Source organism: Bacteroidota bacterium (assembly GCA_020402865.1).
Classification (GTDB): domain Bacteria; phylum Bacteroidota; class Bacteroidia; order Palsa-965; family Palsa-965.
The window spans coordinates 57672-115342 of record JADBYT010000024.1; the positions used below are offsets into that span (position 1 = coordinate 57672).

The 57671-nt window shown below is 47.6% G+C and carries 51 protein-coding genes (2 of these 51 cut by a window edge); 24 read left to right on the plus strand and 27 right to left on the minus strand.

The window, feature by feature from the left end:
- A protein-coding gene (locus IM638_15415; GenBank protein MCA6364425.1) for a rhomboid family intramembrane serine protease crosses the window boundary here: on the plus strand, positions 1-10 show its end. 1073 nt of this gene lie to the left of the window's left edge; the window shows 10 of its 1083 coding nt (coding positions 1074-1083); its start codon lies beyond the left edge, outside the window; the stop codon is at positions 8-10.
- Between the two features lie 2 nt (positions 11-12).
- On the opposite strand, the gene IM638_15420 is transcribed toward IM638_15415, so the two are convergent.
- Genes IM638_15420 through IM638_15435 form a run of 4 tightly spaced genes read right to left on the minus strand, consistent with a single transcriptional unit; the run spans position 13 to position 7232 of the window.
- Positions 13-2049, minus strand: a complete 2037-nt coding sequence (locus tag IM638_15420; protein ID MCA6364426.1) for a hypothetical protein — start codon at positions 2047-2049, stop codon at positions 13-15.
- The gene (locus IM638_15425) at positions 2049-3050 is read right to left on the minus strand and encodes a MoxR family ATPase (protein ID MCA6364427.1); all 1002 of its coding nucleotides are present in this window, start codon (positions 3048-3050) and stop codon (positions 2049-2051) included. Before IM638_15425 ends, IM638_15420 begins: the two co-directional genes overlap by 1 nt.
- Before the next feature lies 1 nt (position 3051).
- Positions 3052-5868 carry a transglutaminase domain-containing protein gene (locus tag IM638_15430; protein MCA6364428.1) on the minus strand — a complete coding sequence of 939 codons (2817 nt, stop codon included), beginning with the start codon at positions 5866-5868 and terminating at the stop codon, positions 3052-3054.
- Complete coding sequence (locus tag IM638_15435) at positions 5865-7232, minus strand: DUF58 domain-containing protein (GenBank protein MCA6364429.1); 1368 nt, start codon at positions 7230-7232, stop codon at positions 5865-5867. Before IM638_15435 ends, IM638_15430 begins: the two co-directional genes overlap by 4 nt.
- 141 nt (positions 7233-7373) lie before the next feature.
- Between IM638_15435 and IM638_15440 the strand changes: the two genes are divergently transcribed.
- Positions 7374-8807 (plus strand): MBOAT family protein, encoded by a 1434-nt coding sequence (locus IM638_15440; protein ID MCA6364430.1) that lies wholly within the window; start codon positions 7374-7376, stop codon positions 8805-8807.
- 2 nt (positions 8808-8809) lie between these two features.
- Positions 8810-10147 carry a hypothetical protein gene (locus IM638_15445; protein ID MCA6364431.1) on the plus strand — a complete coding sequence of 446 codons (1338 nt, stop codon included), beginning with the start codon at positions 8810-8812 and terminating at the stop codon, positions 10145-10147.
- On the opposite strand, the gene IM638_15450 is transcribed toward IM638_15445, so the two are convergent.
- Positions 10133-10717 carry a T9SS type A sorting domain-containing protein gene (locus tag IM638_15450; GenBank protein ID MCA6364432.1) on the minus strand — a complete coding sequence of 195 codons (585 nt, stop codon included), beginning with the start codon at positions 10715-10717 and terminating at the stop codon, positions 10133-10135. The genes IM638_15445 and IM638_15450 overlap by 15 nt on opposite strands.
- Positions 10718-10887: 170 nt before the next feature.
- Between IM638_15450 and IM638_15455 the strand changes: the two genes are divergently transcribed.
- Entirely contained in the window at positions 10888-11556 is a 669-nt protein-coding gene (locus IM638_15455; GenBank protein MCA6364433.1) for a PorT family protein, read from the plus strand.
- 29 nt (positions 11557-11585) lie between these two features.
- Here the strand turns inward: IM638_15455 and IM638_15460 are convergent, their stop codons facing one another.
- Complete coding sequence (locus IM638_15460; protein MCA6364434.1) at positions 11586-12266, minus strand: RNA pseudouridine synthase; 681 nt, start codon at positions 12264-12266, stop codon at positions 11586-11588.
- A 5-nt stretch (positions 12267-12271) separates the two neighbouring features.
- Positions 12272-13090 (minus strand): 3-methyl-2-oxobutanoate hydroxymethyltransferase, encoded by an 819-nt coding sequence (gene panB, locus IM638_15465; GenBank protein MCA6364435.1) that lies wholly within the window; start codon positions 13088-13090, stop codon positions 12272-12274.
- 218 nt (positions 13091-13308) lie between these two features.
- Here panB and IM638_15470 point away from each other — a divergent pair, with 218 nt between their 5' ends.
- The 4 genes from IM638_15470 to rsmG all read left to right on the plus strand — a co-directional run bounded on the left by IM638_15470 (position 13309) and on the right by rsmG (position 16625).
- Complete coding sequence (locus IM638_15470) at positions 13309-14007, plus strand: hypothetical protein (GenBank protein ID MCA6364436.1); 699 nt, start codon at positions 13309-13311, stop codon at positions 14005-14007.
- Positions 14008-14287: 280 nt separating this feature from the next.
- Positions 14288-15388, plus strand: a complete 1101-nt coding sequence (locus IM638_15475; GenBank protein ID MCA6364437.1) for a glycosyltransferase — start codon at positions 14288-14290, stop codon at positions 15386-15388.
- The gene (locus IM638_15480) at positions 15376-15993 is read left to right on the plus strand and encodes a sigma-70 family RNA polymerase sigma factor (protein MCA6364438.1); all 618 of its coding nucleotides are present in this window, start codon (positions 15376-15378) and stop codon (positions 15991-15993) included. The genes IM638_15475 and IM638_15480 overlap by 13 nt, the downstream gene beginning before the upstream one ends.
- 5 nt (positions 15994-15998) lie before the next feature.
- Positions 15999-16625: a 16S rRNA (guanine(527)-N(7))-methyltransferase RsmG gene (gene rsmG / locus IM638_15485; GenBank protein MCA6364439.1), complete on the plus strand. Its 627-nt coding sequence runs from the start codon at positions 15999-16001 to the stop codon at positions 16623-16625.
- A 26-nt stretch (positions 16626-16651) separates the two neighbouring features.
- Here the strand turns inward: rsmG and IM638_15490 are convergent, their stop codons facing one another.
- Positions 16652-18379 (minus strand): beta-lactamase family protein, encoded by a 1728-nt coding sequence (locus IM638_15490; GenBank protein ID MCA6364440.1) that lies wholly within the window; start codon positions 18377-18379, stop codon positions 16652-16654.
- Positions 18380-18713: 334 nt separating this feature from the next.
- Here IM638_15490 and IM638_15495 point away from each other — a divergent pair, with 334 nt between their 5' ends.
- The 3 genes from IM638_15495 to IM638_15505 are packed head-to-tail and all read left to right on the plus strand — an operon-like array spanning position 18714 to position 21690.
- A complete protein-coding gene (locus IM638_15495; protein MCA6364441.1) occupies positions 18714-19301 on the plus strand; it encodes a sigma-70 family RNA polymerase sigma factor in 588 nt (195 codons plus the stop codon).
- A 6-nt stretch (positions 19302-19307) separates the two neighbouring features.
- The gene (locus tag IM638_15500) at positions 19308-20942 is read left to right on the plus strand and encodes a hypothetical protein (GenBank protein ID MCA6364442.1); all 1635 of its coding nucleotides are present in this window, start codon (positions 19308-19310) and stop codon (positions 20940-20942) included.
- A 4-nt stretch (positions 20943-20946) separates the two neighbouring features.
- Positions 20947-21690: a hypothetical protein gene (locus IM638_15505; protein ID MCA6364443.1), complete on the plus strand. Its 744-nt coding sequence runs from the start codon at positions 20947-20949 to the stop codon at positions 21688-21690.
- A gap of 9 nt (positions 21691-21699) precedes the next feature.
- Here IM638_15505 and IM638_15510 read toward each other — a convergent pair whose 3' ends face one another.
- Positions 21700-23604 (minus strand): ATP-binding cassette domain-containing protein, encoded by a 1905-nt coding sequence (locus tag IM638_15510; GenBank protein MCA6364444.1) that lies wholly within the window; start codon positions 23602-23604, stop codon positions 21700-21702.
- A 196-nt stretch (positions 23605-23800) separates the two neighbouring features.
- Between IM638_15510 and rpmH the strand changes: the two genes are divergently transcribed.
- The gene (gene rpmH / locus IM638_15515) at positions 23801-23959 is read left to right on the plus strand and encodes a 50S ribosomal protein L34 (GenBank protein MCA6364445.1); all 159 of its coding nucleotides are present in this window, start codon (positions 23801-23803) and stop codon (positions 23957-23959) included.
- 76 nt (positions 23960-24035) lie between these two features.
- Here the strand turns inward: rpmH and IM638_15520 are convergent, their stop codons facing one another.
- From IM638_15520 to IM638_15535, 4 genes are all read right to left on the minus strand, one after another.
- Positions 24036-24521 carry a hypothetical protein gene (locus tag IM638_15520; GenBank protein ID MCA6364446.1) on the minus strand — a complete coding sequence of 162 codons (486 nt, stop codon included), beginning with the start codon at positions 24519-24521 and terminating at the stop codon, positions 24036-24038.
- 11 nt (positions 24522-24532) lie between these two features.
- The gene (locus IM638_15525) at positions 24533-24682 is read right to left on the minus strand and encodes a hypothetical protein (GenBank protein MCA6364447.1); all 150 of its coding nucleotides are present in this window, start codon (positions 24680-24682) and stop codon (positions 24533-24535) included.
- Between the two features lie 127 nt (positions 24683-24809).
- Positions 24810-25580, minus strand: coding sequence for a DUF4328 domain-containing protein (locus IM638_15530; GenBank protein ID MCA6364448.1), 771 nt, complete (start codon positions 25578-25580; stop codon positions 24810-24812).
- Positions 25581-25582: 2 nt separating this feature from the next.
- Entirely contained in the window at positions 25583-26245 is a 663-nt protein-coding gene (locus IM638_15535) for a DUF4328 domain-containing protein (protein MCA6364449.1), read from the minus strand.
- Between the two features lie 180 nt (positions 26246-26425).
- Between IM638_15535 and carB the strand changes: the two genes are divergently transcribed.
- On the plus strand, positions 26426-29245 hold the full coding sequence (carB, locus tag IM638_15540; GenBank protein MCA6364450.1) for a carbamoyl-phosphate synthase large subunit: 2820 nt from the start codon (positions 26426-26428) through the stop codon (positions 29243-29245).
- Between the two features lie 104 nt (positions 29246-29349).
- Here the strand turns inward: carB and leuB are convergent, their stop codons facing one another.
- Genes leuB through IM638_15560 form a run of 4 tightly spaced genes read right to left on the minus strand, consistent with a single transcriptional unit; the run spans position 29350 to position 33563 of the window.
- Positions 29350-30450 (minus strand): 3-isopropylmalate dehydrogenase, encoded by a 1101-nt coding sequence (gene leuB, locus IM638_15545; protein MCA6364451.1) that lies wholly within the window; start codon positions 30448-30450, stop codon positions 29350-29352.
- On the minus strand, positions 30447-31037 hold the full coding sequence (leuD, locus tag IM638_15550; GenBank protein MCA6364452.1) for a 3-isopropylmalate dehydratase small subunit: 591 nt from the start codon (positions 31035-31037) through the stop codon (positions 30447-30449). Before leuD ends, leuB begins: the two co-directional genes overlap by 4 nt.
- A complete protein-coding gene (gene leuC, locus IM638_15555; GenBank protein ID MCA6364453.1) occupies positions 31034-32419 on the minus strand; it encodes a 3-isopropylmalate dehydratase large subunit in 1386 nt (461 codons plus the stop codon). Before leuC ends, leuD begins: the two co-directional genes overlap by 4 nt.
- Positions 32409-33563: a 2-isopropylmalate synthase gene (locus IM638_15560; GenBank protein MCA6364454.1), complete on the minus strand. Its 1155-nt coding sequence runs from the start codon at positions 33561-33563 to the stop codon at positions 32409-32411. Before IM638_15560 ends, leuC begins: the two co-directional genes overlap by 11 nt.
- Before the next feature lie 145 nt (positions 33564-33708).
- On the opposite strand from IM638_15560, the gene IM638_15565 reads away from it, so the two are divergent.
- Entirely contained in the window at positions 33709-35253 is a 1545-nt protein-coding gene (locus IM638_15565) for a hypothetical protein (GenBank protein MCA6364455.1), read from the plus strand.
- Positions 35254-35265: 12 nt separating this feature from the next.
- On the opposite strand, the gene IM638_15570 is transcribed toward IM638_15565, so the two are convergent.
- Positions 35266-36573: a hypothetical protein gene (locus IM638_15570; protein MCA6364456.1), complete on the minus strand. Its 1308-nt coding sequence runs from the start codon at positions 36571-36573 to the stop codon at positions 35266-35268.
- 51 nt (positions 36574-36624) lie between these two features.
- On the opposite strand from IM638_15570, the gene IM638_15575 reads away from it, so the two are divergent.
- Together IM638_15575 and IM638_15580 are read left to right on the plus strand one after the other, a co-directional pair.
- Entirely contained in the window at positions 36625-38445 is a 1821-nt protein-coding gene (locus tag IM638_15575) for a hypothetical protein (protein ID MCA6364457.1), read from the plus strand.
- A 10-nt stretch (positions 38446-38455) separates the two neighbouring features.
- Positions 38456-38890, plus strand: coding sequence for an NUDIX hydrolase (locus IM638_15580; GenBank protein ID MCA6364458.1), 435 nt, complete (start codon positions 38456-38458; stop codon positions 38888-38890).
- A gap of 68 nt (positions 38891-38958) precedes the next feature.
- Here IM638_15580 and IM638_15585 read toward each other — a convergent pair whose 3' ends face one another.
- From IM638_15585 to IM638_15605, 5 genes are all read right to left on the minus strand, one after another.
- Positions 38959-39897: a hypothetical protein gene (locus IM638_15585; GenBank protein ID MCA6364459.1), complete on the minus strand. Its 939-nt coding sequence runs from the start codon at positions 39895-39897 to the stop codon at positions 38959-38961.
- 24 nt (positions 39898-39921) lie between these two features.
- Positions 39922-40293 (minus strand): hypothetical protein, encoded by a 372-nt coding sequence (locus IM638_15590; protein ID MCA6364460.1) that lies wholly within the window; start codon positions 40291-40293, stop codon positions 39922-39924.
- Positions 40294-40299: 6 nt separating this feature from the next.
- On the minus strand, positions 40300-40665 hold the full coding sequence (locus IM638_15595; GenBank protein MCA6364461.1) for a hypothetical protein: 366 nt from the start codon (positions 40663-40665) through the stop codon (positions 40300-40302).
- Between the two features lie 217 nt (positions 40666-40882).
- Positions 40883-41584 carry a hypothetical protein gene (locus IM638_15600; GenBank protein MCA6364462.1) on the minus strand — a complete coding sequence of 234 codons (702 nt, stop codon included), beginning with the start codon at positions 41582-41584 and terminating at the stop codon, positions 40883-40885.
- 147 nt (positions 41585-41731) lie between these two features.
- On the minus strand, positions 41732-42451 hold the full coding sequence (locus IM638_15605) for a glycosyltransferase family 2 protein (GenBank protein ID MCA6364463.1): 720 nt from the start codon (positions 42449-42451) through the stop codon (positions 41732-41734).
- 59 nt (positions 42452-42510) lie between these two features.
- On the opposite strand from IM638_15605, the gene IM638_15610 reads away from it, so the two are divergent.
- Together IM638_15610 and recQ are read left to right on the plus strand one after the other, a co-directional pair.
- Complete coding sequence (locus IM638_15610; GenBank protein MCA6364464.1) at positions 42511-43038, plus strand: hypothetical protein; 528 nt, start codon at positions 42511-42513, stop codon at positions 43036-43038.
- 317 nt (positions 43039-43355) lie between these two features.
- Complete coding sequence (gene recQ / locus IM638_15615; protein ID MCA6364465.1) at positions 43356-45566, plus strand: DNA helicase RecQ; 2211 nt, start codon at positions 43356-43358, stop codon at positions 45564-45566.
- 128 nt (positions 45567-45694) lie between these two features.
- Here the strand turns inward: recQ and IM638_15620 are convergent, their stop codons facing one another.
- Together IM638_15620 and IM638_15625 are read right to left on the minus strand one after the other, a co-directional pair.
- Positions 45695-45928, minus strand: a complete 234-nt coding sequence (locus IM638_15620; protein MCA6364466.1) for a hypothetical protein — start codon at positions 45926-45928, stop codon at positions 45695-45697.
- Between the two features lie 96 nt (positions 45929-46024).
- A complete protein-coding gene (locus IM638_15625) occupies positions 46025-46624 on the minus strand; it encodes an alpha-ketoglutarate-dependent dioxygenase AlkB (protein ID MCA6364467.1) in 600 nt (199 codons plus the stop codon).
- A gap of 24 nt (positions 46625-46648) precedes the next feature.
- Between IM638_15625 and IM638_15630 the strand changes: the two genes are divergently transcribed.
- The 3 genes from IM638_15630 to IM638_15640 all read left to right on the plus strand — a co-directional run bounded on the left by IM638_15630 (position 46649) and on the right by IM638_15640 (position 50120).
- Positions 46649-47278 carry a hypothetical protein gene (locus tag IM638_15630; GenBank protein MCA6364468.1) on the plus strand — a complete coding sequence of 210 codons (630 nt, stop codon included), beginning with the start codon at positions 46649-46651 and terminating at the stop codon, positions 47276-47278.
- 202 nt (positions 47279-47480) lie between these two features.
- Positions 47481-49274 (plus strand): T9SS type A sorting domain-containing protein, encoded by a 1794-nt coding sequence (locus IM638_15635; GenBank protein MCA6364469.1) that lies wholly within the window; start codon positions 47481-47483, stop codon positions 49272-49274.
- Between the two features lie 78 nt (positions 49275-49352).
- Positions 49353-50120, plus strand: coding sequence for a hypothetical protein (locus tag IM638_15640; GenBank protein MCA6364470.1), 768 nt, complete (start codon positions 49353-49355; stop codon positions 50118-50120).
- A 31-nt stretch (positions 50121-50151) separates the two neighbouring features.
- On the opposite strand, the gene IM638_15645 is transcribed toward IM638_15640, so the two are convergent.
- Positions 50152-51102: a WD40 repeat domain-containing protein gene (locus tag IM638_15645; protein MCA6364471.1), complete on the minus strand. Its 951-nt coding sequence runs from the start codon at positions 51100-51102 to the stop codon at positions 50152-50154.
- Positions 51103-51176: 74 nt separating this feature from the next.
- Between IM638_15645 and IM638_15650 the strand changes: the two genes are divergently transcribed.
- Positions 51177-53606, plus strand: coding sequence for a transketolase (locus IM638_15650; protein MCA6364472.1), 2430 nt, complete (start codon positions 51177-51179; stop codon positions 53604-53606).
- A gap of 77 nt (positions 53607-53683) precedes the next feature.
- Positions 53684-54502: an N-acetylmuramic acid 6-phosphate etherase gene (murQ, locus tag IM638_15655; protein MCA6364473.1), complete on the plus strand. Its 819-nt coding sequence runs from the start codon at positions 53684-53686 to the stop codon at positions 54500-54502.
- A gap of 73 nt (positions 54503-54575) precedes the next feature.
- On the opposite strand, the gene IM638_15660 is transcribed toward murQ, so the two are convergent.
- Complete coding sequence (locus IM638_15660) at positions 54576-55991, minus strand: DEAD/DEAH box helicase (GenBank protein MCA6364474.1); 1416 nt, start codon at positions 55989-55991, stop codon at positions 54576-54578.
- A 739-nt stretch (positions 55992-56730) separates the two neighbouring features.
- Between IM638_15660 and IM638_15665 the strand changes: the two genes are divergently transcribed.
- Positions 56731-57671, plus strand: the 5' portion of a protein-coding gene (locus tag IM638_15665) for a T9SS type A sorting domain-containing protein (GenBank protein MCA6364475.1). Its footprint extends 148 nt past the window's final position; only the first 941 of its 1089 coding nucleotides appear in the window; the start codon lies at positions 56731-56733; its stop codon lies beyond the right edge, outside the window.

The window sequence follows — 57671 nt, forward strand, 5'->3', positions numbered from 1 at the left end:
AGTAAAGTAGAATTACTTTGCCTTTTTCAATGAATCGGCATTGGCCTTGTCTGTACTTTCCACTTCAATGAGTGCTTCTTCGGGTTCACCCAAGGTTTTTTTCTGAATGCCGAAAAGCCTGTAGGCCGCCTGTTTTCCGCCATTTTCACCATCGCCGGGATTTACCATGAAGTTGCTCTGAATGGATGTGTTTTGTACACGGATAGTTACAGAAAGCCCCGATGCTGTTCGGGTTACATCCACATTTGCCACAAGTGTGGCGTCCTCATTCTGATTAATCGCACAGTTCGCTAGTGCATCCGCAAAATCTTCGCCATCGCCGCTGTCCACATCACCACTGATGATGAGTCTGAATTCGGGTTCAAGTTCAGTGTAGGGAAGCAGTTGCGGATACGTTTGAAAGAGCTTTAAAATCCAGTCCTGTTTTTCAGCGCCGCTTGTAATCATCGCCATTGCTTCGCAGGTGCGTGCAAAAAGCAGTTTTGAATGTTCTTCCTGTATTTGCGGATCAGTAAGGACTTGGTTAAGCCATTTCAATGCTTCTTCTTCATCGCCGGTGTTAATGCACAAACGGCCAATGAAGTATTTAAAGTAAATCAATACTTCCCTGCGTTTATCAGTTTGCAAACGTTGTTTGAAGAGTTCGATGAAAAACTCGTTTCCATAACCGTCAATAATGCTCAGTACCTCGTCGAAACCAAGAAGGTTTTCGGAGGAGAAGAGGCTGTACACCACTTCGGCCCGTTCGGGATTGGCGGCGAGTAAACCTGCCAGCAGAAGTTTCTGCTGTTTTACTTTTGCCGAAAGCTGAAAGCAGTTGTACCAGTGTACCGGATTGAGCCAGAAATACCATTCATCATTTTCGAAATAATATTCCTGCTGCAAACGTAAACGACAGAGGTAGTTGAACGTACCTACACAAAGCGCATACTGCTCACGCCCCCATGTGGTGCCAATGTGAAGTTCTTCGAAGTTGGCTGCTTTGCGGATACTTTTGGCGCTTTCCTGTGTAAGTCCTTCATAGTACTGTGCCCTCGCCAGCCCTATATTGTGCCAGCCGCATCCGGGTGTGGAACCCTGTTCGGCCAGCACGCGCGTAAGCAGTGTATCAGCAGCAAGCGGGTTTGAGCGGTACACGTCAAGAATGCCGCGCATGTAATAGTATTCGCGTGTTTGCTTTTCTGATCGGCCATCGCGGTTTTCGGCTTCCCGGTAAAATTCTTCGGCCAGTGTAAAGCGTCCGCGCATGTAACAGAAGTTGGCGTAATTATTACTGCTGTAATAGCCGGCATTCAGCAATATGTTGTAATAATAATCGGCCGAATCCATTTGCATATCATACGTATGCAAAATGGCTTTATAGTGATACACAGAATACTGCTGCGACTGAATGATTGACGCATCATAAAGCCCAACATTTTGCGCGGCATCGTCGGCAATTTTCAGCAGTGCCGAGTCGAGATATTTCATTGCTGCCTGATTATTTTCCTTCACTGTGTTTTTGAGAAAAGGAAATTTCATAGCGGTGTACATGCGGTTGCGGTGATAAATCCACGCAATGGTATTGAAGCTTTCGGCCGGATATTCTAATTGCAGGTTACGCGCTTTGTAGCGATTCAATACATCAATGGCAAGGTCAGGACGCTCGATATTCTGATAGGCACGTTCGAGAAAATCAACAATAAAACCGTAATCGCGGTGATAGGTTTGAACGCGGATATAGGTGTAAAGATCATTGGTGCGGGTGCGGAGTTCGGCATCATAATCGCGCTCAATGAGGTTAAGTGCTTTTTGCAGCGGTTCGGCAGCTAGTCTGAATCCGTTTACATCGGTAGCTCGGTTGTAGCGGTAGCCGCCTTCATAAAGATAGCCGATGTAAAAGGTACTGTCGCGGCGGATAAAATCGCGTGCCTGGCTGTAGGTGGTGTCTTCGGTAAACGACAAATACCTGCGTTCTTCGTTTATCCGGTCGCGCACGGCATTTTGTGCGGTAAGCCGTAAGCAAACCGCAAGCACACCAAACAGCAAAGCAGCGATGCGTATTTTCATTATCCCGAAATTCTCATTTTAGCCAGCCGTTCAAGCTCGCGATCCACAATCTGCGTCAGAGCAGTGCGCTGCGCATCGCGGTTGCGGAAGAGCAAGCGGTGATGCAATACAGGATATGCCAGCGCACGAAGATCGTCTTCAATTACATAATTACGTTGCATAACCAGCGCCCAGGCCTTTAGGCATTTGATAAAGATAATTCCGCCACGTGTTGAACAGCCAAGCGAAATATCCGGATGGCGGCGGGTATTTTGCGAAATGTTCACCACGGAGCGAAGCAGTTCAGGGTGAATATATACCCCTTCGGCTTCCTGCTGCAGATTAACCACATCGTTATAGGTAAGCACCTGCTTCACGTTTTCGCGCACATTGCCAATGGTGAGGTAGTTTTGAAAAATATCATATTCCACATCCTCAGACACATATCCGAAACTTATTTTCATAAAGAAACGATCCAGCTGCGCAGCAGGCAGGGGATATGTTCCTTCCATTTCAATCGGGTTTTGGGTGGCAATGGTGAAGAAAAACTTATCGAGATGATAGGTTCTGTCGGCAACCGAAATTTGATTTTCAGCCATACATTCCAGCAGCGCACTTTGCACTTTGGGTGAGGCCCGGTTAATTTCATCGGCCAGCAATACGTTGGTAAACAACGGCCCTTTTTTGAAGATGAAATCTTTTTTCGCGTCATCAAAAATGTGCGAACCGATCAGATCCATCGGCAACAGGTCAGGTGTAAACTGTATGCGCCTGAATGCCACGCTGCCACTTTGCGAAAGCGGCGCTTCATCGGCCAGTCCGCCCGAAATCGACTGCGCAAGTGTTTTGGCCATTTGCGTTTTTCCTGCGCCCGGATTGTCTTCGAGCAGGATGTGTCCGCGTGCCAGCAGGGCGGTAATTACATAACGGATTTCCTGTTGCTTGCCGCGGATAATTGTACCGATGTTATCGGTAAGCAGCGTAAGTTTTTCGCGCGAGGAAGAAGTGCTTTCGTGATTCATATCAGGCAGTTGAGTCAGGGCTTTGATCAGAATGAGGGCGGCGCAGGAAGCGTTGCGCTTTTGCAAGTTGTAAAAATTTCAGCCACCAGCGCAGGCTGTTGCCGGCATTTTTTTGCGTGGCCTTCACAAAGGCAGGCCAGAATGCACGGATTTGCTGCTCGTCGGTTTCGGTAGTTTGATGGGCGGCATATTTAAGCCGCAGGTAAGTATGCATGAAATTTTCGAAGCCTGTGTGCAGCGCAGGATCAATTTTCTGGCGTGCATAGTCGAGCGGTGTTTCATTACCGCGCTCGGCTACGGTTTGGTGGAAGGTGAACAGGGCAAGGCGATAAATACGGTGTGCGCGCTCTTTTGGCGTACGCGCGGCACCAACACGCGAGCGCATCCATAGCCACACCAAAAATGGCAGCAGAAAGAGCAAGAGCAACAGCCCTGCTGCAAAACCACCGCTGAGCCAGAGGATAAACGGAATATCAAGCGGTTCTTTTTTCCCGGGCTTTTTGGGTTCCGGTTTTTTCGGCTCTGGTTTTTTCGGTTCCGGGCGTGGTTTGATGTGAAGTTCATCGGCAATAACCGGTTCATCCAGTTGCTGCATCTGCGCAAGTAAACTTATATTGTTTCGCAGCGCCGCAATTTTTCGGTTAGGGCTGTTGTAGCATACTATTACCACCGAATCATTTGGCAGTAATGCAGCAAGCGTGGTGTCTTTCAGCCCGTATTTCACACGGCACAGCGATACATCAAACACTTTGCCCGCTTCGCCGTTCAGTAAGTATTCGTTGTTGTGAAAATTCACTCTCGAAAAATGTGTTTTCACCTTTTTATTCTGTGCAGCGGTTTCAGCTACCCCATGCACTACCAGCCACGGGCGCGGCGGAGGCAGGGGCGGAGTACCGTCGGGACGGGGCGCATCCTGCTGGTCGCTGTTGCCCACGGTGGTGTCGAAATCAATCCATCCGTAACCGGGGAAATAAACCTGTGTCCACGCATGCGCCTGCCGGCCATAAAACCAGTACCAGCCTTTGTTTTTATCGCTCCGGTCTATTGTGGCAAACCCTGTGGTAAAACGCGCAGGCACGCCAATAGCGCGGAGCATGAGCACAGTGGCTCCGGCGTAGTATGTGCAATAACCGGCATGTGTTTTAAACAGAAAATTACCCAGCATGGTGGCGGTGGGAATATTCGGATCGGATTTTTTACCGGGATTAAGTGTGTAGCGGTAAAGGGGATTTCCGCTTGCATCTTTTGAACGGAAATACTGATCAATGGCATCCACTTTTTCAAGTGGCGTTTTGGCTCCGGCATCGCGCACTATTTTTTCGGCCAGCATGCGAATGGAATCAAACAGAACACCTACCGGGAAAGCCGTGAAGTACTTATACACAGCCGGATCAGTTCCGGCATAGCTGCTCACGGTATTCAGTTCTTCATAACTATCCTGAATAGCTTTGGCCACATTGGGTTTAAATGCAGCCTTTTCCATGGCATAGGTAGTGGTAAGTGTTGTGGCGTAGCTTTTTACCCGGTAGGCAAACTGAAACGAGGTATCAAAACCTTTATCAATGGCAATACTTTGTACAGAAAATGCGGCCGAAGGTGCAAGCAGCGCATGCTTCCATGTATTGCTGGCCATATATACTTCGGCTTCAATTACACGGCGCTTTTTGGCAGCCATGCTTTTTCGTATCACCGAGCTGTCGGTAACCGTGTTGTAGAGCGGAATGGCCACCGGATCGGCATTCATTTCGTCGTTCATGGGCGAAAATGCATCGCGCATGAACTGTTCTTTTTGCGGATCAAAAAGGGAGAGGTGGTGATAGGCAAAGTAGAGCGGCTTGGGCATGCCATCGGGGAAAAAGTTATCCAGCCGCGCACAAAACATCACATAATCATTGCGGCTCATCTGATCGTCCATTTGCATGGTATCTTTCAGCCGCAGACCATCATCGCCGGGTTTGGGTTTTATGGGTTTGCCGTTTTCATCAAACTCCACGGGCCGTTCTAGCAGGCCTTTTCGTTCATTGTAACCATTGTTGTTTTTATCGCGTTTCTGGCCACCGTTTTTGCCCTTGTCGTTCTGATTTTCTCCATCAGGCGGATCCTGATTTTTCCCTTCCTTACTGGCTTTTTGAGTGATTTCGCCCTGTTTTTCCTTCAGTGTGCCGCGAAAAGTTTCAGTAACGATAAAAAACGCAAGTATTACTAACGCCACAAAGCCCACCGTGCGCAGCGAAAGCTGAAGGGTTTGTTTGCCGTTAAGCTCGCGCAAATCCTGCAACGCGGGTGCCATAAACAACATATACATCACCCAAAGCAATGTAGGAAGCAGATTGCGCAGCAGAAACTCCGGACTCAGGTCAAGTGCATTATAGGCATTGTGCGAAATACTAACTAATGTGACGGTGAGAAAAATGCCTGCCGGAATTACCAGCAACCAGCGCGATAGATTGAGAATCCAGCCGATGAGCCAGCCGGTGAGTATGAGTACCTGGATAAGATCAAACCGGGCCACCGCCACAAACACATCAAACTCACCGGGCAATCCACGTATGATGCGGCTCGTAATCCATAAGCCCAGCAGCAGCAACGGTGTAAAAATGATAAAACGTCCGCGCCAGACAAAAATGATGTAGCTTACGGCCAGCGCCCCTGAAAACCAGGCTGCCTGCGTGAGAATACCTGTATCAAGCGCGGTGTATGAAATGTTGGCCTGATAGAGTACAAGCGTTCCGGCCAGTGCAGTAGGCAGCACCAGTGTGAGCAGACGCAACACCAGCATCAGCAATGTAAGGCGATGAGCGGGTGCCGGATTACTCATAGTTTGGGGGCTTTTACAAATTGGGTATTGCCACGCTGGGCAAGCACTACTTCAAACTGATTTTCATTGGCACGTAGTTTTTTACGAAGCGAGGCAAACGTCCATGAAGTGCGCAGTTTTTGAGCCGGACGCAGTACACGGCGGAAAAACAGTTCGCCGGGTGCAATAGGGAAAATCCCGGGTATGCTGTCAGAGAGCGATACTCCTATTACGGTTACATGTTCGGGAAGCTGCCAGAGTAGTTTTTCCACATCGGCAACCGGCACGGTAGATGGAATGCACACCAGCGCCGCATCACGCACATTTACAAACTGTGCAGGGGGCATATCGTTTTGCCAGTGGGCCAGACTAACCTGCATAAGGAGTTTTTTCTCCGGTGTTTCGTCGCTCAGTTCATGTACGTGTTGGTCGGCAGGCATGCGCACGGCATATTCTCCGCTCTGCGCGCTATCAAGCAGTTGCCGCACAACGTCTTTATAGGCATTCAGCAGTTGCTCGTTGTAGCGTGTATCAGAAGTGGTGCCGAGTGCATTGAAAAAACTGGCGTAAAGCACCAGGTGCGAGGCATACGGATCCATTGTTTCGGGTATGCGCACTACCAGCTCGCCGTTTCGGGCATATATTTTCCACACAATTCGCCGCACATCATCACCGGCTTCAAAGTCTTTGTAGCTCAGCATTTCGCCCTCCACACGCTTGGGTGTTTCAATGCGTTCGAGCTGTTGCTCGGTGCGGTTGGGTTGTACGGGCAGTTCCTGTGCATCGAGTTTCCGGGCAAGCGTGTTCATTTGCCGTTTCACTTCAATGGTAAACGGCATCACAACAAGGCGAAGCGGATCAATAAACAGCAACTGCAGTTCTTCGGCTTCGCTGGCGCCACGGTTATACATATCAGTAAGTGCCGACCCTTTTACCGCTGTGCGCAGCAACCCGCCCTCACGTACATTTTCGTTAAGCGGAATTACTGACGACATGGTCAAATCTGTAAATACAAGCCTTGCCTGCACTTGTCCCAGAAAAGGGCGAAGCAGCCCGCTTATCTGAAGCGTAACCCTTACCGGCCCGGCTTCGGCGCGGTTGCCTTCGCCCATACGCAGCCGTACCGGAGTTTGCCCCCTACGATAGCGAACCAGAAACCAGACCCAGGCCGAAACGGCGGTGAGCATACTGAAACCAGCAAGCCCGGCCAGTATCCAGCCCACAACCGGCAAAAACTGCAGCAGGATTTGCCACTGTGAAGAATCAGGCGACTGATAGGTACTGCGCAGCCATTTCCAGGCGGCCCAGATTACCAAAATACCTAAAAGCAATTGCCACCGTACTACGGTGTAGGTAAACCAGTATGCGAGTTTTCGCTGAAGCATAGTACGGACGGCTATGTCCGGGACTTTAAAGATACGAGAAAAAATATCCCGGTATCCGCCAATTGATAACCGGTTTAACAAACATTTTGTTTAGATAATCTCCCCAAAAAACTTTATTAATTTACGCCCGATTTTCAGCAAATGGTTTTTTCAAGTTTTATTTTTCTGGTCTTCTTTCTGCCGGCTTTTTTGCTTGTCTATCATGTGTTGCCCAAAAATGCGTTGTGGCGAAATCCGTTTATACTTATCGCCAGTTTCCTTTTTTATGCCTGGGGCGAACCGCGGTTTGTACTCATTGTCCTGCTCACCACCATACTCGATTTTTTTATTGTCGGGAAAATGGGTGCCGCACACAACCTAACCCAACGGCGGCTGTGGCTGCTGCTTTCTTTACTGCTTAATGTCGGGCTGCTGTTTTATTTTAAGTATGTAAATTTTTTCACCGATAACCTCAATACCATTTTGCATTTTTTTGGCCACGAAGGATTATTCGTGGCTAAGATTCTGCTACCCGCAGGTGTGTCCTTTTTTACGTTCGAAAGCATTACTTATGCGGTTGATATTTACCGTGGTGAACACCGGCCTTTGAAGCGGTTCTGGCACTATCAGCAATACATCATTTTCTTTCCAAAACTGGTAGCCGGCCCCATAATCCGTTACACCGATATGGCTGATCAGATCACCGGTCACGTGCAGCAGGAAACACCTTACAATAAACTTCTGGGTTTTTCACGATTCTGTATTGGGCTTGGAAAGAAAGTATTTATTGCCAACACAATGGCCGCTCAGGCCGATGCTATTTTTGCTCTTCCCCCACAGGAGGTAAATACATTAATGGCCTGGATCGGTATTCTTGCCTATACCTTTCAGATCTATTTCGACTTTTCGGGCTATTCTGATATGGCCATCGGGTTGAGCCGGATACTTGGATTTCGTATCGCCGAAAATTTTAATAATCCATATACATCAGGCAGTGTAACAGAGTTCTGGCGTCGCTGGCATATTACTTTAGGTACCTGGATGCGTAATTACCTCTACATTCCGCTGGGTGGAAACAGAGCTTCCCGTTCGCGCGTGTATCTAAATTTGCTCATTGTTTTTCTGATTTCAGGTTTCTGGCATGGTGCAAGCTGGAATTTTATTCTCTGGGGGGCTTATCACGGTTTTTTCCTGATGCTTGAAAGACTTGTTTTTTCGTCTGGTTTCAAAGGCCGGATCAAATTATTAAATACTGGTTATACATTTTTAGTCGTACTTGCAGGATGGGTGTTGTTCAGAACAGCAACTTTTGACCAGGCAGCAACCTACTATCATCACCTGTTTTCATTCGCCTCACACGCAGAAGGGTTATTTTACCTGAATACTGAATTTATACCCTGGCTAATTATTGCTGCTTTGTTTGCATTTTGTACACTCATTCCACGCGTTGATCGTTTTCAGCAGCTTTTCTTTACAGGAACACCCGGTAACTGGCTGGTAATTGCTGCATCTGTATCGGGACTGTTTATTTATTTGTTAAGTGTGATCTATCTTGCGGGCGACGGGTACAATCCATTTATTTATTTCAATTTTTAACGATGGAAAAGCAAACAGATAACACTAATCCGTCCGTTAATCAGGATGTATCACCTTTGGGGGAACTTGCCGTATTTTTGCTTGTAGTACTACTTGTGATTCCTGTTTGGATATTGACTTTTGGAGATGGCGTTGCACTTGAGAAATGGAGCTGGAAAAGCTATTTCGACGGGCAATGGCAAAAGCAGGTAGCCCGGAATGCCGGTGCCGGAAGTGATGCTGCGGAATTACTTCTTCTGGCACAAAATCAGATCGACTTCAGTTTATATCGTAAATTACATGTGCAGCAAATGGTTTATGGTAAACAGAATCATTATTTTACTTATGCCGAATTACAAGCTTATTACGGATTGCGTTTTCCGGATAATGATTCCATTCAGCTGCAAATAGATAAACTCAGTGTAATTTGTGATTCACTTAACAGAAGAGGTGTAAAACTCCTGTTTGTGCTTGGAACGGGTAAGTCGCAGATTATGCCTGAGAATATGCCTTGTGCCATCAATAATCCTGTAAAAAGTGAAAATGGTCTTGATAGTTTCCGAAAAAAGCTTGCCCGATCAGGCATTCCTCACATCGATTGCATACCGTGGTTGCGACAGGTAAGAAAGCAGGGTAAAGATGAAATTTATCCGCCCTTTGGTGTACACCTTACTTATCACACCGACTGTATGTTGATTGACAGTACAGTAAAACGTGTGTCTGAGTTGCTTGAAAGGAAATTACGTAAGCCCATTTTTTATGGTATGAAGCCTCACTCCGATGCCCGATTCCGTGATGAGGAGCTGCTTGTTAAGGGCAAGATCATTTTTGCGCCTTCTTATCCGGTTTGGCTTACTTCGCCCGATTCTATTGGTTTTACCCGGAATAAGGATGAAAAAACTGCGCGCGTACTGGGAATAGGTGATAGTTATTATCTCAATTTCATTTTTACAGGCGTCACAGCCGATGTGTTTCAAAATGGTGAGCACTGGTATTACTTTAATTCAATTAGGCCGAGCCGGAGTCCGTCTGTGGAAGTTTGGGAACTTGACCTGAAAGCTGAACTCGAACGCAATGAATGTATTGTACTGGTCTATAATCCTGCCGGACTTCACATCAATCTTGGACGGTTTGTGGATGAAACATATCTGATGTACACTGATCCTGCCCGATATGAGAGAGAGGTAAAACAAAAAAACAGAATCCGCGCAGAAGTAAAACTGATACGTAAAGACAGTAAGCTGATGGGGGAGTTGATTTCACGTGCGGTAAAACAGCATAAATCACTGGAAGAAGTTCTTTCCGAAGAAGCCAGGAAGCGTCTGGATGCAAAATCAAAAACTGCACTACCTGAAAAATAATTTGCCGGTAAATACATCATCACGCTCAGTTGTGAGCCGGTAAATGATCACTCCCGAAGGTAAAGCGGGAAGCACAATCGTTTGCTCGGTGCCAGCGTAAACCTGTGCATGTAAAATTTTTCCCTGCGCATCAGTCAGTTCGAGTTTCCATTCCGGACTTTTCTGAAGACTTAATTGTAATGTAAGGGCTTTAGGCTGTTGTGCCAAGAAAATGCGGTAACCGGCAGTTCCGAGGCAGGAGTGGTCAGTACTAAGTACCGCCAGTTGCCCGCCCGTTCGAGCAAACAGACGATAATAGTTTTTTACCCCGCAGGCAGGTGTGTTGTGTGTCCAGTTGTATTGCTGCGAAAAAGTAGCATCGCCGCACACGCCGGCATACAGGTAAAGCATGGTGAAATTAACCGAATCTGTGCTGTGCTGCACTTCAAGATCCTCACACGTATTACCGGGGCCAATTGTCCACGAAATGGATAATGCATCGCCTACCGGCGTGGCACGGAAATCGAGAATGTTTACCTGAGCGGCTGAAGCCGCAGGAAAAAGAAAGAGGAAAAGTAGTATTCGCCACATTGCATTAAGTTACGTAAAATGAGTGCAAATAGTATGTAGGGGATAATTTTTTAACGGGCTCTGATAATTGTAACCAATTTGAATATTTGAGTTATTATTGCGCTCGTCTGTTTGAAACAAAGATGATTACTGCATTGCGTTAAAATATCAACGATCAACAATTTATCAGTATGAAGTCCATTTTTGCATTTTTTTTAATCTCGATAAGTCTTGCAGCTAATGCGCAATTCAATCGTTTAGATATTGGCGTTCAGGGCGGCGTTAGTCGTGCTTCATTGTATGGCAATTCTTCAATTTATGGTGGGCATAAGGCGCGAATGGGTTATGCCGGAGGTCTTTTTGCCCAATACAATTTTACGCCGCATATCGCACTCCGGTCAGGTGTTTCTTTCGAACGAAAAGGCTCCACACTGGAACTTACAATGATGGATATTACTGGTGCAGAAATCGGAACATTCCGAGGTAAGGAGACCTTTGATTACCTCACTGTACCGCTTTTATTCAGATTTAGTTTCGGGAAGAAAATACAATACTTTGTCAATGCAGGACCTTACGTTGGGTTTTTACTCAAACAAACTGAATACATTGAGGCGTTTCAGATACTTCCAGAAACAACTAACGACCTTACCGCTAACTTTAAGAAAAATGAATTTGGCGCTTCACTCGGCGCAGGTGTCAATTATGCACTGAATGATAGTTATGTTTTTTCGGTGGAAGTGAGAAATAATCTCGGGCTTAACAACCTGAGTGCATTGCCGTTAATAAATATGGGTACAATTAAGACCAATGCGCTGGGTTTGCTGGTAGGTTTACATTACCGGCTTGGCAGGCAGGATTAGCCGTGCTTCACTAGTCAGGTAAGCAACTGTTATTTAAGCGCGTCATTCAAAAAACGCCAAACGGCATCTTCTTCGGGTGGCGGAGCAATTACCACTACCGGCTCGTTTTTTACCGGATGCATAAACTCCAGCCGCCGGGCGTGGAGGTGAATGGATCCGTCGTGATTGCTGCGTTTGGCGCCATACTTCAAATCACCTTTAATGATGCAGCCGATAGCAGCGAGTTGCACACGTATCTGATGATGCCGGCCGGTAACCGGACGTATTTCAAGCAGGTGATAGCGGTCTGACGACGCAAGCAGTGTATAGCCCAGTTCGCAGCGCAGGTGGCCGGGCTTTTCTACCGGCGATGCATACGATTTATTGGCAGCTTCGTTTTTACGCAGCCAGTGAATAAGCGTTCCCTCGCGTGCAGGCGGCGGTGCCGATACCACGGCCCAGTATATTTTGCGTATATCGCGCTCGCGGAATTGTTCGTTCATACGTGCCAGTGCTTTGCTGGTTTTGGCAAACAGCACCACGCCACTTACGGGCCGGTCGAGCCGGTGAATAACGCCGAGGAACACGTCGCCCGGCTTGTTGTATTTTTCCCTGAGCCAGCGTTTCAGCGCTTCACTCATGGGCTCATCGCCGGTTTTATCGCCCTGCACAAGCTCGCCGGGGCGTTTGTTTATGGCAATGAGGTGGTTGTCTTCGTAAATAACCTGCATACCGCTTAGTATGATTCCTTCTCGCTGGGAAAATCCTTGCGCTTCACATCGTCGATGTAACGCCCCACAGCGCCTTTTATGTCTTCGTAAAGATTCAGGTAGCGGCGCAGAAAACGCGGCTGAAATTCATACGTAAGCCCCACCATGTCGTGATACACAAGCACCTGCCCGTCAACACCGCCGCCGGCACCAATGCCAATTACCGGAATGGCTAATTCATCAGCCACACGTTTAGCCAGCGAGGCAGGCACTTTCTCCAGCACAATAGCAAAGCATCCTGCTTTTTCAAGCGCGTGTGCATCTTCAATCAAACGCTGTGCTTCTTCCTCCTCTTTCGCCCGCACCGTGTAAGTGCCGAATTTATAGATCGACTGCGGCGTGAGGCCAAGATGCCCCATAACCGGAATACCTGCGGTAAGAATGCGAGAAATGGATTCAACCACCTCGCGGCCGCCTTCCAGCTTTACCGCATGTGCACCCGATTCCTTCATAATACGAATGGAGGAATTCAACGCCTCTTTCGAGTTGCCCTGATACGAACCAAAAGGCAAATCAACCACCACCAGCGCACGGTTCACGGCACGGATTACCGATGAAGCATGATAAATCATCTGATCAAGGGTAATGGGGAGCGTGGTTTCATGCCCGGCCATTACATTCGATGCCGAATCGCCAACAAGTATTACATCAATACCGGCAGCATCCACAATTAATGCTGAGGTATAATCGTAAGCCGTAAGCATGGCTATTTTTTCACCACTACGTTTCATCTCCTGAAGTACGTGCGTGGTTACTTTTTTTACTTCTTTTTTATGGACAGACATGGTGCTGTTGAATTGTGTTTACAGCAAAGGTAGAACGATTGAGTAATTCCACCAATATATTATTCTAAGCCTGTTTTATTAATTTGTACGAATCATTAGGAGTTATTGGTAGAGATTAATACAAATTAGTTCATCATCATGATGAAGGGTTATTGTCTGATATAAATTTGATACATCAATAAAACAATATCAATTATTAATAACTAAAAAAAGATTCAATGAAGAACATTCGTTTTATTATCGCAATTGTACTTGCAATCGGCCTTTTTAACTCCTGTACAAAGAATGAACTGATTAATCCCGCAGGTATTGCAAAAAATGACGGTCAAGGTGGAGCGGGGAATCAAAAAATAGTGCAGAATTGTGTTTATTCGCCACTTCAGCAAACTGCTCCTAATGAATGGTCGGGTACATTTCAAGGAGTTAATGTGAAATTCAGTGATTTGCATATCAGGAATGATGGTAAATTGTATGGACGTATGGTTTACGCTGAGAATGGAATAATTTTAGTAGGAGGCGACAGCTATAACCAGCGCGACTTCGGTGCAGAAATTACCGTGTGTGCTGTTTCTTCACCCACAATCGAAGTTAGTACCAGCACGGTGTTTGGCACTCAGATTCAGTCTTCTGCTTATATTAATTCAGTACTATCTGCATTGGGCATTTTTGAAATGCTGGGTATTGATGATCTTGTAATTACCCAGCTTGCTCAATTGGCTAATCCGCAGCAGACGGTGGTGAAAACTACCAATTACAGAAAAGTCACCTACACTACATGTGGAAGTTCCCGGTTACTCACGGGTAAGCTTGTGGCTCAAGGGGTGACTTACAATCTTCTAACTGGAGCATACACATTTACCGGAATGGGGATGGCTACTATGTGCTATACTGATCCAATGGTGAATTTTATTATTTGAAAGCAGCATACTCTTTTTGTAGCTGCGCAACCAGTCTGCATGTGAGAAAATTCAGGGCCGGCATCAGTGTCTGCCCTGAATTGATATGATATGTTGTGTAGTAAGTCTCGCAATAATAACTGTACGTGATCAATGGCCGGGTTGTACTTCAATTCAGACAGATGGTTGTTAATTTCTTTGTTAATTACCTGCTTTCATTCCAGCCAAGCAACCGCCCGCGCCCGGTTACTTTTGTTCGATATTTATGTGGTACGAACCTTTTTTGCAGTTTTCGGCCGGAATGGTGGTCTTTTGGGTGCTGGTGCTTGCGCTGGCCGTGCAGCTGTTTTATTTTCTGTTTTTCTTTCTGCGTCTTGCACGTTATAAAAATGCCGAAGGTGTAAACGAATTCCCTCCTGTTTCGGTTGTAATTTGTGCGCGGAATGAAGATGACAATCTGGTGGCTTTTCTGCCGTTGGTGCTGGCACAGGATTATCCTGAGTTTCAGGTAGTGGTGGTAAATGATTGTTCGTTTGATAATACCGAAGATATTCTCAAGGAGTTTTCTGAGCGGCATCCGCACCTGAAAGTGGTTACTATTAAGGAAGATGAGTATTACAGCCACGGCAAAAAAGTGGCGCTCATGATGGGTATTAAAGGTGCCCGATATGAGCACCTGTTGCTTACCGATGCCGATTGCCGCCCGGCCAGCGCCAACTGGCTGCGGAGCATGGCCGCACAGTTTACCACCGAAACAGAAATTGTACTCGGCTACGGCCCTTATGAAAAACGCAGCGGTATGCTTAACAAGCTCATCCGTTTCGACGCGTTTTTCATCGCCCTGCAATACCTCTCGTTTTCAATGGCCCGAATTACCTATATGGGTGTGGGCCGCAATCTGGCCTACCGCAAAGAACTTTTTTTCCGCCATAAAGGCTTTGCCTCCCACTACCATATTCAGTCGGGCGACGATGATTTGTTTGTGAATCAGGCTGCTACGCGACGCAATACACGCGTGGAAGTGCGGCCCGACAGTTTTACACTTTCGGTGCCCGAACGGACTTTCAAGGCCTGGTGGCGGCAAAAACGCAGGCACCTCACCACCGGTAAACGCTATAAATTCGGTCATAAACTGCTGCTAATAACCTATGTAGCCAGTCAGTGGCTGTTTTTCGGCACCTTTATTGCGGCACTCGTCCTGAATTTTCAGCCTTATGTCGTATTGGGCATCATGTTGCTGCGATTGCTGCTGCAAATGTTTATCTTTAAAAAAGCAATGGAGAAACTTGGCGAACACGACCTCCTCTTGCTGGTACCGTTCGTCGAAATTTTTCTCCTATTTTTTTACCCGGCACTTACATTTGCCGGCATATTCCAACGCAGGCGTAAATGGATGACGTAATTGAGAATGAAAATTTATCCGACAAGGCGTTACACGACTACCGCCTTGTAAGGAAGGCGCTGGATGAGTCTGATCAGCGGGCGTATGCCGAACTGATGGGACGCTACCGCGACTCTGTTTACTTCATGCTGCTTAAAATGGTAAACAGCAAGGACGATGCGGAAGATTTAACCGTAGAAGCCTTTGGCAAAGCCTTTAAGCGCCTCAGCCAGTACACGCCAAACTACGCGTTCAGTACCTGGCTGTTTCGTATTGCCACAAATAACTGCATCGACTTTATCCGCCGCAAACGCAAAAATACCTTCTCCATCGACCAGCCCATGAGCGACGATGAAGGCGGTGAACTTGTGCTCGATCTCCGCTCGGAAATGCTGGATCCGGAAGAGAATGTAATGAAGAAGCAGAAAATTGCCCTGCTGCGCGAACTGGTGGATAAAATGAAGCCGCGTTACCGCACACTCATCGAAATGCGCTACTTCCAGGAACTTTCCTACGAAGAAATTGCGCAGGAACTCGATCTCCCGCTGGGCACCGTAAAAGCACAACTCTTCCGCGCCCGCGAATTCCTTTACAACGTGCTCAAAAATACGCAGGGCAAGATTTAACCGCCGTGAACGGAACTACCGTAACCGATTTCTTTCCGCAGCTCAGCCCTGCTCAGGTGCAGCAGTTTGCCGCCCTGCCCGAATTATATGCCCGCTGGAATGCGCAGATCAACGTGATTTCGCGTAAAGACATGGACAATTTCTTCACGCACCACCTGCTGCATAGTTTATCCATTGCCCGCTTCATTCGTTTCAATGCAGGTACGCAGGTGCTTGATATTGGCACCGGCGGCGGCTTTCCGGGCATTCCCCTCGCCATTTTTTTCCCCGAAGTACAGTTTCATCTGGTCGATTCGATCGGGAAAAAAATTAAGGTGGTGAACGAAGTGGCTGCTGAGCTTGGATTGCAAAACGTAAAAGCACAGCAAACCCGCGCCGAAGAACTCAAAACCGAATACGATTTTGTGGTGTCGCGAGCCGTGGCGCCCTGGCCCGATATTCACCGCTGGTCGGCCAAACTCATTTCGCGCAAAGGCCGCAATGCCCTGCCCAACGGCTGGCTCCTGCTTAAAGGCGGCGACCTGAAAGAAGAACTTGCCTCAGCCGCCAAACGCCTCGATGAGTTTGCACTCAGCGACTGGTTCTCCGATCCGTTTTTCGAAACCAAGAAGCTGATTTATATTCCGGCGTAGGCCCGCATGCAGATCAGTTCTAACAGCTACTTTTGGGGCATCTTTTTCAGGATCATTCCCTGATAGTAAATGCCTTCGTCGGTTAGAAAAAAGGTTTGACCGGCATTCCTGCCAACGCCTCCCGCAATAGCTTCCGTATCGTTTACCGGCTCAAGTACATTATTGCCCTTACTGCCATTGATATCTTCAATTGTAATCATCAGGAAGCCATCCCGGATGAAAAGCTTGTAGGATTTAAACAGGCTGTTTTTAAGGCTGTCGTTGGTTTGTACATAATCGCCGCAGGCCTGTTTCCATTTTTCAGGAATGGTGTAAGGTGCCAGACGTTTACCTATAATCATCGAGTCGCGGACCTGTGAATACGCAAATACATAATCCTGTCCGTTGATGCGTTTAAAGCCTAAATACTGGTTGGGAATATTTATCGGAATCAATCCGAAAATACGTGCCTGAGGAATAAATGAGCTGTCGTTTTGAGCAATGAAATGTACCGTAGCCATGGGTTGTTTGGTCTTGAGCCTGCTACCCTTGCTTTGCAGTTTAAATAAATCACCGCCAAGTACATAATATCCTTGTTTTGATGCCGTACTTACATTGGCAGGTTGCGTCTTTATTTTTGTATCGGGCTTTTTGAGTCCGGTTTTTAACTCAAGATATTTCGCGAGTATTTTGTCCGCTACAATTCTTACCAGCCCTCCTCCCTGCGAGGAATTGTCAAGTACGATCACGCCAATTTTATGTTTAGGCAGTGTAGCGAACTGGCTGTGATAAATAAACGTATCGCCGGCATGTTCGGCATTACCACCAGCATATTCCCACGAAGCCGAGTTGAGAAACCAGCATAAGCCAATGGAGAAGTTGAGGTCAAGTGATGCTCCCGTATTTTGTTTGGTTTGCATTTCCAGCAATGAAGCGGCAGAAATAATCTGATGCGAATTGTATTTACCGTTGTTAAATGTCATTTTCATGAAGTTGGCCAGATCAAGCACATTGCTGTAGAGCTGCCCGGCGGCTACGTCTCTGAAATGCGGCTCATCAAATTCCTTGCTGCCTTTGTAGCCTTTGGAAAAAAGTGGTTTGATCTGGTCATTCATTTTAAATGATGAATGCTTCATTTCGAGAGGCTCAAAAATATTCTTCTGTGTGTAGGCTGAAAAATCTTCCTTGCTCAGTCGTTCGGTGAGTACGCCCAGCAGCGAATAGCCCGCATTACTGTAAGAGAAAATCTGTCCGGGAGGTGCTGCGAGGTATTCTTTTTTCAGGTATCCGATAATGGCTGATGCTGGTTCGGGCTGCTTGCTCATAAAATTGTGCATGATATCAGAAGGCAGTCCTGAATGATGGGTAAGCAGTAAACGTGGAGTTACAGCCTGCGTACTGCTGAACCTGCTTTTTATGGAGAACTCCGGAATGTAGGTTTGAAGTGCGCTGTCTAAATGCAACTGATTACGTTCTTTCAGTTGCATAATGCTGGTTGCTGTAAATAATTTACTCACAGAGCCCACGCGGTAAACCGTTTCAGGCGTGGCTTTAATCTGGTTCTGCGCATCCGCATAACCAAAGCCTTCTGACCAGATTATTTCCTGATTATCCACCAGCGCAATGCTTAGCCCTGTGGCCTTACCTTTCATTTCCTTCCGGATAAATTCTGTGAGATCCTGCTTCAGGACTGTAAGTTTATCCGGTTGCTCGTCGGTAAATAACGAAGTCTGTGCAATAAAAAGGAAGAGTGCTGTTAGAGAGAAATTTTTCATAGGCAAGAGCCAAATTACTGGCAAAACAACATGCTCTCAAAATATAAGTGATATCAGGCTAAATTAATTGATGAGAGGTGTTTGTCATTTTTAACGAAATTCAGCAGCACAAATTTTACCTTTCCCCGATTAAAAAAGCAAAATATACTGGTAATGACAAGTAATCAGGAAGTTGCATTGAACGGAAATATCTCCTTATGCTTTAAAAAGTAAAGCCTGCGCGGGGATGATTTATGAGATTATCTTCGGCTGCAAGGAATGCTTTCCGTGCTTAAATTGTTTTTAGCTGTGACTTTTTTGCCATTCCGGTAATATGATTGGCAAAATGGTTCGCATGGAAGTTGTAGTACAAATGAACGAAGCCGGTACACACCATCAGACAAAAGCGCAGATTGATGCGGAAATGGAACAGGTGCATGCTGCTCAGCAGGATCCACGCTGTTTTGAGCCGCTCTATCATGCCTATTACAAACGCATTGTTACGTATGTGCATCACCGGGTCGATGATCAGGAAACGGCGTTTGATATTACGGCACAGGTGTTTTACGTGGCGCTTAACCGGCTTCCGAAGTTCAGGGCACAGGGTGTGCCGTTCGGCGCGTGGCTTTTCAGTATCGCATACACTGAACTGCAGCAGTGGTATCGGAAAAAGAAACGCGCACAAATTGTACACATTGATGCCGACGGCTTCTGTGAACTCCGCGAAAATGTGCAAAGCCACACCACAGCCGACGACGACAACGCCCTTTATCAGGCACTCGAAAAGCTGAGCAGCGGGGAGATGGAAATCATCAACCTCCGCTTCTTCGAAAAACGCTCCTTTGCCGAAATCTGTGAAATAACCGGCCTCGGCGAAAGTGCCTGCAAAATGCGTGTCTATCGCACCATCGAAAAACTCAAAAAACATTTCAAACAAAGCTGATTCCTCATGGCACGTTTCCAGTTCAACAATAAAAAAGAACCCCTTTCCGATCAGGAAATCAACAGCCGCATGAACTTCGATCAGTTCCTTGCTGCACGCCCCGCGCCGGTTAACCCTCGTGTAAAAATCTGGAAAGCTGCCGGTATTACCACAGTGGCTGCAGCTGTTGCAGTAGTAAGCTATTTTATTGCTGCCGATTCACCCGGCGCTGAAAAAAAACAGTACATCCCGGCATTCATTCACCCTCCGCTGCCTGAAGTAAACACAGCTCCGTTTACATTCTCGGTAAATACTGCAAAAGATACGCAGGTTGTATCGGCCCGGGGTTCCGAAATAAATGTGCCACGTAATGCGTTTGTGTTTGCAAACGGAACACCGGTAAATGGTAATGTGGAATTGCATTACCGCGAATTTCACGATCAGATTGAAATTATGATGAGCGGTATTCCCATGCAATACGATTCGGCGGGTAAGCAATGGTTGCTTGAATCGGCAGGTATGTTTGAAATAACAGCCACGCAAAACGGCACGCCATTGCAACTTGCGCCCGGTCGTGAAATCAATGTCCGCCTGATTTCAAACCGCACCGATAATGATTACAATATTTATTATCTCGATACGGTTAAACGCAACTGGCAATACATTTCCGATAATACCCGCGAAAGCGGCACCTGTTCCGAACCGCTCTATTTCATAAACGAAAAAGAAGAGGAAAAATACAACACATTGCTTGCTGCGCCTGCTCCGGTACAACCGGTTCAGCCTTTCCGTGCCACGCCCGGAGCTACTACATTCAGCATTGATTATGTGCGGGGCGAATTTCCGGAGCTGGAAGCCTACGACGGACTGAAGTTTGAACCGTTAGCCGGTGATGAAAATTTTGATGAAAAAATGGCGCAACAAACCTGGGAAAATATTGAAGTGGAACACACCGGAACGCCCGGAATCTATTCGGTGCAACTCAGCGCAGGCCGCAGTTTGCATACGTTTGATGCACGTGTTGTTACTGATGCCGGCAACTACGAACAGGCCATCAGCGAATTCAACCGGCGCGATAAAATTTACCGCGAAAAAATGAAGCTGCGCACCAGCCAACTCAATGCCCTCCGTGATTCGATGTACAACCTCAACGAAGCACTCGTGTCAAACGTGCGCACCATAAATTACAACGATAAATTCAACGCTTTCGTAACCGGCGATTACAACAATATGCCCAAGAGCATGCTCGTCTATCGAACGGTAAGGGTTCAAACTCTGGGGATCTGGAATTGCGACAGACCCCGAAATTTCTTTGATGAGTTGTCGGATGCGGTCAGGGCTGGTTTAAATAAGGTGCTTTTTTCTGCCGTATTTGTGAATGCAGTGAAAAAGAAACTGAATCTCAAAGTGGCTTTCCTTGTAAGAAATGAAATCAATACAGTGTGCCCGGTAAGTGCCGATAAATTTGAAAATTCATTCCCGTTCATGGCCGGTGAAATTGATATGGTAATTGGAGTTACAGACGATAATAAAATCTGTTACAGCAAGGGAGCCGATTTGCAACGGGCACAACTTCCCGGAAACAAACTGGAGTTTGTGATGCAGGAACCCGCAAAGCCCGTGAGTACAGTAGATGAGTTGAAAGCACTATTGAAAAAATAAACGTATGCGCTACCTGTTGTTGATCGTATGGCTGTGTATCAGCATGTTTTGCCGGGCCCAAACGGGTGCCGGCAAAACGCTTGTGATAAAAGTGCGCGCACCTAAAGCATCCTGCTCGGTGTTTACGGATGGCGATTTTTTCTGGCTGGAAAAAAGTAATGTGATTCGTGTGGTCACAAGAGGTTTTTCTGAGCCGGTACAGGTGGTGGTTACCGGCGGACGCATTATTGCGAATGATGGCGAACGCTACACGCTTTTTTTTACGCAGCGGAATGATGCAGTTGTTGCAGTGTATAAGCAAGGAGTGTCAAGGCGCGAACTTCTTTATACACGTAAGTTTGAAGTGCGCGGCCCCACGCTTTGGTTCTGTGGCATTAAAACCGATTCGTCATCGTATGCGCTTAAACTTCGTGGCGATAATCTTTATGCATGGTCTGATTATTACAAACAACCCCTGCGCGTAAGTTCGTTTGATATGGTGTTTATGCAGGATACCACCAACAAACGGGCAAAGAAAGATAAGCCTGAGTATTTTCATTCAGATACCTGCATGCTTACCAAAGCAATGACAGATAAAGTGCTGGGTTATCAGCCAAACTACAACTTCATTTACTTCCACAACATTGTGTGTGTGGTGCCCGATGGTACAAAGCGTATCCTCGATCCGATACGTTTGCATGCGGTGAAAGACAGTATTGATGTGAATACGCGAAAAATGCGCTACGCCGTTTACACCAAAACCGATTAACGCCGTCGTTTAGCTTTCACTAGTGGTGAACTCGCCGCTGAACTGCATTTTGCTCAGGTGTTTGTAAATGCCGTTTTCAATGGCCATGAGTTCGTCGTGCGTACCTGTTTCGGCCACCACGCCTTTATCAATGACCACAATTTTGTGTGCATTGCGGATGGTGCTCAGACGGTGGGCAATGACAAACGAGGTGCGGCCGATCATGAGTTTGTCGATGGCTTCCTGCACCACGCGTTCGCTTTCCGAGTCGAGTGAGCTGGTGGCTTCGTCGAGGATGAGGATGCGCGGGTTTTTGAGCACGGCGCGGGCAATGGCAATGCGCTGACGCTGTCCGCCCGAAAGCTGAATACCGCGGTCGCCCACTTTGGTGTTGAAGCCTTCGGGAAAGCTTTCGATAAAGGTGAGCGCATTGGCCTTGCGGGCGGCTTCGGTTATTTCTTCGTCGCTGGCATCGGGGCGGCCGTAGGCAATGTTTTCACGAATGGTGCCGGCAAACAGCAGCACATCCTGCGGCACAATAGCCATGTTTTCGCGGAGTGCGGTAAGGTCGTATTCGGCCGAAGATTTGCCGTCAATAATCAGTTCGCCGGAATCGGGCGTGTAAAAACGCAGCAGCAATTGTGCAATGGTTGATTTGCCCGAGCCGCTGCTGCCTACAATGGCAATGGTTTGTCCGGGCTCGGCAGTAAAGTTTACGCCCTTGAGCACCGGGAAATCGGGGCGGGTGGGGTAGGCAAAATGAATATTGCTCAACTGCACCGCCCCGTTGAGTTTAAGCTGTCCGCGTTTGCGGCCGGGCGTATCGTTTACCGGCTCGTTTTCCGAGTCGATGATTTCAAAAATACGTTCCGATGCGCCCACCGCACGCTGCACCTGGGCAAACTGCTCGGGCAAGCCGCTTATGCTGGCCGCCACAAACAGGGTGTACATCATAAAGGCAAGCAGATCGCCGGCCGAAATTTCCTGCTGCACCGCCAGCCGCACACCATACCACACCAGCAGCATGATGGCGCCAAACAGCACGAAAATGATAAACGAGAAAAACAGGCCCCGGAAACGGGCGTAGTTAATGGCCTGGGTAATGATCGAGTCGGTGCTGCGGTGGTAGCGGCCGGCCTCATAGGCCTCATTGGTAAATGATTTTACGTTGGCAATGCCCGTAAGACTTTCGCCCACAATTACATTCGACTCGGCAATACGATCCTGCAAATTGCGCGAGTAAGTGCGTATTCGGCGGGCAAACACCACGGCAATAATGGCCACAGGCGGAATAATGGCCAGCATCACCAGCGACATTTTCCACGAGTAGAGGCAGATCATGATAATGCCGCCGGTAACAACAATGGTTTGCCGGAGCAGTTCGGCCAGGCCGGTAGCCAGCGTATCGCCAATCTGGGTAATATCGGCGCTGATGCGGCTGTTGAGCTCGGCAGCCTGTTTGGCCGAGAAGTAGGCCATGGGCATTTTCAGCAGTTTGCCGAAAGTATTGCGGCGCAAATTGGCCAGCAGGTTTTCAGTGGCCTGGGCAAACAGCACCACCCGGAAATACGAGGCCACCGCCTGCAGGGCAAACAGAATAAGCAGCTGAAGCCCCACACCGTTTGCGGCTTTCAGCAGCTGGTCGGCCTGGGTTTGGGTAAGAAAGGTGTCTTTCAGCTTTTCGGCCGAGTCAAGCGCCGCCTTCGTGTCTTCTGAACCGCTGATCAGTCCCATCAGCTCGCCCAGCATGCCCGGAAACACAATTGCCGTGGCACCGGTGGCCGCCAGAAAAACAAGACCTATATAAAAGTGTATCTTCTTTTCGCCAAAATAGCCAAACAGCCTCTGCGCCTTGCGCACCGCATCGCGGTTGAGCCTGGCTTTAGGCATTTCGTCTTCGTCTTTACTCGCTAATCGTCCGCGTCGTGAGGCCATAACTTGTTTTTTTCCGGGTGCAAAGGTAGCCGCCCTGATGGTTTCCGGCACAGAAACTGTCGCACAACTCCCCCGAATTATTGTATTTTCGTCCTCCTCAAGCTATTTTTTCCACAAAAAGAAAAAAAATGCGCCGGGATTTGGTCATGTACCAAAAACAATTACCTTTGCAGTCCGATTTAAAGAGAATACGAACATGAAACGCACGTTCCAACCTTCAAACCGCAAGCGTCGAAACAAACATGGTTTCCGTGAGCGCATGTCAACCGCTAATGGCCGCCGTGTCCTTGCTGCACGTCGCTCACGCGGTCGTAAGAAACTCTCCGTTTCTGACGAAAAGCGTCACAAAGGCTAGTCGTTTCTGACCACGATAGTTAAGGCTGTTTCTTTTGAAGCAGCCTTTTTCGTTTTGGTGTCGTTGGTTAATGTTTTTACTTGTACTGGAGATTGTTTACCGATTCCTCAAATTCATTTTCAATAAAATCCCTCTGTGGATAATCGTCCCGGTAAATAAACCCGACATAACAATTTTCTTCATCAAGATCCAACTGTTTGATTAAGTGGTTGTAACAAAACTGCTCCGGTGGATGCTGCTCACAATATTTAAACCAGCGGCAGAATAATCTGAAGCGGTTTTCTGCCCGCCCGTCGGCATTGCTGCATATGTAGTAAAGTATTTTGTTGTTTTGACTAAACCAGTTCCTGATAATGTACGATATGGTGGAATAAACTTTCGCATCATGTGCGGGAAGCTCGGTACGGGAAATTTCAGCAAATGAAATAGTATATAAATCATTGCTGTTTGAAATTTCATTTATCAGATAATCGGATGTATGAGTAATAGATACTTTATAATATAATGATTGAGATGTGGCGAAATAATACGAATCCCCGTCGCGGATATAATCGTAATGCATAAACGGGGGAATTAAGCTTTGGAAGAAAGCGCAAGTTTGATCCTTTCGAAAGAATCTTTATCATAAGCAAACAAACGCTCCTTTTCCTCAATTGCTTTGCGGATTTTTTGCTGCAATTCAGGATTGGTAATTTTAACGCGTTGTAGATTAAGACTTTTCATTTGTCTTTAGTTTACTATACATCACAAATTTACATCAAGAAATACCTGTTCTTACACGATAGATTAACATATTTTCTAAGTTTTTGATTATGAGTATATTAAATCGGGAGCAGGTTCGCTTTACGGCTTACTGCAAGTTTTGCGGCTGTTGCGGCATTCCAGTTCCCCATTGCCCGTATCCGCTGCGGTTTACGCGTTCGGCCAGCTCGTCTTCAAACGTCACCATTTTTTTGAGTACCGTGCTCAGCACGGCGAGCGCAGCAAGATAAAATACAGCCGCTATTCCGTTAATAATCAATGATGTTTGCATGGATTCCTGCATCATTTGCTGCGTATCGAAGGTTTGAAAACGACGGATTTGCCCCATTTGGTCAAAAGTGCGGTTCATCGCAATAACGGCGCCCACTATAGCCACAGCCACGCCGCCCATCCATATACCCCACCAGAGATTTACCGGTTTTTGCGGTTCGTGGGCATACTGCTCACCGTCGGCACGCATGGCACGCTGGGTTTTGTTCCAGATTTCGGCAATCATCTGAAACGGGCGTACGAAGTTGAGAAACGGAACAAACCAGCCGCCAATGGTCCAGCCCAGCGCATAATCGGGCAGGGCAGGGTTTATGCGTTGCAGGTTTTCATAGGCCCGGTACATCCAGATCAGAAACAGAATGGGAAACACCAGTCCGGCCAGCCCGGTAACAAGACTGATGATTCCAGAGGTTAGAACCATGCCCAGATTATCGCGCACCGACATGGGGTCGGTAGCGATGCGGCTCATTGTGGAAGTCATGATCCATTGCAGGGGCAGATTGATGATGTAGGCGGCAAACAACATCCAGAGTGTAATGCGCAGGTAGCGGTGCAGTTTCTGGTTTGGGTGAAGTTTGATGTAGTACATGGCTATGCGGGTGTTTCTGTTTTGGGAGTGGATGTGAGGTGTGGATATACCAATTTTTCAAGCCTAAAATATTGAAATAGGGTGATAATGCCTCCTGTAAAGCCCAAAATGGCTGCAAGCACCTGTGTCATGTAAACAATTACACTCATCTCCACGCGATAATTTTCGTAAACCCGGATCATGATAAAGCCAAACAACTGAAGGGTTACAAAAAATGAAAAGCCAATTTGCCAGAGCATAATCGGATATGCTCTGGCGTTGTAATTCATACCGTATGGGAGTTTGGAAATGAGCAACTGACGGCAGATTCTAAATTGCCGGAACGGGAAAAATAAGTTGAACAGCGGTATATACCAGCTTGCCGCAGCCAGTGAGGGGTTTATCCGCCTCTCGTCTTTAAAAGCGGTGGTTACATTCTTTGTGATGCGGAACATCCAGATGCCCACAAAAATGGCCGAAAGAAGCACCGAAAAAAACAAAAAAGCCACTACTGATGCTGTGATAGTCCGAAGAAAATTGGGGAGCTGCTGTTCGCTTTCCTGCACATATTGGCCAATAAAGTAACTGGATACAGCGATGAAAAGGGAGAAAAATAAACCCGCGCCCAGACACAGCATTAATGCAACAGTAATTGCTTTAGCCGGAGAAACAGGCTTTTTCTGCATGATAAAAACGGGTAGCTGAGGTTAGAAACAAAGCACAAAAATACACAAATCAGGTTACGTGGCGCAGCGATTCGGGGATTAATTCGCGATGTTAAAAAAATGTGTGAATCCCTCACCAGTTAAGGGAGGCAGGGGAGTTGAATTCGTCTATCTTCGCGTGATTTTTATACGGCTCACACCATGCCCAAAGACAACAGCATCAAATCCGTCCTCATTATCGGCAGCGGACCGATCATTATCGGCCAGGCCTGCGAATTCGATTATTCCGGTTCACAGGCAGCGCGCTCACTCAAGCAGGAAGGCATCGAGGTAACGCTTATTAACAGCAACCCGGCCACCATTATGACTGATAAAGTGACGGCTGATCACATTTACCTTTTACCGCTCACTTCCCAGTCGATTGTGAAAATTCTGGAAGAGCGTAAAATTGATGCTGTGCTGCCTACTATGGGCGGGCAGACTGCCCTCAACCTCGCCATGAAGTGCGATGAACTGGGCATCTGGAAAAAGTACAATGTGCGCATGATTGGTGTGGACATTGAAGCCATTAAAGTAACCGAAGACCGCGATCTTTTCCGCGAGCGTATGGAGAGCATCAACATTGGCATGGCTCCCTCGCGTATCGCCAAATCATTCCTCGAAGGCAAAGCCATTGCGCAGGAATTTGGTTTCCCGCTGGTAATCCGTCCTTCATTTACACTTGGCGGCAGCGGTGGTGCGGTGGTATATCAGAAAGAAGATTTTGATAAAGCTCTCAATCGCGGCCTGCAAACTTCGCCCATTCACGAAGTACTGATTGATAAAGCAGTGCTGGGCTGGAAAGAATTTGAGCTTGAACTGCTGCGCGATGCAAACGACAATGTGTGCATCATCTGCTCCATCGAAAACTTCGACCCGATGGGCGTACACACCGGCGACTCCATTACCGTTGCACCGGCCATGACGCTTTCTGATACCACCTTCCAGAAAATGCGCACCATGGCCATTAAAATGATGCGCTCCATCGGAAACTTTGCCGGAGGCTGTAACGTGCAGTTTGCAGTGAGCCCCGACAATGCCGAAGATATCATCGCCATCGAAATTAACCCGCGTGTGTCGCGCTCGTCGGCACTGGCTTCAAAAGCTACCGGCTATCCGATTGCGAAAATAGCTTCCAAGCTGGCCATCGGCTATCAGCTGGATGAGCTGGTGAATCAGATTACCATGAGCTCCTCGGCTTACTTCGAGCCTACGCTTGATTACGTTATTGTAAAAATTCCCCGCTGGAATTTCGACAAGTTCAAAGGCGCCAACCGCGAACTTGGTTTCCAGATGAAATCGGTAGGCGAGGTAATGGGCATTGGACGCAGCTTTCAGGAAGCCCTTCAGAAAGCCGCGCAAAGCCTCGAAATTAAACGCAACGGCCTCGGTGCCGACGGAAAAGAAATTACCAACCAGCAGGAACTGCTCAACGCACTTGAGCGCCCGTCGTGGAATCGTCTCTTTATGATTTACGATGCCATCAAGCTGGGTATTTCCGTAAAAACCATTCAGAAGCTTACCCGCATCGACATCTGGTTCCTCAACCAGATCGAAGAACTCATTGCGCTCGAACGCGAAATTGAAAAACATTCGCTCACCAGCATTCCCCGCGAACTGATGTGGGAAGCCAAGCAGAAAGGCTATGCCGACAGGCAGATTGCTCACCTGTTGCGCTGTCTCGAAAGCGATGTGTTCAAGAAACGCTACGAGGATATGAATATCCGCCGCGTATATAAACTCGTTGATACCTGCGCGGCCGAGTTTGAAGCGCAGACACCGTATTATTATTCCACTTTCGAAACCGAAAACGAGTCGGTGCGCTCTGATAAAAAGAAAGTGGTGGTGCTCGGCTCTGGGCCTAACCGTATTGGTCAGGGCATTGAGTTTGACTACTCCTGCGTACACGGCGTGCTTGCGGCAAAAGAATGCGGATACGAAACCATCATGATTAACTGTAATCCTGAAACGGTTTCTACCGACTTCAACGTGTCGGACAAACTCTATTTCGAGCCGGTGTTCTGGGAACACATCTATGAAATTATTCTGCACGAAAATCCGGAAGGTGTAATTGTGCAGCTTGGCGGACAAACAGCACTCAAGCTGGCTGAGAAACTTGAACGCTACGGCATCAAAATCATTGGCACCGACTACAAATCGCTTGATCTTGCCGAAGACCGAGGCAGCTTCTCCTCGCTCCTGCGCGATAACAATATTCCTTACCCGAAATTCGGTGTAATTGAAGATGCCGATCAGGCGCTTGAACTCAGCCGCGAACTTGGTTTCCCGCTGCTTGTGCGTCCGTCGTATGTACTGGGCGGACAGAGCATGAAAATTGTAATCAACGAGCAGGAACTTGAGCAGCACGTGGTAAAACTGCTCAACGATATTCCCGGCAACAAAGTGCTGCTCGATCACTTCCTCGAAAATGCAATTGAAGCAGAAGCTGATGCTATCTGCGATGGTGAAAATGTATATATCATCGGTATTATGGAACACATCGAGCCTGCGGGTATTCACTCCGGCGACTCGTATGCCGTACTGCCGCCGTTCGATCTTTCAGAAAAGGTGATGAAGCAGATTGAAGAACACACCCGCACCATTGCACTTGCGCTGAACACGGTAGGGCTGCTCAATATTCAGTTTGCAGTGAAAAACGAAATCGTATATGTGATTGAAGCCAACCCGCGCGCCTCACGTACCGTGCCGTTTATCGCAAAAGCCTATGATGAGCCGTATGTGAATTATGCTACCAAACTCATGCTCGGCGCGAAGAAAGTAACCGACTTTACCTTCAATCCGCGCAAGAAAGGCTATGCAATAAAAATTCCGGTGTTCTCTTACGAGAAATTCCCCGATGTGCAGAAAGAACTTGGGCCTGAAATGAAATCAACCGGTGAAGCCATTTACTTCATTGATAATTTGCAGGATGAGTTCTTCCATCAGATCTACTCCGAACGAAATCTTTACCTGAGTAAATAACTTTAGAGGCGCTAAGTCACCAACAAAAACACCCCGGCCAAAATCAGGCCGGGGTGTTTTGATTTCAAATTCTAATTGCCTCTCAGGCAACGCATCGCCCGTCATCAAATCATTGTTTCTGCGGGCGAAAAAAGTTCGTGACCTACTTCCACCTGTCCGTTTTCTTCGATGTGCAGTGCAAGCAGATCGCCGGTGCGGGAGCAGGAGAGATATTGATTTGGATCGAGATCAGCTGTAACTACACCATTCTTAAACGACCATTCAATTGCATCTTCAATTGCGTTTGCCGCTTTTGTTTCGCCCAGTTTGCGAAGCAGCATGGCTGCAGAAAGTATGGCCGCCACCGGATTGGCAATATCTTTTCCGGCGGCTTCGGGATAAGAGCCGTGAACGGGTTCGTAAAGCGATGTATGTTCACCTTCCGAAGCCGATGGTAAAATGCCCAGTGAACCGGCCAGCATGGACGCTTCATCGGAAAGTATATCGCCAAACATGTTTTCCGTGAGCATCACATCGAAGTGCGAAGGATTACGAATCAGTTGCATGGCGGCATTGTCCACATACATGAATTCCAGTTTCACTTCGGGATAATTGGCGGCTTCGGCCTTTACTACTTCGCGCCAGAGTTGTGAGGTGTCGAGCACATTGGCTTTATCAACCAGCGTAAGTTTTTTTCTGCGACGCAGCGCAAGCTCAAATGCTTTTCGTGCAATACGGCTTATTTCGTGTCGGCTGTACTGGCAGGTGTCGAAAGCCGTTTCGCCATCGTTGCCGCGTTTGCCGTAGTATAGTCCGCCGGTTAGTTCGCGCAGTATTATCATATCCACACCTTCGAGCACTTCCGGCCGGAAGGGGGTGAGAGAAGCCAGCGCCGGATTTGTTTTTACCGGCCGGATATTGGCAAACAGTTCCAGCATTTTCCGCAGTTCAAGCAAGCCCTGTTCCGGCCGCACGGCGGTTTGCGCAAAGTCGGGATGGCCTACAGCGCCAAGTAAAATCGCATCGGCATTGAAGCAAAGCGATTTTGTGTGTTCCGGCAACGGCTCACCGTATGCACGAATGGCTGCCGCGCCAATTATCCCTTCCGCAAATTCAATCGTAAAATCAAACCGGCGTGCAGCAGCATGCAAACATTTTACGGCCTGGGCAATAACTTCGGGACCAATGCCGTCGCCGGGCAAAAGTGTGATCTGGTAGTTTTTCATAAGCTGTAATTGAAACGGTGCTCCTTTTCAAACGCGGCAATTACTGACCGGTGAGCAATGAGAAAATCGGTTTCCTGAAATCCATCCAGTAAACATTGCCGGTGATAGCTGTCGATAGTAAACGATTCAGTCAGCTCAGCCGATTCAATTTTTATGGTTTGTTGCAGCAGATCAACGGTAATGCCGGGCGCGGGTGTTTGCCTGATTTTTTCAAGAAATGAATTGGTCACGGTAACTGGTAAAATTCCGTTTTGCAAAGCATTGTTTTTGAAAATATCGGCAAACGATTCGGCAATGATAACCCTGAAACCTGCGTCGCGAATGGCCCATACGGCATGTTCGCGACTGGATCCACAGCCGAAATTTTTACCCGCTGCCAGAATCTGTTCAGTACCTTTTGCTTTATTCAGCGGAAAATTTGCTATTTCATTTCCCTGTGCATCATAGCGCAGATCGTGAAAAAGTGCATCGGCAAAACCGGTTGATGAAGTACGTTTCAGAAAGCGCGAAGGGATGATCTGATCTGTATCTACATCATCAGCTGTGAGAATTACCGGCAGCGATGTAAGTGTGGTGAATTTTTTCATACGTGTGCAGGCATTTTTCTCACATCGGTAATACATCCGTGAATTGCCGCCGCTGCCGCCATTGCGGGAGAGGCGAGAATGGTGCGGGCTCCGGGGCCTTGCCGGCCTTCAAAATTTCGGTTGCCGGTTGAAACGCAGTAGCTTCCGGCCGGAATTTTATCTTCGTTCATACCAAGGCAGGCCGAGCAGCCGGGTTCGCGAAATTCAAATCCAGCCTGCCTGAATATTTCGGCAAGACCTTCTTCCACGGCTTGCTGTTCCACAAGTTTTGAACCCGGCACCACCCAGGCCGTTACGCCCGGTGCAATTTTCCGTCCGCGAACAATACGGGCCGCCTCTCTTAAATCGCTGATGCGGCCATTGGTGCAGCTTCCGATAAACACATAATCAATTTTTTTTCCGTCGAGCTTTTCACCAGCCCGGAATTGCATGTACGAAAGCGCCTGTTCAATATCGCTGCCAGCCGGGATTTGTTCGTGAATACCTGTTGCCTGTGCCGGACTGGTACCGTAAGTAACCATTGGCTGAATAAGTTCGGCCTGAAAATAATACGTGGTATCAAACACGGCCTGCTCATCAGTATATAATGTTTCCCAATACGCTGCGGCTTTTTCTAATGCTTCGTCCTTGAGCGAATACAGCCGGTTTTTCATGTAGGCGAATGTAGTTTCATCGGGCGCCATCATACCACCACGTGCACCCATTTCAATACTCATGTTGCAAACGGTCATACGCTCTTCCATGTTCATCTTCGTAAAAACATCGCCTGTATATTCCACGAAATGCTCTTTTCCGCCGTTGGCACCAAGTTGTGCAATAATGTAAAGAATCACATCTTTTGCCGAAACACCTGGTTGCAAAACGCCATTTACCTCTATTCGCATGCGTTTGGGCTTTCGCATCAGCAGGCATTGCGAAAGCATTACCTGTTCTACCTGCGAGGTGCCAATACCAAAGGCCACCGCGCCAAATGCGCCGTGCGTGGATGTATGACTGTCGCCGCACACAATGGTCATTCCCGGGCGTGTAATGCCAAGCTCAGGTCCGATTACATGCACAATACCCTGATGCGGATGCGCAAGATTGAAGCAGGGGATGCCGTGAGCCGCACAGTTCTTTTCAAGCAAAGCCAGCTGTTCTGCCGATTGCGGATCCTTTACCGGTAAATGACGGTTTTGTGTGGGTACATTATGATCGGCAGTGGCGGTAATACGTTCGGGGAACAGGATCGGTAAACCTCTTGCCTCCAGGTTATGAAATGCCTGCGGACTGGTTACTTCATGAATGAAATGACGATCGATAAAAAGCAAATCGAAACCATTTTCGAGATGAGTTACCACATGCCGGTTCCAGATTTTATCAAAAAGAGTATCAGCAGACATACACAGCGGCGAGGTTTAGTAAATCATTATCGTTTATTTCCTTTTTCTGATCGGCCAGCGCAATGAAGCGTTGGTAAAACTCATTCAGTATTTCGCCTTCAAGCACAATGCCCAGTTTTTCGGCACGATAGCGCAGGGCGGCTCTTCCGCTGCGTGCGGTAAGCACAATGGAATTGGTGAGAACACCTACTTCTTCCGGCGAAATAATTTCGTAGGTTTCACGGTGTTTGATCACACCATCCTGATGAATACCTGATGAATGCACAAATGCGTTGGCTCCAACAATGGCTTTGTTGGCCTGCACAGGCATATTCATCTTCTCAGAAATAAGATTACTCACCGCATTGAGTTTGCTGGTTACAATATTTGTGCAAAGCGGAATGTGTTTATGCTGGTGAAGTATCATTACAATTTCTTCAAGCGATGCATTGCCTGCACGTTCGCCAATTCCGTTTATGGTACATTCTACCTGTCGTGCTCCGTGAAGAATACCGGCCAGTGAGTTTGCAGTAGCAAGACCGAGGTCATTGTGGCAGTGTGTGGATAGAATGGCCTTGTCGATGTTGGGCACATGATGCTTGAGAAAGCTGATTTTCTGGCCGTATTGTTCGGGCAAACAATAACCGGTTGTGTCAGGAATATTTACTACCGTAGCCCCTGCATGAATTACAGCTTCCACCACACGGGCAAGAAATTCATTGTCGGTACGCCCGGCATCTTCCGCATAAAACTCTACATCATCCGTAAATTTCCGGGCATATTTTACAGCGGCAACTGCACGGCTGATAATATTTTCGGGCGTGTCGTTGAGCTTGTAGCGAATATGGTATTCGGAAGTACCAATGCCCGTGTGTATGCGTCCGCGTTCAGCATTACGAATTGCTTCAGCGGCAAGATCAATATCACTGAATACGGCTCTTGTGAGTGCGCAGATGACAGGTTTGCGCACATTGGCTGCAATTTCCTGTACAGCCCTCAAATCGCCGGGGCTTGAGGCCGGAAAACCGGCTTCAATAATATCTACGCCCAGCGCTTCAAGTTGTAGCGCAATTTCGACTTTCTCCCCCGCATTCAGTTTACAACCCGGAGATTGTTCGCCGTCGCGGAGTGTGGTATCGAAAATTTGTACATATTCGTTTTTCATACTTTTGAAGTCCATTTCAGCCACAAAGAAAAATTCACAATACACCTTGCAGAAAACTCATTTTCAGCAACTATGTTTATCTCCACTCCTGTGGTAATGGTCTTAAAGTGCTGAAAATGAGTTTTTTGTTTTGTTCTGAAATACAATGTCCAACACACTAACCGATCAGCTTTTTGCACTTATTCAGTCGATGACCAAGTCGGAGAAGCGGCATTTTAAGTTGTTTGTACAACGTTCGGGAAGCCGGACTGATCTGTTATTTGTGAAGGTGTTTGATGCACTTGAGCAACAAAAGACATACGATGAAGAACGCCTGCTCAAAAAGGTCAGAGGATTACGCAGGGCGCAACTATCCAACGTAAAAAAGCATCTGTATAACCAGCTTTTATCCAGTTTGCGCTTGCTAGCACAGGATGATGCGGAGATGAAAATACGTGCCCAGCTTGATTATGCGCGGATATTATACCACAAAGGCCTGTTTTTGCAAAGCCTTCGCATGCTTGAAAAAAGCCGCGAAGAAGCAGAGAAAATGAATCAGCCCATGCTGTTGGCGCAAATACTTGAAGCTGAAAAGAATATTGAGTTGCGGCATATTACACGAAGTCCTTCAGGCAGAGCCATGCAGCTTTCGCTGAAAGGGGCTGAACTCCGGCAGCATATTGCCCGCGCAGCAGCCCTCTCTGAGCTGGCGTTGAGCATTTATAATTTTTTCATCATTAACGGTCCGGCTAAAGATGCAGAGGATTACGAGGAGGTAACACGTTTGTTTCATACAGGAATGCCTTCGCTTCCTTTTGGCAGTCTCACCTTCAACGAACGTGTTTCATACTGTCAGGCCTGTGTGTGGTACAATCTGGTGATACAGAATTTTGTGCAGTGCTACCGTTATGCACATAGCTGGGTTATGTTGTTTGATGTGTATCCTGAACAACGACAGCTCGATGCAGCTCTTTACCTCAAAGGACTTCACAACGAACTCACGGCATTATTTTATTGTGGCGATGTGGTTCGGTTCTCGGCATCACTTTCGCTGCTTGAAAAATTTATTGAAACTGAATCATCACGTTTCAGTTTAAATACACAGTTAACGGCATTTGTGTATCACCATACCAATAAGCTCAACCTCTTTTTTATGGAAGGGCGTTTTACAGATGGTGTGGATTATGTGCCGCACTTACTTAAACAGATCAGACATTTCGGCGATCGGATTGATCAGCACCGGCTTATGATTTTCTGGTACAAGATTGCCTGTATCTATTTTGGTCATGGTGATCATCACTCCTGCATGCGTTATTTACAGAAAATTATCAATTATCCTACTCCTCAGTTGCGTGAAGATGTGCAGGTGTTTTCCCGTTTGCTTTATCTGGTAGCCTGTTTTGAATCGGGTGATGATGACTTGCTTGAATATCAGATTCGCTCCACTTATCGTTTCCTTTTGAAAATGCGCGATCTGGGTGAGTTACATAAAGAGGTGCTTCGCTTTCTCAGACAATCGGGTAATTTAAACCGCAGCGAAACACTACAGGCTTTCCGCGATTTGAAACAACGGCTTGAACACGCTGCTGAAGCACCTTTTCAACGACGCATGGCCATGTATCTCGATGTAATTTCGTGGCTGGAAAGTAAAATTGAACAGGTACCTGTTCAGGAAATTATTCGCAGAAAGGCATTGAAAAAGATCAGTTGAACCTTTTCGTAACTATTTTTTGAACTGAAGAAATACGTCCCAGTATTTCTCTTTATTCATTTCCGACCAGTGAATGATTTCGTAACGATACTGTAACGTTTGAAGCTGGCATAAAACAACAATGAGTATCGTAATTGCAGTAACTGTAATGCGCTGCAGTTTATTTTTGAGCGCATTGAAAAGGGTAAACAAAAGCAAGGCAAATACCGGAAGGTATTCAATCATTACACGCGGACCGAAACTGCCTCCGTAGTACCACATCCACCAGCTTGATAACAGATAGACTGTAAGCACCAGAAACAAAGCAGCAACTACTGCACGGATTTTATGCTGGCGGAATAATGGAATAAACCCGGTCAGCGCAAGCAGTGTAAGCGGGATATATACAAATAATCCTTTTCTGTAACTGAACAAAAAATCGAAAAAGTGAAACGTGTTAAACCGGAATTCTTCACCGCCATAGGCATCTATAAAAAAACGGCCTGTTTGTACTTTCCATATAGCCATTTGGATGAAAAGAATGCCTGCAAAAAGTATCGCGGAAATCACTGGAAAAACAGGTTTGCTGAACAGTTCACGAATGCGGTTGATTAATATTTTAATACTTCCTGCTTCAGCAAAAAGCCAGAGTACAATCAGGCCGTTAACCGGGCGGACGAGAATAATTAACCCAAGTAAACCGGCTAAATACACAAATTGAAGAGGTTTTCCTTCATTGATCCATTTATTACCCTGTAAGAGAAAACAGCTGATTAGTGCAAATGAATACACGTGAGACATTAACGGTTCAGCTACTGCATAATAAAATAAATTGGTGCCGAAGAGAATGATAAGACAAACTAATGTGGCCGTTAACGGAGCTGTATGATGTTTGAGCAAATAGTTTCGTAAACAAAATAGTCCGAATCCAAGCCAGCAAAGTGCGCCAATATGCATAAATAGCACATAGGTTTTCGAATAGCCGCTGAAATCGTTAGAAAACGAGCCATAAAGTTTTGCGGTCAGAAAAAAAGGCGTTTGCAGCAAAGCGGTGCCGCAGAAATACTTATTTACGATGCGTCCGTTTACGGTTACGCGGTAATCGGCGCGGTTGTTTGTATCGGTATATTCTTTATCAATCTTATCGTAAAAGCCAAAATTAAGATCGTGGTAAAGGAAAGTAGCCGGCAGGTAGGCGTAGTATCCGCGGCCATCGGATATGATACTGTATTTCCAGAAATGTTTGTTTAGGCGGATGTTTGAAACCACAGCGAGGCAAATCAACAGGCCAAGAAGAATGCCTGTGCGATTGAGTATTCTTGCCGGGAGATTAATTTTCATGATTAATGCGATTACTGTTTGCCCTTACAAACTGTTGACGTTGAAATACGAATGTATCTTCAAAAAACAAATAAAGGCAATTCCCGGCAAAACCAACAGCGGGTTTTTCTCATCTTTACTACCGTTATGAAAAACCGTTTTTTGCTTATACTGATACTTTGGGCAAGTGCTGCCGGAATGGCGCAAAACAGCAGTCGCAGGGTTTATTCGCAAACGCCGCCTTATGCCGAAGTAATCCGCCAGTTTCAGCGCCTCGACAGTGCTTCGGCACATGGTTCGCTTTTTGAAATTGGTAAAGCCGATGGCGGTGAGCCGCTGTATTTGTATGTGCTGGTGAAAAACGGTTGCAGCAGTTTGTTTACTGCACAGCAGCAGGCCCGGAAAATGCCTGTAATGTTAATTATCAATGCCATTCATCCCGGTGAACCTGATGGCGTAGATGCTTCACTCGAACTGCTTGCTAACCTGCAACAGCCGGGCGCGCTGCCTGATAATCTGCTTATTGCCATTGTGCCTGTATTTAATGTGGATGGAGCACTGAACCGCAGCAGTACGAGCCGCGCCAACCAGAACGGCCCCGAAGAATACGGCTTCCGTGGCAACTCGCTCAACCTCGATCTCAACCGCGATTTTATTAAAACCGATGCGCAGGTTACGCAACACCTTCAGCGTGTATTTCAGCTCCTGCAGCCCGATGTGTTTATTGATACACATGTTTCAAACGGGGCCGATTACCAGCATACCATGACACTAATTGCCACGCAGAAAGACAAGTTGCATCCGCTGCCAGCTGCGCTTATGACTGAAACCTTGCTGCCCGGTCTTTACGCCGGCATGAAAAGCAAAGGCTGGCCCATGTGCCCCTATGTGGATACACGCGGCGAAACACCTGAAAGCGGCATTATCGGTTTTCTCGAAACTCCGCGCTACTCAACAGGCTATGCGGCTTTGTTCAACTGCATCGGGTTTGTAACCGAAACACACATGTGGAAACCTTACAACGACCGCGTGTGGGCTACTTACGATTTGCTTATCTGTTTCACCGAAATGATGAAGCAGCACGGCTCCACAATTAAAGCCACACACGCCAAGGCAAACGAACAGGTGGCCGCACAAACCAGTTTTGCACTGGGCTGGGAATTAGATACCACTGCCTTCACGGCAATCCCGTTTCTCGGTTATGAAGCCCGCTACAAAACGAGCACCATAACCGGCCAGCAGCGTTTGTATTACGACCGCTCCGCACCTTACACGCGCGAAATTCCCTACTACAATTCCTATCGTCCCAAAATGCTTGTGCAAAAACCGTATGCCTATGTGGTGCCGCAGCAATATGCCGCGGTGGTGATGCGCCTGCAGCTCAATGGTGTGGTTATGAAGCCTCTGCTTCGCGATACGGTGATTACGGCTGAGTCTTATTACATCAGTACATATCAGACCGTAAAAGCGCCTTACGAATCGCATTACATGCACTTTGGCACGCAGGTGCGGCGCGTTACACAAAGCATAGCCGTGCACGCCGGCGACTGGCTGGTGGTGTGCAACCAGGCCTGTAACCGCTACATTGTGGAAACACTTGAACCTGAAGGCGGCGACAGCTTTTTTGCGTGGAATTTTTTCGATGGTATTTTGCAGCAGAAAGAATGGTTCAGCGATTACATTTTCGAAGAAAAAGCAGTTGAGCTTCTCGCTGCCGATCCCCAACTGAAAGCCGAGTTTGAAGCCGAACGCGCCAGAGATCCGAAATTTGCTGCCGATCATTGGGCACAACTGAACTTTATCTACCAGCGGTCTGTTTATAAAGAGAAAACTCACAATCGCTACCCGGTGTTACGCCTCCTGCAACCAGCGCCGATGCCCGTGAAAAACTGATCGCATTTGTATGAAACGAATCAACCTTCGCGCTTACGCCATTATTGAATACAACGGAAATGTGCTGGTAACCGACGAGCTGCGAATGAACAAGTACATGACTAAATTCCCGGGCGGCGGGCACGAGTGGGGGGAAGGGCTGGAAGAAACCGTGCGCCGCGAATGCCGCGAGGAATTGAATCAGGAGCCGCTTAGTGTGACACATTTTTACACCACCGATTTCTTCATGGCCTCCGCTTTTCGTCCCGATGATCAGCTTATTTCTGTGTATTACTTAGTAACGCTCCCCAACCCCGAAAACATTGTGGTGGCTGATACACAGTTTGCATTCACCACACACACCGATGGTGCACAAACATTTCGCTGGATAAAACGCAGTGCACTCACGCCCGACGTATTTACTTATCCGATAGATCAGAAAGTAGCCGTTTTGCTTAGCCGGTAAACATTATCCTAAACAACAAGGCCGCATACTTTGACAGATGCGGCCTTGATGTGTTTTAACCAGAACAATTACCAGGTTGATCCGCCATGTCCGCGCTGACCAGTAGCAAATACACGCGAAATATTGAAACCAAAACGAATACCGCCATCAAACGGATTGGCGCGGGTGTAGGGTACAAACTGGGCTTCATTTACACCATATGCATTTGTGAAGTGAAGCTGAAACACGTGGCCGCCTGTTTCAAGATCAATGCCAATGCCCATCGGATCGTAGAAGCTGTCGAAATTGTCGGTGTATTTGTTGAGGCGGCGGGCATACTCAAACGTAAGTGCCAGACGCTTGGTGAGTTTGTAACGACCCGAAATACCTGCAGCAAACATGTCGTTTTTGTCGGATGCCCGTTCTACCAGATTGTAGTGCACATGAAATGCATTGATCTGGATGGAAAAATTTTCGCTGAACTTGCGTGAAATGGTAAGCGAATTGGAATACGACATGCGTGAAGTCGCATACTGGTATTTATTAACACCTGTGGCAATTCGGTTCGGATCCTCCTGAACTGTGTAATTCATTGTGCCCTGATACGTCAGCGATATGGGCATTTTGCCATCCACAGTCTGACGGAGCACACGCACTTTCACAGCCCCGTCAATCAGCTTCTCAAACGAACTGCGGCCAATGCCTACGGTCATCCAGTCGGTTACACCGTAGTCAAGTCCAAGACGAATACCGGCCGGGCCGTCGAGCCCGAATGCATTTTTCACGCCGGTGTTGAGTTCGCCGAAGCGGTGATTAATGCGAAAGTCGAGCATTTTTTTGCCGATGGTTTCGCAGGAAGGGAAGTTGATTACACGTGTGGTTTTGAAAGTAGCGCGCACATAGTCTGGTTCAGCGGCTTTGGCTTCTTCAGCAGCCATCTGGTCCATCATGAGCTGCATTGAATCAACCTGTGCCATTGCGGCAAGGGAAAACAGTAAAGCGAGTGTGGTAGATAAAAATCGTTTCATCAGGATACTATCAGTGGTATATAATTACTGGGGACAACCGGCCTGCACCCATTTACGGATGAGTGTTTTCTGACATTCGTCGAGCGGCGGTCCGGAGGGAGGCATAGCCTGAAAGCCCGCTTGCTGATACACGGCGCCTACAAGTTGCCCCGATAACCCGACAGTCCGTACGCCCTGATAATTATCAAGTACATACGGATTTCCGGAACCCGGATTATGACAGGAGATACAACTGTTCGTCATAATCTCACTTATTTTACCACTGTAAGTAGGTGCAATTGTGGTATCACAATTGTTATTGAGAATAAGCGCCGGATACATTTCCTCCATGTTGTCATAATAGCAACCTGAAAAGGTGGCTGTAATGGCAAAGGCTGCAATCAGAATTTTTTTCATAGCAGTTTAGTTATTTTTTGCACCCTGCTCAATCCAGACAAGAAGCAGTGTGGTTTGACGTTTAGAGAGAGCCGGGTAGGGGGGGAGCGGCATAAACTCATTATCCCGGCCGGTAACTACTTTGTAAATGTCACTGTCTGCGGCATTGCCCGGTTTTACGTCGCCGTTCTCAATTACATCATTGTAATCAAGAAGAGTGAACTCAGACGTGTTGGTGGTGCCGTGACAGCCATTATGCTGACAAGAAGCTTGAATGATGGGAAGAATTTCGTTGGCGAAACTTACTTCCCTGTCTGGTAATACAGGCTCGTGTTTGCAGCCTGTTGCCAGTGCAATTCCTGACAAGATAATTACGGCGAGAATTGTTTTCATGTTGCTACGGTTATTTACAAATATAAGTTTTTTGGCACAGGATGCCTGAAGTTTGATGCCGGTTTTCTTGTGTTTTCCCGGGAAAGGGGAAGTGCTGCCGGAGTTTCGCTCCAACAGCACTTCCAAAAACATGCAGAGGCTGTGTAAAATTTATCTTTTGATATTTCCTAACCATTCCTAAAACAGCCTCTAAACGTCTGCTTACCGCCCGTGTGAATTATTTTTTCGTTTTTTCGAGTCTGTAAAGCTCGGGTAAATTAATACGAATGGTGAATGAGCTTGTCCAAAGCCACATGTTTAAATATTCGTTTTTTATTACCGGTTGCTGGTCGATATGTGCCGAAAATTCAAAATCAGCCACATTATTTATTGAGATACCCGCACACGCCACAAACTTTGCGGTAAACGGGTTGTAGCCTTCGGCCGGAATAATTGTTTGCACCGGGAGGTAAATGGGATCTTCTACCTGGATATTATTTCCCACACCGTTTTTTCTTTTCAGCACATAGTTGAAACCGCCGCCCACGCCTGCAAAAGGATTAATGCGAGGCCGGTTCATTTTTACCCGAAGCTGTATATCGCCATCGAGGCATTGAAAGCGTTCATCAATATCGATCAGTACGAGCTGATTGTTTGGAACAGGAACATATATTATACTCCCGCTTCCGCGTTTACGATAACCTGCATTGGCTATAAACTCTATCCATTGCCCCGAATAGGGTTTGATGAATAAACCAAATCCCGGCGAAAGAAACGACGAAGTCTGAAACCTCGGATCGCGCCGGTCGGCTGACTGGGTAAATACGGTTGAATTGGCATTTACCTGAAAATTAAGCCCCCAGTTGTGCAGCGGCGAGTTTTCAGATTGCGCATGAAGAAAATTTGCAAGGAACAGTCCGGCAACAAGAAAACGATTCATAGCGTTTGTGATAGATGAAGGGTAAAAAAATCCGGGCCGCACTTACGCAGCAGGAAGATGAATTAATCAGAAGCAGAGTAAATACTGCTGTTCAAAAGAAGCAGCCGGGAGAATAAAAGCTAGATGAAAACGGCGGGTGAAAGCGTATTATTGTTCAGGAACTTCAATTTTACGCATGCGCGTAAACAGTATGGCAAGTGTTACTTTCCACATATAATACAACGCGCGCACACTGTCTATGGATGAAGTTCCCCCCTGCCGCTCGCGCATCTGCACGGGTATCTCTCTGATGTGTAATTCGGCCCGCGCAAACTGAACCAGAATCTCGGGTTCGGGATATTCATCGGGATACCAGTGGCTCACCATTTGAAGCGCCCGGCGGCTAAACAGGCGGAGCCCGGATGTTGTGTCTGCCACACGCAGTCCGGTGAGCATTTTATTGAGCAGGCTGAACCATTTAATCCCCAGTCTGCGCAGAAACGACGATTGAAAGCCCTGTCCGGTAATAAAGCGGGAACCAATCACCACATCGGCCTTGCTGCGTTGCATTTCCATGAGCAGCATCGGCACCGCATCGGCCGGATGTTGCCCGTCGCCGTCAACCTGCACAGCTGCATCATAACCATTTTCGAACGCATAGCGGAAGCCTGTTTGCACTGCGCCACCAATGCCCAGATTAACCGGTAAATGCAGCGCCACACAATCGAGCCTGTCAATCTGCGCGCCGGTATCATCCTTCGAGCAATCGTTCACTACAATTACCGTAAGTGCAATGCCCGCCTGCTTTGCCGCTTCATTCAATTCATTTACAACAGCCGCAATACTTTGCGATTCGTTGTAGGCAGGAACAATGGCGGCGGTTTTCATTTTGCTACAGGTTCAGTTCAAATTTATAGGTTTTGTGCATTTATCAGTTAAGTTTGTGCATGATGCACCGACTCCCGCGCTTATTTCGCTTTCATACACTGAGTATCATCAGGCTCAACAGGCTGCTGACCCGTTTTTTGCTCATTCAGGCTGGCCTGGGGCTGCTCTCCTTTCTTGCAGTTTCGGTCATTTTCTTCGACGAAGTCAAATTCCTGTTTTCCGAGCCCTTTTATTACGTTTTTCTTATCATCCTTCTGTATATGTTCGTGCGCATCTACTGGTTCAGCCGCAGGCATTGGTGGTCGTGGTGTGTGCTTACCTTTTTGTCTGTGATTGAGTTACTGGTTGTGCTGGATCAGTTGATTTACTGGTTTATACCGTATAATTTTTCTGTAGTTGCAGAGGAAACAGGTTATCTGCTGCCCGCCATTTTCATCGTAATGAATTTAGCCATGCTGGTGTTTTATCTGGCTACGGTGGCCGGTTTAACCAGTTATCGCATTGCCGGCTATCACGGAATCGGTCGCATTGCATACCGGTTTTCTATTGGTGCCGGTTTGCTCGCAGTGGTTTTTCTATTGGCCTAGTCCACACTTTCGTGCAGTAAATTGTTAGCTGTCAGCCCGACACCGGTTGCCGGTATTACCCGTTTAGCAGTATTATTTTAGCCATTGTTTTGCAAATATTAATCCGGTATAATCGGTTTGAGTATGCTTTACTGGCCTTGCTGGCCTTTAATAGTGGTCATTTACTGCTTATCTGGCAATTCAGACCGTTCGTAGATTTATTGAAAAAATCACCCGAAATGCTGGCGGGGCAACAAAAAATTCATTATATCTTTACGTAGCAAAAACATTAAGAACTGTCTTTCTCTCAGCCATAAGCGCCCATATTCATCCGAAATATGATCGAAACAGCCACACCCGCCCTGTCCGAATGCTTGCAAAAGTTTTTCGGCTTCACAAAATTCAAGGGGCAGCAGGAAGCTATCATCAACAGCATTCTCGACGGTCACGATACATTTGTAATCATGCCCACCGGTGGTGGCAAATCGCTTTGTTATCAGCTGCCGGCATTAATGAGTGAAGGCACCGCCATTGTGGTTTCGCCGCTCATTGCCCTGATGAAGAATCAGGTGGATGCAATCCGCAATTTCGGTTCGGAAGAAGGTATTGCGCATTTCCTCAATTCATCGCTCACCAAAGCCGAAATTGCTCAGGTACGCAAAGACATCACTTCGGGTATAACCAAGTTGCTTTATGTGGCTCCCGAATCACTTACCAAAGAAGAAAACATCAGTTTCCTGCGCGATATCCGCATTTCCTTCTTCGCTATTGACGAGGCGCATTGTATTTCTGAATGGGGCCACGATTTCCGCCCCGAATACCGCCGCCTGCGCCCGATGATTGAGGAAATAGGACAGGTGCCCATTATTGCCCTCACCGCCACGGCTACGCCTAAAGTACAGCAGGACATTCTCAAAACGCTGGGCATGACCGGCGCCAATACCTTCAAATCGTCGTTCAACCGCCACAACCTCTATTACGAAGTACGTCCCAAGAAAGACGTAGTAAAGGAAGTAATCCGCTACGTAAAAAAACAACCCGGCAAATCAGGCATTATCTACTGCCTGAGCCGCAAAAAAGTAGAAGAACTTGCCGAAACCCTCAAAGTAAACGGCATTAAGGCGCTTCCCTATCACGCCGGTCTTGATGCTTCAACCCGTGCAGCCACACAGGATAAATTCCTTATGGAAGATATCGACGTAATTGTGGCTACCATTGCTTTTGGTATGGGTATCGACAAGCCGGATGTACGTTTTGTCATTCACCACGACATTCCCAAGAGTCTCGAAGGATATTACCAGGAAACCGGTCGCGCCGGCCGCGACGGCGGCGAAGGAAATTGCCTGGTGTTTTACAGCTACGACGATATCCAGAAACTGGAGAAGTTTATGAAAGGCAAGCCCGTGGCCGAACAGGAAATTGGTAAACAACTCCTGCTCGAAACCGTGGCTTACGCTGAAACGTCGATGTGCCGCCGCAAAGTACTGCTGCATTATTTCGGTGAAGACTACAAGGAAGAAAACTGCAACGGCATGTGTGATAACTGCCGTCATCCCAAAACCAAAGTAAATGCCACCGAAGACGTGGCGCTGGTACTGGAAACGGTAAAAGCAGTGAAGGAAAAATTCAAAGCCAAACACATTGAGCAGATGCTGCTGGGCGTGGTTACGGCCACGGTAAAATCATACAAGCACAATGAACTCGAAGAGTTTGGCAAAGGGGTGGAAGAAGGCAAGGATGAAACTTGGTGGAATGCGGTTATCCGCACTGCCGTTGTAGAAAACCTGCTCAGCAAAGACATCGAAAACTACGGCCTGCTCAAACTTACCAAAGCCGGTAAAGCATTTATTGAGAAGCCTTACGAGATCATGGTTTCACGTGATCACTCTTACGAAGATACCGAAACTGATGATGAAGATATCGTAACTGCGGGTGGTAAACAAAGTGGCGGCGGAGCCGATACACAGCTTTACACGATGCTTAAAGATCTGTGCCGCACCATTGCCCGTCAGAAAAATCTGCCCCCTTACGTGGTGTTTCAGGAAACCTCGCTTGAGGAAATGGCTATACAGTATCCCACCTGTATGGATGAACTTATGCGCATTACAGGCGTAGGATCAGGAAAGGCCGCCAAATTTGGCAAACCGTTTATCGACCTTATTGCCAAGTATGTGGAGGAAAATGAAATTGAGCGTCCGCAGGATCTGGTGGTAAAGTCAATCGTAAACAAATCAGGCCTCAAGGTGCATATTATTCAAAGCATCGACCGTAAGCTTGATCTGGTGGACGTGGCCGAGGCCAAAGGGTTGAAAATTGAAGATGTAATTTCAGAAATCGAAAGCATTGTTCATTCCGGTACGCGGGTAAACATCAACTATTACATCGATCAGACCATTGACAGCGAGAAACAGGAAGAAATTGTAGATTACTTCCGTGAATCGGATTCCGATTCCATCGCCGAAGCCTTGAAAGAACTTGGAGAAGGAGATTTTTCGGAAGAAGAAATCCGGCTTGTGCGTATCAAGTTTCTTTCTGAATTCGGAAACTAAACAGTATTATTTTCAATGAAGAGAGGCTGCCCGTAACAGGCAGCCTCTCTTTATTACAAGGCGATTACTCCGGTTTTCAGGCAGAAAGCAGATCAGTTTGATGTAAAACGGGTTTATTGATGCGTGAGTTATGCCGCATCGGCACCCAACTCACGAAAACGTTTCCATTCGTAATAATGAAGCAGTGAGGCTTTGTGTGCAAACTCGCTGCGGAGTTTTTCATTGAGTTCGGGATGGGCTGTTTGTTGTGCGCAAAAAAGTGCGAGGAGGCGTTCGGTAGTTTCCAGTTGTAAAAGAGTAATACTTGAACGGATACTTTTACTGATACGCTCCGCAATAACGGGAATTTGTGACGTGTCCATGCCAGAAGGGTTTAATATTATGCATACGAATAATGAACTACTTGCAGAATATGTGCCAATATTTAATACAGAATATACAACAAACGCCGCCCGATGTCAAGTTATTGTTTGTATGTGGCGGAATGTCAGATTGATACGCATGCCCTGGGCTGTGCTGCTTTTGGGCAAACAATGTTGCCAGTGCGCCTGTGTGGGGCCGTGCATGAGCAGTAAACTGCCGTGTTGGAGGTGAATGGTGTGTTTGATTTGCAGGTTTTGTTTGTGGCGGAGCAGAAAACGCCGTGTTTGGCCCAGGCTGAGTGAGGCAATAACCGGGTCAGGACCGAGTTCGGCTTCATTGTCGCTGTGCCAGCCCATGCTGTCGTTGCCGTTGCGGTAGAGGTTGCAGAGCACACTGTTGAAGGTGTGTCCGGTTTCTGTTTGCAGGCGTGCGCGGAGTTGTTCGAGGGCGGGTGTAAACGGCAGCGGATCGTGGCGCAGGCCGCTGTAGGTGTATGCCGCGCCTTTGTCGCCGTACCATGCGGTGAGGCGGGGTTGCATCACCATTTTGCCAAACATGCGTATGGGCTGTTGCTGCCAGTGCAGCGATTGGTGCAGAAGTTGCAGCAGCGCATCGGCTTCGGGCGGCGACAGCCAGCCGGGTGTGTAGCTCAGCGCGGCATCGTGAAGGTGAAGGGTTGAATGTTCGTGAAACATTTTATTACCTTCATAACGTCTGATATGAAAAAAAGTTTGCTTCTTCTTTTTTGCATCACCTGCACGGCTCATTTTCTTGAGGCGCAACCTGTGCGGAGTTTTGGCGGGGCATCGGGGCCCGAATTGCGCTGGGCAATGTTTCACCCTCAGGCATCACGCCATGCCTATGAAAGCGCACAGCGCGCACGCGCCGCTACCGATTCTTTACAGAAAGCCGGTGTGCTTACTGATGGAAACGGCGGACAGCTTGATGCGTTCAGACATGCTTACTGGATGGCCTTGTGTGTGCAGGAAATTACACCGCAAAAAGCGGAGGCGCTGGGCAAGGCACACGAAAAATCAAACTACCGCCAGTTCAAACGCGGTCGCTTCGAAGACGGTGTTCAACCCGATTCTATGGCCTGCGAAATGGACTTGTTCAACAACAGTACCGGTATTGCCATTGGCCTGGCTTATAAGTTTGATCAGCAAAAAAATAAATCTCCGCTTATTAACCGTGTTATTGCAGCCATAAAATCCGGACAGTTGCGCATACTCCGTAAAGATGCAGCCGGGAATTATTTAACCTGCAGCGGCGTAGTAATTGATATGGTCAGCCATAAAGGGAAATGGAATATCCCCAAATGTCTGGTAAAGTCGGATAACACTCCCTGAATCAATTTGAAATAGATATTCCTATTAAAGAAGTAGGTAAATATAAATTATTAAACACCGTAGAATAGTCTGATTGAATTTTTCATTTTACCAATGATTACAAGTGGCTCAGCGAATAATAACATAAATACTTCAATTTGCTCACCGAAGAATAATCTTATCCTGTATTGATTCAATGATTATTTTGGGAATACATTTACGTATGTACCCCTTTAAACATCAGTCCTCAAAATTTATTGCCGCATTGCTTGGTAGCTTGTGCTGTCTTGCTTTGCAGGCGCAGGTAAGCTTGTATTCGTTTTCCGAAACAGCCGCCACTTATACTGCTGTTTCGGGAACAGTAATACACGCTGCCGGGTGGAATGATCCTGCGCCGGTGAGTGTGCCTATACCATTTACATTTACGTTTAACAGTGTGGGTTATACTTCGTGCAGTGTAAACGGAAACGGGTATATCACTTTTGGAGCTACTGTTTCTGCGGCAGCGGGAACAACGCCTGTTTCTGTCGCAACGGGATACAATGGTGCCGTTTCTGCGATGGGGATTGATCTCATCAGCAACAGTTCTGTTATCGAATATGCCACCACCGGCATTGCTCCCAACCGTGTTTTTGTGGTTCAGTGGAGTAATTGCAGGAGGGTGGCCGATAACAATGCCGGTGCCGACTGGAATTTTCAGATCCGGCTGCTGGAAACCAGCAATGTAATTCAGGTGCGCTATGGCACATGCGGGGCAACCAATGCCACCAATACCATTGTTTCCCAAATTGGTTTGCGCGGTGCCACAAATGCCGACTTCAACAACCGCCGCAAAACCACAGCTTCCTCCTGGGCACTCACCACCACTGCCGGCACACTGAATACACATACCGTACTAAGTCGCAGCACGGCTCTGCCGCCTTCGGGGCGTACTTTCATCTGGACACCCTCGTTAATTACCAATTCCTGCGACCCGAACGGGAATGTGATTATTTATTCAAACTACGATGGCGGCATACTCAACATCAATGTCGATCAGAATATTCCCAATCTGAAAATAGGCGTGTGTACGTATGAAGGTGTAACGATAAACATTTCCGGCACATTTGCAGCAAATGTAACCGAGGTGCGCTACGTGGGCTTCAACGGCGCCAATGCACATTGCAGCGGTGTAATCAATACCAGTATAAATGGGGCACCGGCAGCTGTTACTTCTGTAAGTTTTTATCCTTCAGCCACCATGACCGATCCAAATGGCAGCAGTAATATGGTTTGTGGTTACAGCTGCAGCACCGGCAATCAGGGCGGATGTAATACCGCCGGGCAAATTGCACACTATTTCCTTACGCAGTTTGGCGGTACATTGCGTTATCATTTTACCCAATACGGTTGCTGGGCCAGTTCCTATCTGGTAAGCAGTGGCGGCAATTGTTGCTTTGTCAATCAGGTATTGCCCGTTGAACTTAACTATTTCACTGCTGTATGCGATGTAAACGGCAATGCACAACTCGTATGGGAAACCGCTACCGAAACCAACAATCATTATTTTACCCTTGAACGTTCCGACGATGGCAGCCGGTTTTATACGCTTGCCACATTAAACGGAGCCGGCAACAGTTCGTCGCCCAGCCACTATTCATTTACTGATCAAAGCGAACATCCGGCAGTGGTTTACTATCGCTTACGCCAGACCGATTATAACGGAGCTTCAGCACTTTTTCCGGTGCGTGTATTTAATCGTGAATCGTGTATGGATCAGGCCAATGAAGTGAGTGTATTTCCGAATCCGGCTTTACACAGGCTGGTACTTCAATGGAACAATGAAGAAGAATCACCATACACAATTGAAGTGCGTGATCTTCTGGGAAGGGTAATGCTTACTCAGTATTTCACTCCTCAAACGGTATCGGCTTTAGTTGTGCTGCAAATTGATGATCTTCCGCAGGGCACATACATTGTTTCTCTTTACGATGAGGAATTCGGAAAGCACCGGCATGTGCATTTCGTGAAGCAGTAGGGAAGAGGATTTGCATAAAATCAGGGCATTTCTAACTTTGCCTTCATCATGGCATAATCGTTGCCCTGAAACGTGCCGATGAAAACACTTTTCTGCTTCATTCTCTTCACTTTTTGCTCAACCGTGCTGCCTGCACAGTTTGGTTTACCGCCCGGTTTTGATATTAAAGCCTTCCAGCAAACCGAGCGTGATGTGATCTGGATGCTTGAATGCGATACCGCGCAGCAACTGGTAGAACAGGCCGACGCATCAGTGGCCGGACAAACACTTATTTGCATTCAAAATACAAAAAACACCGGCTGGCAGGTATTTGCCGGAAAACTCGATTCAAACGGACTGTTCAAACAGGTACGCTATACTGTTTCCGAAAAAGGAAAAGTAGAAAAGCAAACCCGCACCGGCGATACCACACAGTGTGATGCCATGGCCCGCGCACTCTGGCATGCAAAACAACTTAGCCAGAAGTATCACCGGCCCGAAGCCAAACGTTTTTACGTGCGCGCTAATACAGATCTTTCTATTCAGGTTAATGCATTTACCGAAATGCAATCACCCGCACGTATTGAATACGACGACGAATGTAACTGGTGGTTTTCGGCCGACGGCACAAAACTGGTTACATCAAAAATTATCCGCCATGGCATTGTTGCTGACGATATTCAGAACGGGTTACCTCGTTTTCAAACAAAAGAAAAAATGCCCACTGCGGGAATAATGTATAATATTTACAAATTCCGTTTCCCGATTGCTGAGGTGGAATATCGGAATGGTATCAGCACCTGTCATTACAAAGCCAGTGAATTACTGCGCACATGGGAACATGTGGCAAAAGAGAAAAAGAAGTAAGCCGGGATAATTATTTCCTGAACGGGAATAATTACGTTCTTAATCCCAAAGCCTTGAGCACGTTTCGGCCTTCATCGTGTATTTCCCATGCCAGTATGGCGCGATCGTCGCCTGTGGAAATGAGCAGATCGTGATAGTTGCTCCACAACAGGCGGTTTACCGAATTGTGGTGGCCGTTAAAACGTTCGCGGTTAAGACGTACAATAATATTACGCGTAGCGGGATCCCAGATTTTAACTGTTTTATCGCGGCTGCCGGTGGCAAAGTAATTTCCCTCGGGCGACCATACAATGCTGTAAATGGCGTAGTTGTGGGCCGGAATGGATTCGATGCGGTTGTAATTTTCATCCCACACATTCAGGTGTGCATCTTTTCCGCCCGAAAGCAGGAAACTTCCGTCGGGCGACCAGCTCACACAATTTGCCGACTGGGCATGCGCTTCGAAGCAGGCAATTTCGGTTACTGCAGGCAGCTCGAAAATGCGCACGTTACCATCGCCCGAAGCCACCGCCAGCAAATTGCCGTTTGGATGCAGCGCAAGGCCGCGTACTTTGCCGGTGCAGAGTTTGCGGATTTTCAGCAACTCAAGTGTATCAGTATCGCCCACGGCCAGCTGCCCGTCGGCACCGGCCGAAAAAAACAGGCCATGAGCAGGCGCCACCAGCAGGTCGAACACGGCGGCCGCATGCAGTTGCAAAATTTTAATCTCGCTTCGCTTTATCGTATCAATAAAATGTATGCTGCCTGCACCTGTTCCGGCCAGCAGCACGTTTTGCGGCTGAAGATGCAGCAAACTGTACACCGGCGCAGGCAGCTGGGCCGTAAATCCGCCCTGGTGCCCGGTTTCAAGATCCCAGGAAGCGATAAATCTGTCGCTGCTTCCGCTAAGGATCTGATTGTGTGTAAACCCTTGAGCCAGTGCATATACTGCGCCACTATGGCCGGTAAGGGCATGCCGTTTGCGAATCACCGGTTCACTCATACTGCAAAGATGGAGGGTTTTGCGTAAATTCGCGGAAGAGATTTTCATTCATTCACATTAAACTGCGCATTAGTATGAGCAACGCAGCCGTCAGCCCGGCAGTATCGGTTTCTGCCGCCGAAAAAAATTTCAGAGACATTGTGCTTAATGATTACCGCATTGCCTTTGAAAGCCGCGAAACCAGCCTTACCGGCCGTAAAGAAGTACTTACCGGTAAAGCCAAATTCGGAATTTTTGGCGACGGGAAAGAACTTGCTCAGATTGCCATGGCCAAAGTTTTCCGCAACGGCGATTTCCGTTCGGGCTACTACCGCGACCAGACCTTTATGCTGGCCACCGGCAATCTTACCGTGCAGCAGTGGTTTGCACAACTCTACGCGCATACCGATGTGGAAGCCGAACCTTCTTCGGCAGGCCGACAAATGAACGGACACTACGCCACCCGTAGCATCAATGCCGACGGGTCGTGGAAGAATCTCATGCAGATCAAGAATTCATCGTCCGATATTTCACCCACTGCAGGGCAAATGCTCCGTCTGGTGGGGCTGGCGCTGGCATCAAAACATTACCGTCACAACGAATTGCTGCACGCTTCGCAATACAGCATTTTCTCTGATAAAGGAAACGAAATAGCATTCGGTACTATTGGTGATGCTTCTACATCAGAAGGGCATTTCTGGGAAGCCATGAATGCGGCCGGTGTGCAACAGATTCCGATGCTCGTTTCGGTGTGGGATGATGGTTACGGAATTTCGGTTTCCAAAAAATACCAAACCACCAAAGAAAGTATTTCCGAAGCACTTGCCGGTTTTCAGCGAACAGCCGATACACCCGGTTTTGAAATTTTCAAAACACGTGGCTGGGATTATCCGCACCTTGTGGAAACCTACGAGAAAGCTGCCAAAGTTTGCCGCGAAGAGCACGTACCCGTTCTTATTCACGTGGAGCAGGTGTGCCAGCCGCAAGGGCACTCTACTTCAGGCTCGCACGAGCGTTACAAAACGCCGGAGCGTTTGCAGTGGGAGAAAGATTTCGATTGCATTTTGCGGTTCCGCAACTGGATTATCAGCAACAGTGTAGCTACTGCCGAGGAGCTTGATAATATTGAAAAGTCGGCCAAAGAAGCCGTGCGTAATGCGCGACGCGCAGCCTGGGAAGCGTTTACCACACCCATATCGGCCGAAGTAAAAGAAGTGCTCAGCCTGCTTGATGCACTTGCTGCTGAAAGCGCAAACGGCGTATTCATCACCAAACTGCGCAACACGCTTGCCGAAACAACCGACCCTATTCGCCGCGATATTTTTGTAACTGCACGCGGTGCGCTGCGCTATGTGCGCAACGAAAACATCCCTTCCCGCACACGCCTTGCCGGATGGGTAAAACAGCAAACGGCTGTCAACTTTACACGTTACAGCTCCACACTTACCAGCGAAACCGCCGGCGCGGCCGCACAGCTTACACCTGTGCCTGTACACTACGGCAGTGAGGAAAAGCAGCTTAACGGCTACGAAATTCTCCGCGATAACTTCGACGCTATTCTGAAGAAATATCCCGAAGTGTGCATCTTCGGCGAAGATGCCGGTGGAATTGGCGGTGTAAACCAGAGTCTCGAAGGCCTGCAGAAAAAATACGGCACCATTCGCGTGTTCGATACAGGTATCCGCGAAGCCACCATCCTCGGTCAGGCTATCGGTATGGCCATGCGCGGTCTTCGGCCGATTGCCGAAATTCAGTACCTCGATTATCTGCTCTATGCACTGCAGGCCATCAGCGATGATCTTGCAACTGTGCAGTGGCGCACGATGGGCGGACAAAAAGCGCCCGTAATTATCAGCACGCGCGGGCATCGCCTCGAAGGTGTGTGGCACTCCGGCTCGCCCATGGGTATGATTATTCATGCCGTGCGTGGTGTGCATGTGTGTGTGCCGCGCAACATGACGCAGGCCGCAGGTTTCTACAACACACTGCTGCGCGGCGACGATCCGGGCCTTGTGGTGGAGCCGCTCAACTCGTACCGCCTCAAGGAACGCATGCCCGAAAACATGGGTGAGTTCTGTGTACCGCTCGGCCAGCCCGAAACGCTGCGCGAAGGAACTGATGTGACGCTGGTAAGCTACGGCCCCACGCTGCGTCTGGCCATGGAAGCTGCCAGCCAGCTCCAGCAGGCTGATATTAGTGTGGAAGTAATTGACGTGCAAACACTGCTGCCTTTTGATGCCAACCACCGCATCGCCGAATCATTGAAAAAGACAAACCGCCTGCTGGTGGTTGACGAAGATGTACCCGGCGGCGCAAGCGCATTCATCCTGCAACAGATTATGGAAGTACAGGGCGGTTTCCGCTGGCTCGACAGTAATCCGCGCACACTGGCTGCTAAGGAGCATCGTCCGGCATACGGCTCAGACGGCGATTATTTCAGCAAGCCTTCTGCCGAAGATATTTACGAAACTGTATATGAAATGATGCACGAAGCAAATCCTGCCAAGTGGCCTTCGTTGTATTAAACAATACAAATAATTAAAAAAGAGTCGCCGGATGAACGGCGACTCTTTTTGTAAAATCAACTTTCAAATTCAACGCATTGAAACGTATCACAGAATCCGAGTCGAATTACCACAACCTTGAGCAGCAAAGTCTGCACGAACTTCTTCACCACATCAACCACGAAGATCAAACCGTGCCGCATGCTGTGGCGGCAGCAATACCGCAAATTGAAGCATTAACGGCTCAGGTGGTGGCAAAACTGAAAGCCGGCGGACGTTTGTTTTACATGGGAGCAGGTACCAGCGGACGATTGGGTATTGTGGATGCATCGGAATGCCCGCCTACGTTTGGTGTGGAGCATGGGCTTGTAATCGGCCTTATTGCAGGCGGTGATAAAGCCATACGCAAAGCCGTGGAGTTTGCCGAAGACGACCGCAACCAGGGCTGGCTTGATTTGAAGGAATATATAATTAGCAATAAGGATGTGGTGATTGGCATTGCTGCATCGGGTACTACACCGTATGTAATTGGTGCGCTCGAAAAATGCAATGCCGAAGGAATTACCACCGGCTGCATTACCTGCAATCCCGATAGCCCGCTTGCTGCGGTGGCGCAGTTTCCGGTGGTGGCTGTAGTGGGGCCTGAGTTTGTGACCGGCAGCACCCGCATGAAATCCGGTACAGCACAAAAGCTGATACTGAATATGATTTCTACTGCCACTATGATTCAGCTTGGCCGCGTAAAAGGCAACCGTATGGTGGATATGCAGCTGAGTAATAACAAACTCATCGACCGTGGTGTACGCATGGTTATTGAGGCTACAGGGCTTGAGTATGAAGCCGCTGCAAAGCTGTTGCAGGATGAAGGCAGTGTGCGCAAGGCGGTGGAGCGGTTTGCGCGTGAAACCGGGAAGTAGAAGCTTTCACTACGTATAAAGAAAAACTCCGGCACAGAATTTCTGTGCCGGAGTTTTTTGTGGTGAAGCAAAATTAAACCACCGCAGGTTTTCTGAACTTGTTGCGGTTTCTGTTTCGGCTGCGTTTTTTGCCCGGATTACTTTCGCCGTGTTGTTGGGGCTTTTGTGCGCGGGGCTGCTGCTGCGATTGCGGTGAAGAAGCATCGTTGCGTGAGATGCGATTGCGGTTTCCGCCGTTGCTTTGTCCGTTGCCCGAATTGCTGCCCGGCTTTTTGCCAAAGCGCGGTGCTTTGCGGTCGCGGCCTTGTGCCCAGGCGTGTTTGGCTGCGGGTTTGGCCGAAGGAACATCCACTCCGCCCACTTCGGGTGTGGGGCGCAGGGCAATTTTTTCTTTGCCCACCAGTTTGCGGATGTCGGTGAGGTAATCCTTCTCTTCGTCGGAGCAGAACGAAATGGCTTTGCCGTTTGTGCCTGCGCGGCCGGTGCGGCCAATGCGGTGTACGTAGGTTTCGGCTACTTCGGGAAGATCGTAATTGATTACCCAGGTAAGCTCGTCAATGTCGATGCCGCGTGCGGCAATGTCGGTGGCCACAAGCACACGCACGGTGCTTTTCTTGAAGCCGTCGAGTGCGCGTTCGCGTGCGCCCTGCGATTTATCGCCGTGTATGGCGGCTGCCGTAATGCCTGCGCGGGTAAGTACGCGTGCAATACGATCGGAGCCGTGCTTGGTGCGCGAGAAAACGAGCACACGTTCATGCACTTCGGTGCTGAGCAGGTGCAGCAGCAGTTTGGGCTTATCGGCTTTCGGAATGTAGAAGAATGATTGCTGCACGGTTTCGGCCGGAGCGGAAACTGCGGCCACGCGCACGTGAACCGGATTGCGAAGCAGCGCAGAGGAGAGCTTGATGATTTCGTCGGGCGCAGTGGCCGAGAAGAAAAGTGTTTGCCGTTGTGCGGGCAGCTTGGGCAGAATGCGGCGAATATCATGAATAAAGCCCATGTCGAGCATACGATCCACTTCGTCGAGCACGAGATAGCGGATGGTATCCAGCTTGAGCAGGCCCTGATTCATAAGGTCGAGTAAACGACCGGGAGTAGCTACAAGCACATCCACGCCGCGTCGCAGTGCTTCTTCCTGGGGCTTTTGCGAAACACCGCCAAAAATTACGGCAGTGCGCAGGCCTACACCTTTGCCATACACGATAAAACTTTCGTTTATCTGCGAAGCAAGTTCGCGTGTGGGGGCAAGCACCAGAATAACCGGCTTGCGGTGCGATGGATGTTGCGGTGATTCGCCGCTTACAAGCTGAATGAGCGGCAAAGCGAATGCAGCCGTTTTACCGGTACCGGTTTGCGCCATGCCAAAAACATCGCTGCGCTTTAATACGTGAGGAATTGCCTGTTGCTGAATAGGCGTAGGTTGTACATAACCTTCATTAAGAAGATTCTGCACGAGCTGTTCGTTCAGCCCGAGATCCTGAAATTGCATTTTCAATAAAATTTTGGTTGCCCCGTGCGTCGTTTCGTTTGGCAGTGTATAACTAGAAATGATTTCGTGGACGCGAGGCTGTTGATTTACCGTGAGGCAGAGATAAACAGAAACGATAATGATGAAATCAGATGCAAAGATATGAATTAGCGGCTGATATTAGTATTGAATTGCCGGAAATTATGCAAAATTGGTTTGCAAGGTTTTTCATTACTTCTATGAAATGGGTTTTCTTTTACTAACTTGAATTCACTAAACTCCTTAATCCATGAAATGTTTATCCCTTTTTTTTATTCTGTTGATTGTTTCATTTTCAGCCTTTTCACAAAACTGGGCCCCCTTAACAATTAATGATACATTTCATTATCGACTAGACGGGGAGCAGGTAATTTCTGTTACTTTTTTTGTTCAGAATTATTCTACTAATAATGGCGATACCACATTTACATTTAATCAGATCGGGCAGGATAGCGGTATTTATCGCCCTGTTGGGCCGATTAACTGTCAAACCTGTTACGGGCTGCTCAATCAGCCGCAGGCAATTTGTGGTTACAGTATGCTCAAATCAACAGCCGGAATCTGTCAAATAAATACAGGCACCAGCGTAAATGAAATTCATACACTTGGCAGTACTGGAAACTCATGGATGTTTAATGCCAGTTCAAATACTGCCGCACAAATTATTGCCGAATATACCGGAACGGTGCTCGGTCAGCCTGATTCACTTAAATTTGCGCTGTTGAGTACAGGCGATTCGCTGATCTGGTCCAAGCACCACGGTATTGTACAATGGCCCACCGGCAACGGAATTTATTACCGAATAGCCGGTATTCAAAACCGGAATACCGGTGATAAACCACCGGGTGTAAAAGATTTTTTTGATTTTCAGCCCGGTGATATGTTTGAGTATGTTTCCGAGCATCACGAAACGTTTCAGAAGTACGACTATCACCGCACTAAAATTACAATCAATTCGAGAACAGATAGTGGAAGCAGCATTACTTATACTTATTCAGGTGCACACACGGCCATGAATTATGATTATCTGAATAATCCTCCCGGAAATGCTACAAGTTATTTATTCACTCCTGTTAGCGGGTCATTCACGATTACCGATTCAGCAAATCATGCAGCCAATGGTTATCATCATCAAATGGTGAGTTTAAATGCCGCATTTATGAACACTGTTCACATGCTCGATGGCAATTCAGTTTTATTTACAAATGAAGTCTGGTATGAAACCCGCCACTTTATTGATTCGTTGGGGAACTATGGTGTCGTAATTGGCGGGAATGATCCGGTTGACAGCTCCACATATACATTTTGGGGAACAATGGGGGCAAAAAATCTCTCCAGTGGATCGGATACCACATATATGGTTTATGACGGAATTAATATGTACCCTTCGTTCACGCATACAGGAAGTGCCTATGTAGCAGGTTTAGGTATGGTACGTGCTTCATTCCGCACAGTGGGCTATCCTGACGGGTTTATATATAGCGAAAAACTAGTGGCTTACCGTAAGGGAAATGATACGGTAGGCGTATTTACGCCCGATGCAATACTGTTAGGGCTTTCAACAGATGAAGTTTTACCCGGGCTTGTGATTTATCCGAATCCGGCTTCTGATTATCTTCATATCGAAACTAAAGGAGCTTTTGTAAATTTGGTTTGTGTTTA

Bases quoted from the DNA above. Each gene is read 5' to 3' on its own strand.
- IM638_15445 (MCA6364431.1), top strand. From the start codon at position 8,810: ATGGAAAAGCAAACAGATAACACTAATCCGTCCGTTAATCAGGATGTA.
- IM638_15460 (MCA6364434.1), bottom strand. From the start codon at position 12,266: ATGCAGGTTATTTACGAAGACAACCACCTCATTGCCATAAACAAACGC.
- IM638_15450 (MCA6364432.1), bottom strand. From the start codon at position 10,717: ATGTGGCGAATACTACTTTTCCTCTTTCTTTTTCCTGCGGCTTCAGCC.
- carB (MCA6364450.1), top strand. From the start codon at position 26,426: ATGCCCAAAGACAACAGCATCAAATCCGTCCTCATTATCGGCAGCGGA.
- IM638_15430 (MCA6364428.1), bottom strand. From the start codon at position 5,868: ATGAGTAATCCGGCACCCGCTCATCGCCTTACATTGCTGATGCTGGTG.
- IM638_15480 (MCA6364438.1), top strand. From the start codon at position 15,376: ATGGATGACGTAATTGAGAATGAAAATTTATCCGACAAGGCGTTACAC.
- IM638_15650 (MCA6364472.1), top strand. From the start codon at position 51,177: ATGAGCAACGCAGCCGTCAGCCCGGCAGTATCGGTTTCTGCCGCCGAA.
- IM638_15440 (MCA6364430.1), top strand. From the start codon at position 7,374: ATGGTTTTTTCAAGTTTTATTTTTCTGGTCTTCTTTCTGCCGGCTTTT.
- panB (MCA6364435.1), bottom strand. From the start codon at position 13,090: ATGTCTGTCCATAAAAAAGAAGTAAAAAAAGTAACCACGCACGTACTT.
- IM638_15570 (MCA6364456.1), bottom strand. From the start codon at position 36,573: ATGAAAATTAATCTCCCGGCAAGAATACTCAATCGCACAGGCATTCTT.
- IM638_15645 (MCA6364471.1), bottom strand. From the start codon at position 51,102: ATGAGTGAACCGGTGATTCGCAAACGGCATGCCCTTACCGGCCATAGT.
- IM638_15470 (MCA6364436.1), top strand. From the start codon at position 13,309: ATGAAGAACATTCGTTTTATTATCGCAATTGTACTTGCAATCGGCCTT.
- IM638_15580 (MCA6364458.1), top strand. From the start codon at position 38,456: ATGAAACGAATCAACCTTCGCGCTTACGCCATTATTGAATACAACGGA.
- leuD (MCA6364452.1), bottom strand. From the start codon at position 31,037: ATGAAAAAATTCACCACACTTACATCGCTGCCGGTAATTCTCACAGCT.
- IM638_15585 (MCA6364459.1), bottom strand. From the start codon at position 39,897: ATGAAACGATTTTTATCTACCACACTCGCTTTACTGTTTTCCCTTGCC.
- IM638_15525 (MCA6364447.1), bottom strand. From the start codon at position 24,682: ATGAAAAGTCTTAATCTACAACGCGTTAAAATTACCAATCCTGAATTG.
- IM638_15535 (MCA6364449.1), bottom strand. From the start codon at position 26,245: ATGCAGAAAAAGCCTGTTTCTCCGGCTAAAGCAATTACTGTTGCATTA.
- IM638_15620 (MCA6364466.1), bottom strand. From the start codon at position 45,928: ATGGACACGTCACAAATTCCCGTTATTGCGGAGCGTATCAGTAAAAGT.
- IM638_15455 (MCA6364433.1), top strand. From the start codon at position 10,888: ATGAAGTCCATTTTTGCATTTTTTTTAATCTCGATAAGTCTTGCAGCT.
- leuB (MCA6364451.1), bottom strand. From the start codon at position 30,450: ATGAAAAACTACCAGATCACACTTTTGCCCGGCGACGGCATTGGTCCC.
- IM638_15435 (MCA6364429.1), bottom strand. From the start codon at position 7,232: ATGCTTCAGCGAAAACTCGCATACTGGTTTACCTACACCGTAGTACGG.
- IM638_15630 (MCA6364468.1), top strand. From the start codon at position 46,649: ATGAAAAAAAGTTTGCTTCTTCTTTTTTGCATCACCTGCACGGCTCAT.
- IM638_15605 (MCA6364463.1), bottom strand. From the start codon at position 42,451: ATGAAAACCGCCGCCATTGTTCCTGCCTACAACGAATCGCAAAGTATT.
- IM638_15520 (MCA6364446.1), bottom strand. From the start codon at position 24,521: ATGCATTACGATTATATCCGCGACGGGGATTCGTATTATTTCGCCACA.
- IM638_15660 (MCA6364474.1), bottom strand. From the start codon at position 55,991: ATGCAATTTCAGGATCTCGGGCTGAACGAACAGCTCGTGCAGAATCTT.
- IM638_15575 (MCA6364457.1), top strand. From the start codon at position 36,625: ATGTATCTTCAAAAAACAAATAAAGGCAATTCCCGGCAAAACCAACAG.
- IM638_15600 (MCA6364462.1), bottom strand. From the start codon at position 41,584: ATGAATCGTTTTCTTGTTGCCGGACTGTTCCTTGCAAATTTTCTTCAT.
- IM638_15510 (MCA6364444.1), bottom strand. From the start codon at position 23,604: ATGGCCTCACGACGCGGACGATTAGCGAGTAAAGACGAAGACGAAATG.
- rpmH (MCA6364445.1), top strand. From the start codon at position 23,801: ATGAAACGCACGTTCCAACCTTCAAACCGCAAGCGTCGAAACAAACAT.
- IM638_15640 (MCA6364470.1), top strand. From the start codon at position 49,353: ATGAAAACACTTTTCTGCTTCATTCTCTTCACTTTTTGCTCAACCGTG.
- IM638_15595 (MCA6364461.1), bottom strand. From the start codon at position 40,665: ATGAAAACAATTCTCGCCGTAATTATCTTGTCAGGAATTGCACTGGCA.
- IM638_15505 (MCA6364443.1), top strand. From the start codon at position 20,947: ATGCGCTACCTGTTGTTGATCGTATGGCTGTGTATCAGCATGTTTTGC.
- IM638_15425 (MCA6364427.1), bottom strand. From the start codon at position 3,050: ATGAATCACGAAAGCACTTCTTCCTCGCGCGAAAAACTTACGCTGCTT.
- IM638_15495 (MCA6364441.1), top strand. From the start codon at position 18,714: ATGGAAGTTGTAGTACAAATGAACGAAGCCGGTACACACCATCAGACA.
- leuC (MCA6364453.1), bottom strand. From the start codon at position 32,419: ATGTCTGCTGATACTCTTTTTGATAAAATCTGGAACCGGCATGTGGTA.
- IM638_15560 (MCA6364454.1), bottom strand. From the start codon at position 33,563: ATGAAAAACGAATATGTACAAATTTTCGATACCACACTCCGCGACGGC.
- IM638_15635 (MCA6364469.1), top strand. From the start codon at position 47,481: ATGTACCCCTTTAAACATCAGTCCTCAAAATTTATTGCCGCATTGCTT.
- IM638_15590 (MCA6364460.1), bottom strand. From the start codon at position 40,293: ATGAAAAAAATTCTGATTGCAGCCTTTGCCATTACAGCCACCTTTTCA.
- recQ (MCA6364465.1), top strand. From the start codon at position 43,356: ATGATCGAAACAGCCACACCCGCCCTGTCCGAATGCTTGCAAAAGTTT.
- IM638_15490 (MCA6364440.1), bottom strand. From the start codon at position 18,379: ATGAAAAATTTCTCTCTAACAGCACTCTTCCTTTTTATTGCACAGACT.
- IM638_15610 (MCA6364464.1), top strand. From the start codon at position 42,511: ATGATGCACCGACTCCCGCGCTTATTTCGCTTTCATACACTGAGTATC.
- IM638_15530 (MCA6364448.1), bottom strand. From the start codon at position 25,580: ATGTACTACATCAAACTTCACCCAAACCAGAAACTGCACCGCTACCTG.
- IM638_15625 (MCA6364467.1), bottom strand. From the start codon at position 46,624: ATGTTTCACGAACATTCAACCCTTCACCTTCACGATGCCGCGCTGAGC.
- IM638_15500 (MCA6364442.1), top strand. From the start codon at position 19,308: ATGGCACGTTTCCAGTTCAACAATAAAAAAGAACCCCTTTCCGATCAG.
- IM638_15565 (MCA6364455.1), top strand. From the start codon at position 33,709: ATGTCCAACACACTAACCGATCAGCTTTTTGCACTTATTCAGTCGATG.
- IM638_15475 (MCA6364437.1), top strand. From the start codon at position 14,288: ATGGTGGTCTTTTGGGTGCTGGTGCTTGCGCTGGCCGTGCAGCTGTTT.
- IM638_15420 (MCA6364426.1), bottom strand. From the start codon at position 2,049: ATGAAAATACGCATCGCTGCTTTGCTGTTTGGTGTGCTTGCGGTTTGC.